This window comes from Agrobacterium sp. P15N1-A, from assembly GCF_044626815.1.
In the GTDB taxonomy this organism is placed as follows: domain Bacteria; phylum Pseudomonadota; class Alphaproteobacteria; order Rhizobiales; family Rhizobiaceae; genus Agrobacterium; species Agrobacterium leguminum.
The window spans coordinates 341,997-398,472 of sequence record NZ_JBIUPF010000005.1; the positions used below are offsets into that span (position 1 = coordinate 341,997).

Sequence of the window (56,476 nt, forward strand, 5' to 3'; positions counted from 1 at the left end):
GCGAAGTGCCGCCCGAAATGATTGGGTTCACGCCGCCCGGGCGGCCAGGAGCGAAGTCACCTGTCTGGCGTTGCGGCACCGCAAAAGCTGCTGCGGTGTGAGCTCCACGCCGAAGGCAGTGCGGATTTCAGCCGAGACGGTTTTCAGATGCGAAGGCAGAAGACCGAGCGCCAGCAGGTCGCTGTTCGCATCCACATTCGCCGGTTTTTTGCCCAGCACGCCGAGATAGATATCCAGCACCCGGCGGTCGCCCTGATCGACGGCGGCAGCCGCAGGGGCGGAGATTTTTGCCGGTTCCGCAGCACCGGTCAGCAATTCGCGGGCGCGACGTCGATCCGGCTTGCCATTGGCCGAGAGCGGCAGATCGTCGACCTTGAGAAACCGGCCGGGCACATGCGATTCCGGCAGATGCTGGCGGGCAAAATTGCGCAGATCGGCGGTCGGGAGTTCAAGGCCCGGTGCAACGACGTAAAGCACGCCGACGGCCGCCTCGCCCTTTTGTTCGACGCCGTAATCCACCACCAGAACCCGCTGGATGGAAGGATGGCGGATAAGCTCGTTTTCCACATCCGGCAGCGAAACGCGCACGCCGCGCACCTTGACGTAACCATTGACGCGGCTTGCAAACATGATCTTGCCATCCGGCCGGTAACGGCCCCGGTCTCCGGTGCGGAAGGCGCGCACGGGGTTTCCTTCCGGATCGGCAACCGTCACGAAATCCGTCTGGGTAATCGCGCCATCCTCGAGATAGCCGATGGCCACATTCACGCCGGCCGTATGGATGCGGCCAACGACACCGGCCGGGCAATGGCCGCCCTGATCGTTGAGGACAAAATAACGATTGGCGGGCAGCGGGTGGCCATAGGGCACAGCCGCCACATCTTCGGCAACGATCTCGTGCCAGATGCTCCAGATCGTGGTTTCCGTCGGTCCGCCGAGCGATATCAGCCGCAGGCCGGGCTTCAATCTGCGAAGCTCTTCGATGATCATCGGCTTGATGTAATCGCCGCCCTGCGCGACGAGCCGCAGCGATGAGAGCTGGTCGCCACGGCGGCAGGAGAGAAGCATTTCGAGGATGGCCGGCACCGAGCACCAGAGCGTGACGCCATGTTCGGCCACCAGCTCGTTCCAGCGCACCGCATCCTTTTCCTCGCCCGGTTCCGGCAGCACCAGCGTCGCACCGGCGACGAGCGCGCCGAAAACATCGAAGACGGACATGTCGTGATGCAACGGCGTAACGGAGATGAACACGTCGCCATCCGTCACCGCCCATTCCGCAAGCGTGCTGCCGATGACATTTGCCGTGGCGCGGTTGGAAAGCACGACGCATTTCGGCTTGCCCGTCGTGCCGGAGGTATAGAGATAATAGGCAGGCTCTTCGCTTTGGGAAAGCGCCGCCACCTCCGCCATGGTAACGGGTGCGCCAGCCGGTGCGGGCGCGGACAGAAGCTGCGCCGGATCGACAGCGTCGAAACCCTGCGGAACGCTGCGGGCGACGATGATCGCCGGGCGGCAATTGGTCAGCAGATAGCGCAGGCGATCTTCCGGCGAGCCGGCATCGACAGGCACCCAGACCGCACCCATCAGCGCTGCGGCAAGCGTGATGGCCGTATGTTCGGGACTGCGCGGCAGGCACACGGCCACGACATCGCCCCGGCCGATGCCGCGCGCCCTGAGGCCCGCCATCGCCCCTGCCACCATCTGACCGAGTTCGCCATAAGCGATACGCCGCTTGCCGCTGACGAGCGCCGTGCGCGACGGGTCGCCCTCGAAAAGATGGCCGGCGATCCGTTCCAGAAATGGCGGGCAGACGAAGTTTCCTTCGTCGCCGTTCAGCCGGTAATGAGAGAGGTCGACAATATCGCGTGTGTTGAAGGCAAAAGCGCCGCTATCGGCGATCCCGGCAATCGCACGCTCGATGGCGGCGAGAATATCCGCCACCGTCGCCGCATCGATCGCCTGCTCGGCATAGTCGATATCGAGGACGAGATCGCCCTGCGGATTCTGCGAAAAGCGGAAATCCAGCGCCACCTGCGGCGTCTGCGTAAGCCCGCCGGTCCATTGCATCGTCGATTCGGATGAAAGCGTCGGCCAGGTCAGACCGTTGGTGATCACCACCGGCAAGGCGAGCCCGCCCGGATTGGCATTGAGAAGCACACGATTGAGATCGATACCGGAAAAGGCGATATGGTTCAGCCCTTCCAGCACATCCGTCTGGAGGCCTGCCGCCCGCTCCGCAAAGCTATTCCTGGCCGCATCCCATTGGACGGCGATGAAGCTGGAGCGGTTGGCGAAGGCGCCTTCCACCTGCGGCGCGACGGGAATGCCGACGACGAGCGCGCCTTCGTTGAGCCAGAGCGAGAGCACATCGAGAATAACGGCCGTCAGCGCCGAATTCTTGAACAGCCGCTCTTTCGCACCGATGCGCGAAAAGGCGGTGAAACGCTGTTTTTCGACAGTCAGGCTCCGGCGGCTGTAACGCGAGGTGGGAATGGTTTCGAGCGGCGCTTTCCACGGCAGTTGCGAGGGCACCTCGGCATCTTTCAACTTTTCAGCCCAATAGGCGGCATCCCCGGCACGGGCCGCCGAGATATCCTCCTTCGGCGTTCCGGTCGTAGCGGCGGCTTCCGGCGGCACGACACCATCGAAGAGTTCCGCCGCGAGGCTGGCAATGGCCCGCCCATCGAGGATAAGCGCGTCGAAACGCAGGAAGACCACGACCTTGTGCCCCGTCGGCCCGGCATCGGGCATAAGAAACACCGTGACCTGCCATGGCGAGGCTGCGAGATCGAAATGTGCATGGGAAAAATCCCGTCGCACCGTGTCGATCCTTGCCTCGGCTTGCGAAAGAGACAGGGCCGAAAGATCGACGAGATCGAGATTGATCTTCGGCTCATCGGCGACCATCTGCACCAGCCGTCGCTCATCGATGCGGGTGCGCAGGCTTTCATGTCTCGCGACCATCGCGGCAAGCCGCGACCGCAGCAGTTCCGGGTCGATATCGCCGCGATATTCGCGGAACTCCTGCATGGCTACGCCGCTCAGCGGCAGATGGGTGCCGCGCCCGAGCAGATAGGCCTGTTGCAGGGGTGAGAGGGGACGTTCCATGGGTTTTCCTTTTGCCTCGGCTGCCGTTTCCGGCCGCTGCGCGACCAATCGCTCCACGCTTTCGCAAGCGAGATCGGGGCTTTCGGCAAGCCGGCGAAGAAGAGCGACGTAGGTTTCGAACAAGGCGCGCAGCCAGCGTTCCGGCAGCGCATCGAGCCGCACATCCCAGTTGATCAGTAACCCGCCATCCAGCGCCGCCACCTGCGCATCCAGCGCGACCCCCGGCCCCTGCGAGACGGTGTGGACCATCGGACCGAACACCCGCCCGACCCGTTGCGAAAACAGCTCCCCGCCCGGAAGATCTACCCCGGCGGTGAAAACCACCGGCGAGGTCTGCAAACCACCGCGCTGGCGGGAGAGATCGCGCATGACGCTGACGCCCGGATAGGACTGGTGTGCGAGAAGCCCGTTCATCTCATCGAGCAGCCGACCAAGCAGCGCTTCGAGCGTTTCTTCAGGCCTGATATCGACGCCGAGCACGAGCACGTTGGAAAACTCGCCGACGATTTCATCGACCCCTTGCACCAACGGCGCGCGCCAGAAACCCGGCACGGAAAGCCGGAATTTTTCCGCCCCCGCCGCCTGCGACAGCGCCAGTGCGAAAACACCGAGCAGAAGGGTCGATGTCGTCACGGAAAAACGCCGCGCTGTCCGCTCCAGGCTGCTACGCTCGGCCGCAGAAAGCAGCGCGGCGAGCCGGTCCGTGTGAACGGCGCGCAAGGGGTCATCGGACAGAAACGGCAGCGGCGGAGCGTCCGGAACATCGGCAAGCCGTTGCCGCCACCACAGGCGGTCCCTTTCGCGCAAGCCCCTCAAGTCCGGGTCGGACATGAGACGTGCCGCCCAGTCGAAAAACGACGGCGTTACCGGTTCGACAGTCCGAGTTTCGTCTGCGTCTGACGCCGTCTCGTAAAAACGGGCAAGGTCTTCCATCACGATCCGCACGCTGGCCGGATCGACGGCCAGCATGTCTGTGTCCACATGCAGGCGGCAACGCCCTTCCGGCAACAGGCTGAGCGAGATCGCCGCCGGTGCGGCAAAGCGAAGATCGGCCCGGCGATGGCTCCATTCCTCGCGCTTCGCCTCAAGACGGCGTGCAAGCGCCTCCGAATCGAGCGCGGTCATGTCCTCCACATCGAGGCGGAGCAGCCGGCCGGCAGGATCGACGGACTGATGGCCTTCAGCATCGATCCTGAGGCTCAGCATGGGGTTACGCCGGCAGAGCCTTTCCACGGCAACGGCCAGTTTTTCCGCATCCACCGCCTGCCCGTCGAATTCGAGGTAGAGATGCGGCGTAACTTTCCCGAGTATTCCATCCGCCTCGCGGCCGACCCAATAGGCCACCTGCATGGGGGTTAAATTTAGCATGTGAATTTGAACCGGTTGACAAAACATGATTAGCATACTCAAGTATAAGCCATCGTCAACCACTCGCACAGGAGGCATCCCATGAAAACGGGAGCACTCAGGACGAATGACGTCGAATCCGACGAAATTACTGAATTTAATAGAGAATTTCTGTTTACTTCCGGCAGCGGGCAATTGCGCGCCAAGGGCATTCGCGAAAAAATAGCGATTCCCGCCCGGGGCGGCGAAGACATTGCCAGCCCGCTGCAGCAGGCACTGGCCGGCGCCTTCGAGCGTGCGCAGCGGGAGGGCGAGCAGAACCCCATCGCCATCGGCGCGATCCCCTTCGATGTCAGCGAACCTTCATGCCTGTATATTCCATACAACTATGAATGGAATTCCAAGGATGCAGAGCCGATCGTCGCCGATTCGGCCATGCCCGCCCTTGTCGGCCAGAACAGCCTGCCGGACGAGAGCGGTTTCAAGCATGCCGTCGAACATGCCATCGTCAATTTCCGCCATTCCGAAGTCCGCAAGGCGGTGCTTTCCGTCATGCGTGAACTGACTTTCGCCTCCGAGGTCAATGTCGAAAGATTGCTCGCGAGCCTCGCCAAACAGAACCGCGAAGGTTACCAGTTCCGCATCCCGCTGCCCGATGGCGGCGACCTGATCGGCGTCAGCCCGGAACTCCTGATTCGCAAGCAGGGCGAGAAAATCACCTCGAACCCGCTGGCGGGATCGGCAAAACGCATGGTCGATCCGGCAGCGGACAAGGCCAATGCGGATCGGCTTTCGGCCTCGGAAAAGGATCATTACGAGCATAGCCTCGTCATCGAGGATATCCGCTCGCTGCTTTCGCCGGTCTGCGCGGAACTCGATGTTCCCGAAAAACCCTCCCTCATCAACACGGCGGCACTCTGGCATCTTTCGACCCGCATAGAAGGCCGTCTCGCCGATCCGGAAACCAATGCGCTGCAGCTTGCCTGCCTGCTGCACCCGACGCCAGCCGTCTGCGGCTTCCCTACCGAGCGCGCCCATCGCCTCATCCGCTTCGTCGAGCCTTTCGAGCGCGGCCTCTTCACCGGCATGGTCGGCTGGACGGATTCGCAAGGAAATGGCGAATGGGTGGTGACCATCCGTTGCGGCACCGTGCAGCGGGAAACCGTGCGGCTCTTCGCCGGTGCGGGCATCGTGGAGGCCTCGGAGCCCGAATCCGAATGGGCCGAGGTGCAGACCAAGCTCAAGACCATGCTGAACGCCTGCGGTCTTTCTGCCTAATTTTTCCAGGGACAAACCATGACAATCGAATTCCAACGCTGGCCCGAGGATTTCGTTCGCCGATACCGCGAACGCGGCTACTGGATCGACCGGCCGCTGAGCGGCATTCTCGCCGAACAGGTGGAGCGCCGGCCGGACGCAACAGCGCTGATCTGCGGCGACCGTCGTTTCAGCTATGCCGATCTCGACCGGCAATCCTCCAATCTGGCTGGACATCTCTCCGCCGCAGGCATCGGCAGGGGTGATACGGCGCTGGTGCAATTGCCGAACATAGCCGAGTTCTATCTCGTCTTTTTCGCGCTCATCAAAATCGGCGCCGCCCCCGTCAATGCGCTTTTCAGCCATCGTCGGCTGGAAATGACCTCCTATGCGGAGCAGATCGCGCCGAAGCTGGTGATCGCCTCGCGCAGCCACGAGCTTTTCGCCGATGACACATTTGTCGAGGCGCTGAAGGCGGCCTCTCCAGAGCTTGCCGTGACCCTGCTGCTCGGCGAAACCGATCCGCAGCGCAGCCTGGAGCAGAAGCTGGCGTCGCCTGCCGAAAATCCACCGGCTTACGCCCCTTCCGCCGCCGACGAGGTGGTGCTGTTCCAGCTTTCCGGCGGCAGCACCGGAACGCCGAAACTGATCCCCCGGACGCATAACGACTACGACTACAGCGCCCGGGCCAGCGCGGAGATTTGCGAACTTTCGCCGCAGACCCGTTTCCTATGCGCCATTCCGGTGGCGCATAATTACCCGATGAGTTCGCCCGGCGCGCTCGGTGTGTTCCACGCCGGCGGCGCGGTGGTCATGGCCGCCAATCCGGAGCCGCTTGCCTGCTTCGATCTGATCGAAAAACACGGCGTCGATATTGTGCCGCTGGTGCCGCCGGCGGTGGCGCTGTGGCTGCAGGCGGCTCCCGCCCATCGCGAACGGTTGAAGTCGCTCAAGCTCCTGCAGGTCGGCGGCGCAAGCTTCGCCGAAGCGCTCGCCCGCCAGGTGCCGGAGGTCTTGGGCTGCGATCTGCAGCAGGTGTTCGGCATGGCGGAAGGTCTGGTGAACTACACCCGCTTCGGTGACCCCGACCATATCGTCTTCACCACGCAAGGCAGGCCGATCAGCCCGGACGACGAGATCCGCATCGTCGACGAGGATGGCAACGACGTGCCCGAGGGCGAAGCCGGCATGCTGGCGACCCGCGGCCCCTATACATTCCGGGGCTATTACCGCGCGCCCGAACACAGCGCCCGGGTCTTCGACAAGGATGGCTTCTATTATTCCGGCGACGTCGTGCAGCGCACGCCCGAAGGTTATCTGCGGGTCGTTGGCCGGGTGAAGGACCAGATCAATCGCGGCGGCGAAAAGGTCGCTTCGGAGGAGGTGGAAAACCTGATCCTGCGGCATCCGGACGTCACCCATGCGGCTCTGGTGGCGATGCAGGACGAACTTCTCGGCGAAAAAAGCTGCGTCTTCGTCGTGTCGCGCAATCCCGCGCTCAAGGCGCCGGCCATCCGCCAGCATCTCGCCGGTCTCGGCGTCGCGGATTACAAGCTGCCGGACCGCGTGCGCTTCATCGAGGCCATGCCGCTCACCGCCGTCGGCAAGATCGACAAGAAGCGCCTGCGCGACTTGTTGACAGCCCCCGTCGCCATCAGCGCCTGACAAGCAGCGCCAATCGAAAGGGACGCTCAAAAGGGCGTCCCCATTCCAAAGATCATGCGCCGCCCGAGCCGGCGCAGCAAAAAAACCGAGGTCATCATGACGATCCCCACCATTTCCGACTATCCGATGCCGGTCGCCGCGAGCTTTCCGGCCAACAAGACAAAATGGCAGCCCGATGCGAAACGCGCCGTACTGCTCATCCACGACATGCAGCGTTATTTCCTGCGGTTCTACGAGGCCGACGGCAAGTTGATGACCAGCCTCATCGACAATCTCGCCAAGGTGAAGGCATGGGCCGTTCAGAACGGCGTGCCGGTCATCTATACCGCCCAGCCGCATAACCAGCCGCCGGGCGACCGTGCGCTCCTGAACGACATGTGGGGACCGGGTCTCACTGTCGTCGATCCGGAATTGCAGAAGGTGGTCGACAAGCTCGCGCCGACGCCCGACGACGTGGTGCTGACAAAATGGCGCTACAGTGCCTTCCAGCGTTCCGACCTTGCAGAGCGCATGAAAGGCTGGGGCCGCGATCAGATCATCGTCGGCGGCGTTTACGCCCATATCGGCTGCATGATGACGGCGGTGGAAGCCTTCATGAAGGATATCCAGCCCTTCATGATCGGTGACGGCGTCGCCGATTTTTCCGAGGCCGAACACCGCATGGCGCTGCAATATGTGGCGACGCGTTGCGGCGTGGTGATCGACACCGCAAGCCTTGTCGGCGCGGGCGAGGCCACCGGCACCCGCGAATGGCTGAAAGCCCGAGTCCTGCAAATGGTGGAGGATGAAAGCGATATCGACCCCGATGAAAACCTCATTTTCTACGGGCTGGATTCGCTGCAGGTGATGAAGCTTGCCGGCGAACTGAAGGAACGCGGCGTCACCGTCGGCTTCGATGAGCTTGCCCGTGTGCCGACACTCTCCGCCTGGTGGGCGCTGATCGAAGAAAAGCGGCTCGCAGCCTGAGCGGACGGACAAGATGACGCAACAGAGATTTACCGGACGGCGCGTGCTGGTGACGGGCACGGCCCAGGGCATCGGCCGCCGCATCGCCGAACGTTTCATCGAGGAAGGGGCCGAGGTCATCGGCCTCGACCTACTGGCCGACACAGTGGGGGGGCCCTTCCGCCAGATCGCGCTCGACATTACCGATGCGGCGGCAGTGGAGACGGCCTGCAAGGCGATAGAGAGCGAATGGGGCGGGCTCGATATTCTGGTCAATGCCGCCGGCATTTTACGGCTCGGCGACAGCGAAAGCCTGACGCCGGCGGACTGGAAAGCCTGCATGGATGTCAACGCCGCCGGGCCGTTCTATATGCTGCGGCAATGGAGCGGCGCCTTCAAGCGGCAGCGGCGCGGCGCGATCGTCAATGTCGGCTCCAATGCCGCCGTCGTGCCGCGCATCGGCATGATGGCCTATTGCGCTTCCAAGGCGGCGCTGGTCAGCCTCAGCCATTGCGCCGCCCTGGAGCTTGCGCCCTATGGCGTGCGCTGCAATGTCGTTTCACCGGGCTCCACCGATACGCCGATGCTTGCCGGCATGTTGAGCGATCCTTCCGGCAAGGACCGGCTGGTCGCCGGCCTGCCCGAGCAGTTCAAGCTCGGCATTCCGCTCGGCAAGATCGCGAGACCGGACGATATCGCCGATACGGTCCTGTTCCTCGCCTCCGATCAGGCCGGCCATGTGACGATGCAGCAGATCGTCGTCGATGGCGGCGCAACGCTTGCGGCCTGAACGGGAGCGGGATGGCGAAAAGCGTGAGCGCATGATCTAGGCCGCTGGATGAGGGTGACGGACATGGCCATTGCAACGGCGTTTCATCGCGAAGCCGTCTCCGGCGATCCACCGGAGGCCATCTGGCCTTGGCCGGACGACAGCTGCGATTGCCATTGCCTCACCCTTCGTTACAGCGCCGATGAGGGTTGCGGCGGCGAGGTCCCTCCCTTGCCGCCGCAGCTTTTACACGCCCTGCCCAGACGCAAGGCAGAATTCGTCGCCGGGCGCAGATGCGCGGCCGAGGCCATCCGCCGCCTCACCGGCCGCTCCACCTTTCCCGGCATGGGTGAGGACCGCGCGCCGCTCTGGCCCGAAGGCGTGATCGGCGCGATTTCCCACAGCCATGAGCGGGCGATTGCCATTGCCGGCTCTTCGGGGCGGTTCCGCGGTATTGGCATCGATATCGAAAGGCTCCTGACCGAGGAAGAGGCCCGCGATATCGCCACGCAGGCCCTGACGGCGCGTGAACGCCACAGCCTCGGCAACGCCATCGACCCCTTCATGACCGGTCTGATTTTTTCGGCCAAGGAAAGCCTGTTCAAGGCGCTTTATCCGACAGTGAAACGGTTTTTCTTTTTCGAGGCGGCGGAATTATCCGGCTTCGACGACAACGGCTCGGCCTCGCTGCGGCTGACCGCCGACATAGGCGGCGAATGGCGCAGGGGAACGGAGATTCCCTTCCGTTTCTGCCGCTTCGACAGCTTTCTCGTCACCCGCATCCTGATCGGGCGCTGACGAAAAAAGCCGCCCCGGCGCAGGGAAAATGACCGCCGATACTGCCGTTTCCGTCATCCGCATGAAATATTGGGACGGTAGGCACCTTGCTGGAATGATTCCAAACAAGCAACGGTGGAGACAGACTATGACCGACATCGATACGAGCAAATTGTCCTGGGACGAGTGGGACGAACTGCAGAACCCGCCGCCGGCCGAAACCGATTTCGACCGCGTGGTCGAAACCGCGATTTCCCGCCGCGGCTTTCTCGGCGGCGTGCTTGCCTTCGGTTCGGCCGCGGCCGCCATGGGCACGCTCGGCAACCTGATGAGCAGCACCTCGGCCGAAGCGCAGGAAGCCGCCGTCGGCCGTTTCCCCTTCAAGCCGGTTGCCGCCGCCACCGATAATACCATCCATGTCCCGGAAGGTTATAACTGGAAACCGCTGGCGAAATGGGGCCAGCCGCTGTTCTCCAACGTTCCCGATCTCGACCCCGCCAAGGGCGTCAGCGTTGAAAACTCCGACAAGGTCTTCGGCGAAAACACCGATGGTATGGAACTCTTCGTGGTCGGCAGCCACCAGCTGATCGCCGTCAACCATGAATATGTGAACCCGGAAACCAACCTGCCGCACGCCGAAAAGGGCAACCCGAAGACGGCCGACGATGTGAAGATCCTGCAGAACATGCAGGGCGTCACCGTCATGGAAGTCGCGGAAGACAAGGACGGCTGGAAGATCGTTCTCGACAGCCCCTTCAACCGCCGTATCCACCACAATACGCCGATGAAGCTTTCCGGCCCGGCCGCAGGCTCCGATCTCGTCAAGACCGCCGCCGACCCGAAGGGCGTCGACTGTCTCGGGACCTTCAACAATTGCGGCGCCGGCCGCACACCGTGGGGCACCTATCTCACCTGCGAAGAAAACTTCAACGGCTATTTCGGCACCACCGACGCCGCCTTCAAGCTGCCTGACGATTATAAGCGTTACGGCATCGTCGCCGAAACCCGCTACGCCTATGAGAAGTTCGACGAGCGTTTCGACGTCGCCAAGAACCCCAACGAACCGCGCCGCGCCGGTTACGTGGTCGAGATCGATCCTTCGGACGCCTCCTCCACCCCGATCAAGCGCACTGCGCTTGGCCGTATCAAGCACGAAAACGCCGCCGTCGTGATCGCCCGCGATGGCCGTGTCGTCGTTTACATGGGTGACGACGAGCGTGGCGAATTCCTCTATAAATTCGTCTCCAACGGCATCTACGTGCCGGGCGGCGACACCTCTAAGCTGCTCGATGAAGGCACGCTTTACGTCGCGAAATTCTCCGACGACGGCGCCGGCGAATGGCTCGCCCTGACGCCTGAAACCACCGGCATGAAGATCGACGAAATCTGCGTCTTCACCCGTCAGGCCGCTTCCAAGGTGGGCGCGACGACGATGGACCGCCCGGAATGGGTCGCCATCAACCCGGTCGCCATCGAAGCCTATTGCGCGCTGACCAACAACAGCCGCCGCGGCGAAATGAAGGACGGCAAGCTGCGCGCCAATGCCGGCGGCGACGCCATGGCGATCAACGCCGCCAACCCGCGCGAAAAGAACGAATACGGCCAGATCGTGCGCTGGTATCCGGAAAATGACGACCATGCGGACGGCAAGTTCAAGTGGGACCTGTTCTGCATGGCCGGCAACCCCACCGTCCACAAGGACGCCTATGCCGGCTCCTCGAACATCAACGAAGGCAACATGTTCAATTCGCCTGACGGCATGATGTTCGATAGCACCGGCCTGCTCTGGATCCAGACCGACGGCGAGGACACCAATGAAGGCAACTTCGCCGGACAGGGCAACAACCAGATGCTGGCGGGCGACCCGGCCACCGGCCGTATCGAGCGCTTCCTCACCGCCCCGAAGGGTTCCGAAGTCACCGGCCAGACATGGTCCGGCGACAAGCGCACCCACTTCGTCGGCATCCAGCACCCCGACGCCCCCTTCCCGGATGGCGAAGGCAAGCTGCCGCGCTCGACCGTCATCGCCATCAAGCGCGATGACAATGTGAAGATCGGCTAAGCCATAGACGTATTGGCAGCCGGATCGCGACGGAAATCGCGATCCCGTTTCACCATAAGACGCCGCGCGGCCAAAGGGACGCGCGGCGTTTTGCCGGGTCGCGAAGGCATGTTTGCGAAGCGGCACATTTCCACGTCCTCATCTCGGACAGCCCCTCCCTCATTGATCAGACAGTTGCTCCAGGCCCGTGCGCCCTGCCATGGAACGCAGGAGACTGTTTACGACGCAGGCGCCCGCCGACATATTTCCGCATCGCGGCTTGGCGGCTTGGCGGCTTGGCGGCTTGGCGGAAGAAAGCTCTGCGCGCTTTATAAGCAAAGCACCCGGATCTTGCCTTCAGGCTTCGCGGAAGGTGCGGTTCGCCTGATCGAGCAGGGGTTTGAGGAAATAGGACAATACGCTTCTTTCGCCTGTCGTGATGAAGGCTTCCACCGGCATTCCGGGCATCAAGCTGAATTCGCCCAACCGCTTTATCTGCTCCTGCGAGGTGGCGACGCGCACGAGGTAGTAGCTCGTGCCCGTTCGCTGATCCACCGTCACGTCAGCCGAGATACGCTCCACAGTGCCTGTAATTTCCGGCGTCGTTTTCTGGTTGAAGGCGGAAAAGCGCAGGTTCGTGGTCTGGCCGTAAAATATCTGGTCGATGTCCTGCGGCGCGACCTTGGCTTCCACCACCAGCTTGTCGACTTCCGGCACGATCATCATGATCTGCTCGCCCGGCGCAACGACCCCGCCGACAGTGTGTACTGAAAGTTGATGCACCACCCCATCCTGCGGCGCGAGAATATCGACACGTTTCAGCTGGTCTTCGGCCGCCACCCGGCGTTCGACATATTCGCCGATGCGGGCATCCATTTCGCGCAGATCGGCTCCCACCTCTTCCGACCATTGCTCGTCGATCTGAAGAATTTGCAGCCTGGTTTCGCTGATCTTCGCCTCGACCCCGGCAATGCCAGCCATCAGCCGGCCGATGTCGCCATCGATATCCGTGGCCTGACGCTCCAGCGTACTGAGCCGGCTTTTTTCCATCAGGCCTCTCTCATGCAGGGAGCGAAAGCGGTTCAACTCCTCGCCGACCATGCCCTGTTCGCGGAAATTCGCAGCGCGCTCGGCATCCATGCCGGCAATCTCATCGCGAAGCTGCTGCACACGCTGTTCGAGCTGGCGTTTTTTACTTTCGCGAACGGCCTTGCGGTTTTCATAAAGACGCTGTTCGGCATTCATCATCGCGGCGATCTCGGCATCGGCGGCTCGCCCAAGCAGCGCTTGCGGGAACACGACCTTGCCGGCGCGGTCACGCTCGCTCTCCAGCCGCGCCTTGCGGGCGTTGAATTGATCGAGGCTCTTGACGATGATGGCCAGATTTGCCCGCGTCATCGTCGCATCGATGCGCATGACGACGTCGCCGGCCTTCACCCGGTCGCCATCGCGCACCATCAATTCGCTGACGACGCCGCCCACGGGATGCTGGACCTTCTTCAGGCTGGTTTCCACCACCAGCGAGCCCTGCGCAATGACCGCGCCGACGATTTCGGTGCCAATTGCCCAACCGCCGAAGATGCCGGTCAGGGTGAGAAAACCAAGTCCACCGACAAGAAGGTGGCTGCGGATCGAGCGTCTGAGTGCCTGCCATTCATCCATCTTCATGCCTTTCCTGTTTCCACGCCCTGAACGACCTTGAGGGCGCCGGCCGCACCGCTGACCGGGCGCAGCACCTTGGCGAGCACCTCATCCTTCGGGCCGAAAGCCTGTTGCCGCCCTTCGGCGAGCATCAACACCTTGTCCACGGCTAAAAGCGCGCTGGGGCGATGAGCGATGACGACGGCAACGCCACCACGTTCACGAATGCCGAGAATGGCTGCTGTCAGCGCCTCCTCGCCTTCGGAATCAAGGTTGGAATTCGGCTCATCGAGCACAACGAGGAACGGGTCGCCATAAACTGCCCGCGCGAGCGCGATCCTCTGTTTCTGCCCCGCTGACAATTGCCGCCCGGCTTCCCCCACCTGTGTGGAATAGCCCTCCGGCAGGCTCACGACGAGATCGTGAATTCGCGCTGCGCGCGCGGCCGCAATGATCTTTTCCGAGCTTGCCTCTCGGTCGAATGAGGCGATGTTTTCGGCAATGGTGCCGTCCAGCAGTTCGATCGCCTGCGGCATGTAGCCGATGTGGCGGGCCAGCGCTTCAGCCGGCCATTGGTCCAGTGTCGCGCCATCCAGTCGAACCGAGCCTTTGAGCGGACGCCAGAGCCCGACCAGCAACCGCGCGAGCGAACTTTTCCCCGAACCGCTGGCCCCGATCACGCCAAGGGCGCTGCCCGACGCAAGCGTGAAGGCGACATCCTGCAGAACCGGCTCTGCCGCCTCCGGCGGGATGACGCCGACACGCTCTACGGAGAGAAGGGAGCGGGGCGCTGGAAGGTCCATGCGCATGGCGGCATCCGGTAGCAGCGCAAGCGTCTTTTCAAGACGGCGGCGGCTTTGCCGCGCGGCGATGAAGCCCTTCCAGTTGGCGATGGCGAGATCGACCGGAGCGAGCGCCCGCGCCGACAGGATGGAACCGGCGATGATGATGCCGGGTGTCGCCTGCTCATTAATGACCAGCCACGCCCCGACAGCGAGAATACCCGATTGCAGCAGCATGCGCAGCACCTTGCTCGCCACACCGAAACCGGAGGCGATATCGCTTGCGGTGCGCTGCCCACGGCCATAAGCGCGATTGTCCACCTGCCAACGCTCCCGCAATGGCGGCGTCATTCCCATGACGGCGATGATGTCGGCGTTGCGGCGGGCGCTCTCAATCAGCCGGTTGCGCGCGGAAGCGTGTCGTGCGGTCTCTTCCACGGGACGCTTGGAGACAAGCTCCGTCATCAGCGTGAACATCGTGAGAATTGCGGCGCCGGCGAGCGCAGTGACCCCGAGCCAGAAATGGAAGGCGAAACAGATGGCAATATAAAAAGGCAGCCAGGGCAGGTCGAACAAAGCGGTCGGTCCGCTTCCCGACAGGAAGGAGCGAATTGTATCGAGATCACGAAGCGGTTGCGCCTGAGCGCCGCTGACAGGCAGTCGCACTTGCAGACCGATCACCGTATCGTAAACCCTGGAGGACAGGACCTGGTCGAGACGATCGGAGATGCGCACCAGCAGGCGGCCGCGCACGGCATCGAACAGACCCTGAAATACATAAAGCGCCACCACGATGGCGAACAGGGCCAAGAGCGTCGGCAGGCTGCGGCTCGGCAACACGCGGTCATAGACCTCCATCATGAAGAGCGAGCCGGTGAGATAAAGAATATTGACCAGAGCGCTCATGAGGCCGACGCCGATGAAAGCGACAGAGCAGCCCGCAAATACACCCTTGATCTGACGCACATTATTATTGGCGGATTGAAAACGCATTTTTACTATCCATTGAAATCGCGGCGACAGGATCAGCCGAGGCGGCTGGCGATCATGTTTGAAGAGGTCGTCATCTCCTGGCCTTCCTTGCACGACACGGATCGGCCCGAGGGCCATGTCGGCACGCCTAGTGGCGAAGGCTAACGGGCGGATGACGGATTCGCCATAAATCGTAGACGCGCCATAGTGATTTCCCATGCCCGCCATCGGTTTCCCAACGGGGTCGCGGAATCACCAGTCCACCCTACGCTGTCTTTGATGAAGACCCAGGCCGGATCGCCGCCCGGATTTCCGGCACGCAGGAGCAAAATTGCGTCAGGCGTGATGATCCGGTGATCGGCGACGGGCTTTATTCCAACGAAGCCCGGTAATGCGAAGCTATATGCCGCCCATGCAGAGATATTTCATTTCAAGATAATCCTCCATGCCATGGCGCGAACCCTCGCGGCCGATGCCGGATTGTTTGACGCCGCCGAAGGGCGCTGCCTCCGACGACATGCGGCCGGTATTGATGCCGACCATGCCATATTCCAGGGCTTCGGCGACACGCCACACGCGCTTGAGATTGGAGGCGTAGAAATAGGCGGCCAGACCGTAGATCGTGTCATTGGCTTCGCGCACAACCTGCTCCGCATCCTCGAAACGGATGATGGGGGCGAGCGGGCCGAAAGTCTCTTCCTGGGCAACCCGCATCGCGCCTGTAACCCCGGTGACGACCGTGGGTTTGAAAAAAGTTCCGCCATTCGCGGCGCGCTTGCCGCCGCAACGGATTGTGCCGCCTCTTGCGCTGGCGTCGGCCAAATGTCCCTCAATCTTGTCGATGGCGTGGCTGTCGATCATCGGGCCGATGGTAACATCGGGATCGAAGCCATCGCCGACCTTCAATTCGGCCACGCGCGCGACGAATTTCTCCGCAAACTCATCATGAACCGCCGACTGCACATAGATGCGGTTGGCAGAGACGCAGGTTTGGCCGCCATTACGGAATTTCGCCTGAATGGCGCCTTCCACGGCTTCATCAATATCGGCATCGTCAAAAACGATGAAAGGGGCGTTACCGCCCAGTTCGAGGTTGAGCTTCTTGATCTGCGGCGCGCACTGGCTCATCAGCAGCCGGCCAACTTCGGTCGAGCCGGTGAAGCTGATCTTGCGTATTTTGGCATTGGCGCACAATTCCGCACCGACGTCGGCGCCGTGGCTCGCATAAATGAGGTTGAGCGTCCCCTCCGGAAAACCGGCGAGCCGGGCCAGCACGAACATGGCCCCCGCCACCAGCGGCGTCTGTTCGGCGGGCTTCAGTACGATGGCGCAGCCGGCCGCAAGTGCGGGCGAAATCTTGCGAGCTACCATGGATGCGGGAAAATTCCACGGAGTGATCGTGCCCACCACACCCACTGCCTGCTTGATAACGAGCATCCGCCGATCGTTGGAAGGGGCGGAAATCGTTTCGCCATAGATGCGGTTCGCCTCCTCGGCATACCATTGCACGTAAGCGGCGGCGTGGGAGACTTCTGATTTTGCTTCCGCCAGCGGCTTGCCCATCTCCGCGGTCAGCATCGTTGCCAGGTCATCCGCATGAAGGACGATCAGCTGGTGCCAGCGTCGCATCACCGCGCTCTTGTCCTTGGCCGGCAGGCTCGCCCATACGCCCTGCGCTTCGGCCGCGCGGTCAATCGCCTCCCGCGTTTCCAGAGCCCCCATATCCGGCAGCCGCGCAAGCTGCGCACCGGTCGAAGGATTGAAAACATCAAACTCCGCGCCCGACCACGCCCGGTCGCCGAAAGTGACGCCAGCGAGATCGGCAAACAGATCCGGCCGGGCAAGCCTGTCGAGGAGAGCAGGAAAAAGCGACAAGGACGGTTCCCCCTTTGACACAACGACCCGAACAGGCCGACACACCGCCATTTTAGCGACTGACCGCCGGTTGAGAGGCGCCGGCACCGGTGGTAGCGCCACGCCCGAAAAACGTCAATATTGCGCGTGCATTCGCAGCAATCGATCAATAAAATTCATGATTCATCGCACAATATCGAACCGGAGATTTGACTGCCCCCGTCATTTCAGGCATGTCCGCCAGCGCACCGGCCGGCTCTTCGGTGACCCTGGGCTGCACCGCAATTCACGCCACGCGCCGTTGCCAGCCCGGAGGTCCCTTCGCAAAGGCGGCCTTCACCCAGCTTAGAACCGCGACATCGTCAGGTGGCAGGGTGGTGTCGACATCGAAAACAGGCGCGAGCCCTGTCGGTTCAGCTCTGGCCGCAAGCGCAATGAGTTCAGGGATGTAGCTTTCGCCCGGATGGCCCGGCAGCCTGTCCGCGAGACGCGCGCGATACCGTTCCGCTACGACCTCGGCCGGCGCATGGCACCAGATTTCTGCGAGTTCCGCCGCACCTGCTTTCTCAAGGTGCTCCTTCAGCAACTCGATGGGCTGAAAGCCGAACCACGCATCGACGATGAAACCCGATCCTTCCGGCGCGTCTTTTATAATTTGAAAGATCGCCTGATAACTGGCTTTGCCAAGCGTCCGATTGAACAGCCGGTCGACACCCTCGATATGCTCAAGGAAAGGGTTCTTGATCGTATCCAGCGCCAGCACCGGCCAGCCCGTCTGCTGCGACAGCATACGCGCCAGAGTGCTCTTTCCGGACGCCGGGATGCCGTTCACGAAGACGATATGTTTGCCCCTCGTCTTTGCCGGCACGGCGGGCAAGGTTTCCACAAGCCGGCGCGCCATCAGGCCCGCGCCGATCATGCCGGCGTCATCGCCAAGCGCTGCCGCACGTATGTCCGTCGAATACCAGCCCTGCGCCCTGGGTAAGAAACCGAGCGCGGTAACCGCCGCCTGTCCCATGCCGCCACCCAGCAGAAATACGGCGGGATCGAAGGATGCAGACAATGTACCGATGGCCGCACGCAGGGGCCCGGCCCAGTTGCGCAGCACCTCAAGCGCCCTTTCGTCGCCTGCCCGGGCCAATTGCAGAATATCGTCGAAACGGGTTTCCGCGGGATAACCTGCTTCCTCGATATGACGGCCAAGCGCCGTACCGGAGGATTCCGTTTCGACGCAGCCGCGCTGGCCGCACACACATTTGCGACCGTTGTGATTGACGATGATATGGCCGAGCTGACCGGCGCTCTGCCTGCCCTGCACGATCCGGCCGTTTTCCATGGACGCACCGCCAATGCCGGTGCCAATGGTCAGCATGACCGCGCTGGCAGCCCCCGCCGCCGCTCCAACGGCGGTCTCGCCCACCAGCGCCATGCTGCAATCGTTGGAAATCGCCACCGGGCGATTGAAGGTCTTTTCGGTCAAAGCCTTGATATCGCAGCCAGACAGATCGAGATAGCCGCCGGAGAGCACCGCGCCGGTTTCCCCATCGACACGGCCGGGGACACCGATACCAATGGCAAGGACGTCGGGAGCATCCATCTCCGATATCAAACCGAAGATCAGCTTGATCGCCGTCGAAGGGTCGCGGCTGCCCGGCACGATCTTCTTGCGCAGAATTTCACCCTGCGGTGAAATCCGGGCGGCGCGAATATTCGTGCCGCCAATATCCACACCAATGGTGCAATCTTGCATGTCCATCTCCACCCACTGGTTTCATGCAGCCTTGCTGTTCTGACCCCGATAATAACGCGAAATCACCGCCTGGATATCGCGCAACCGCGACACGGCCACGCTCGAGAGTTTTTTCTGTGAAACCGCCCGGTCAAGAGAAATGCAGTCCTTCCACAGCGATCGACCGGCTATGACGCCGGAAGCGCCATTCTTCATCGCCGCTTCAACCTGGCCCAGAAATGTCTCGTGATCGACGCCCGCCGACAACACAGCCCAGGGAACATCGCCTGCAATTCGTGTGATTTCAGCGCAGGCTTCGTCAGAGCCCGGATACGGGATTTTCAGCACCTTGGCGCCAAGAGCGAGGCAGGCTTCAGACCCCTGTCTGATGAGCAGGGGAATTTTCGCCGCGTAATCTTCCGCACTTTCCCCCTCCAGCCGGTAGGTAAGGAATTCAACGACCAGAAGCAGGTCTTCACGGGCGAAATCCTCGATGTACGCCTTCAGCGTTTCGAGATTTTTCGTATTGGCGGCCGGCGTGTCCATTCTGAGATAGACCATGATCTTGCCGCCGGTGCCGCCAAGTTCCCGCACCCGCCGGGCATTGACGCCATCGACCATCTTCGAAATCCGGTACCCTTCCGGCGAGGTGTCCCAACCCGAAGCATCGATGCCGATCAAAAGAGCCGTGTCACGGGGAAGGAGATCGTTGTCGACCAGTTTGGGTACGGCGCAGATGGGATCAACCAGCACGCAACCGGCATGGGCGGCCAGAAACCGTGTGATATCAGCCTTGGTATCGCCCAGGACATCGTTGCCGATGGACGCCTGTTCCTCGGGCGTTGCGGCCAGCAGAGAGCGCATGCCGCCGCGCTGATCGCAGGCGATCACCATCATCGCGCCATTGGCGCCGCAAATCTGGTGGTATCCGCGTCGTTCCGCTGTTGTCATGGCTGTCATGGTGTAATCTCCGACTCCGCTGTCTGGTCAGCATTTGTTGATGGAATGCCCGGCGAGGATCGGAAAAAACGCAATATTCAACCGCGACGCGCCCGGCGAAGGACGCGTCCTGAAACAGCCAAAAAATGTCGGGCTTTCAGTGCATTGCGGTTTTGCGGGTTTTCAGCGATAACTCCTCCAAGGCGTGTTCTTGTAACACGTTTCAGAAAGGAATTGCAATATGCCTCCCCAACCAGCCCAGGAAACACCCGCAACACGCGCCATGATCCATATGGTGGCCAAGCTGCATTATGAGGCCGACATGGCCCAGGTGGATATCGCCCGGAAGCTCGGCGTATCGACGGCAACCGTGTCACGCCTGCTGCAAAAGGCCCGCGCCATCGGCATCGTGCGCATCGAAGTGCTCGATCTCGTCTCCCCCGAAGATATAACCGAGAACCTCATTCAGGCGCTGGGCCTGAAACGGGCGGCGGTGATCGACACACCGGCAACCGGTGTGCTTGGCGCGCTGGCCGCGCCGCTTGGCGCCCTGCTGAAAGAGGAAGGCCTCGGCGCGGGGTCGGTTATCGGAATAGGCTGGGGACGTGCGGTACGCGAAGTGCTCACGGCGGGTCTGATACGCATTCCCGGCATTGTGGCCGTGCCGATGAATGGCGGGATGCAGCAGGCAGCGGCGCATTTCCAGATCAACGAATTTACAAGACAGGCGGCCGAACAACTGGGCGGGACACCGCATTTCCTGCACGCCCCTTACCTTTCGTCGACGACATTGCGAGACGCGTTTTTGAACGATCCCGGCGTGCAGGAAACCACCGGCCTCTGGGACCGGCTCGACTGCTGCATCGTCGGCATCGGCCTGCCGCATGCCATCAACCCACCCGAAGCGAGCGCCGCCACCAACAACGAAAAAAGTCTGGGCGCTGTCGGCGATGTGATCCGCCATTATTTCGATATTGAGGGACATCCGCTGGCCTGGGATGGCGAGGAAAGAATGATCGCCGCCTCACCGGATCAATTGCGCAATACCAGGTTGTCGATCGGCGTTCTGGCCACGGTGGAAAAGGCAGCGGGCGTCATCGGCGCAGTGCGTTCGGGCATGATCAACGCCGTGGTGACCGATACCGCGACCGCACAGGCCATTCTCGACCTTCTGCAAAGCGACGGGGGCGCGGCGGCCTGACCGTCACCGGCCCTCTGAAAAGCGCATAAAAACGCAAGAAATTATTTTCAGGAAGAAATTTCACTTGACGGACGCACTTTGCGGGCGTGAATATGATTTTCAGCCGGTTTATGGAGGATTTGCCGGCGTGAAGAATTCAGCTCACATAAGGAGGAGACTATGGAGCGCCGTTCATTCTTCAAGGCCGCAGCAGTCACATCGATTGCCGCGGCTGCCGCGCTGACATCAGGACAGGCAAGCGCGCAGGACAAGAAATATACCATCGCCCTCGTTCCGGGCCTGACCACGGACGCCTTTTACATCACCATGCGCAAGGGCGCGGAAGCCGCCGCCAAGGCGGTCGGCGTTACATTGGTGTTTCAGGGCGCACCGGATTTTAACCCCGTCACCCAGGTTCCGGTTCTCGACGCCGTGATCGCCAAAAACCCGGACGCCATCCTGATTGCCCCGACGGACAAGACCCAGCTCGTTCAACCCCTGAAAAAGGCCGCGGATGCCGGCATTCCGGTGATCACCGTCGATACATTCATCGGAACCGGTGTTTATCAGACCGGCGGCGGCGAAGCCGATTTCCCGATCTCCTACATTGCGTCTGACAATGTGCTCGGCGGAGAGATCGCTGCGCGCTCGCTGGCCAAGGCGATCGGTGAAAAAGGCAAGGTATACGTCTCCAACGTTAAACCGGGAATTTCGACAACCGATCAGCGTGAGCAGGGCTTCAAGCAGGAGATGGCCAAATATCCCGGCATCACGGTTCTGGAAACGCAGTTTAACGATAACGACGCCAACAAGGCGGCTTCGCAGCTTCAGGCCGTCTACGCGCGCAACAGCGACCTTGCCGGCGTCTTCGGCGCGAACCTGTTTTCCGCACTTGGCGCAGCGAATGGCGTAAAGCAGGCGGGTCAATCCGGCACCATCAAGGTCGTGGCTTTTGATGCGCCCGGCAGCATTGTCGACAACATCAATGCCGGCCTTGTCGACATGGCCATTGCCCAGCATCCAGCGGAAATCGGTTATTTCGGCGTCATGGCGGCCTACGCGCACCTGACCGGTAATTCCATTCCGACCGCCATCGGTACCGGCTTCACGGTGATCGACAAGTCGAACCTGTCCGATCCGAAGGTCGCGAAGTTCATCTACTCGGAATAACAGGTAGCCTCCCGACAACTGGGCGTCCGTCCCGCCAGCGGGGCGGGCGTCATTTTACCTGGATGTTTTGCGGTGGGCGATGGGCGCCCGGCCGCCGGGAAGATACAATGATGGATATCCCCACCATGACGACTTCAGATGAAAAGTCCGTCGCCCCGCAGGCGGACCACGCCGAAGTGAGCAAGACGTTCGTGCAGCGGGTGGCTCAGCTTCGCGCCTGGCTTTTTCTCGCGGCGCTCATCGTAACGTTTGAAATCTGGGCGCGGCTGTCTTTCGGCGGCACCTTCGTTCTGTCCGCCTTCAACTGGCAGTCCGTGGCGGTATTCGCCGTCGCCCCGCTGTTGATCGCCATCGGCCAGACATATGTCATCATTTCGGGCGGCATCGACCTTTCGACTGGTTTCATCATGGGGCTGGCAGCGGTCGTGGCGGCGCATGTGACCAATATTGCCGGGCTGTATTTCCCCGCTCCCGTCGCGATGCTGATCGGGATCGCCTTTGCGGTTCTGGCGGCGGGCGTACCGGGCGTGATCAATGGGCTGCTGATCTCGCGGCTGAAGGTGCCGCCCTTTATCGGTACGCTTGGCATGTTCGGCGTTGCGCGCGGCACCGCCTTTCTGCTTGCTTCCGGCACGACTGTCCCGGTATCCAACTCGTGGCTAGCCGCCCTTGGCAACGGTCGTTTTTTTGGCGTTCCCTATCTGGTGCTGGTCGCCGCCGCCTTTGTGCTCATCATGCATTATGTGCTGAGCCAGACGCGCTTCGGTCAGCATAATTACGCCATCGGCGCCAATGTTCAGGCGGCCCGGCGCGCCGGCATCGACATCAAGAAACATATTCTCAAGCTCTATGTCCTCTCGGCCATGTGCGCAGGTCTCGGCGGCGCGCTCTATGCGGCCCGCTTCACCGCCGGCGCCGCACAGGCGGGCGAGCCCCTGCTGCTCGACTCGGTCGCCGCAGTGGTGATCGGCGGCGCATCGCTTTTCGGCGGTTCCGGCTCGATCATCGGCACGGTGGCCGGCGCGCTGGTGATCGCCGTCATCCAATATGGCCTCGTCTTTCTCAACGTCGAGCCATTCTGGCAATTCATTGCCGTCGGCATCGTCATCATCATTTCAGTGCTGATCGATCAGGCCCAGCGCCGGTTCAGCGGAGGCAAGCAGGATGAATAGTCAACCGCTTCTCGAGGTTCGCAATCTTTCCCGCCATTTCGGCGCGGTGAAGGCGCTGGAAAATTGTTCCCTGCTGGTTCGTCCAGGTGAGGTGGTGGCGCTGGCCGGCGACAATGGCGCCGGCAAAACCACCATGATCAAGACACTGTCGGGCGTCTATCCGCCAAGCTCGGGCGAAATCCTGATTGAAGGCAGGCCCGTCAAATTCTCCTCCCCCCAGGAGGCGCGGGAACTGGGTGTCGAGACCATCTATCAGGATCTTGCGCTGGCGGATAATCTGACAATCGGCGCAAATATCTTCCTCGGTCGCGAGCCCATGAAAAAGCTCTTCGGCTTCCTGCCGGTTCTTGATCGCAAGCGCATGGCGGATGCCGCCGCAGAAACCATGGCCAGGCTCGATTTTCACGTCAAACGCCTGGATGCGCCGGTGAGCAATTTCTCCGGCGGCCAGCGGCAGGCGGTGGCTATCGGACGTGCGGTCTACTGGAACGCCAGAATCCTGATCATGGACGAGCCGACGGCGGCCCTTGGCGTACCGGAGCAGCGCAAGGTCATTTCACTGATCAAATCGCTGAAGGCGCAGGGGCGCGGCGTGATTTTCATCTCGCACAATCTGCAGGATATTTTCGCCGTCTCCGACCGGATCGTCGTCCTGCGCCGCGGGATTGTCGCGGGCGAGAGAGCAATCTCCGAGACCACGCATGACGAGGTCGTGAAGCTGATGATCGGAGGCTGAGCCATGCGGAGCGACAGCATCTGTATCTTTGCGTGGAATAAGGTTGCTCCCACTGCCGGGTGCATGTTTTAAGGAAAGCGGCCGGCGGCAAGCTGGCCTTTTTTCATGACCGTGAGTAAACGCCGATGACAGACGAAACCGACAGTGCGGCCTCTCCTGCCCAAAGCCCGGGCAGCGCGGCGCTTCCGGCCGTTCGTCACAATCGCCTGATCGATCTCCTGCGCCGGAACGGTCAAATGACCGTCGCGGAGATGGTCGAGCAGCTTTCGGTGTCGCGCGACACGATCCGCCGCGACCTCGACCAACTGGAAAGTCGCGGCCTGATCCTGCGTACCCATGGCGGGGCGATCTACAATGACGCGCTGGTCAGGGTCGACACCACGCTCGGCACGCGGATGGACGCCTTTACTGCCGCCAAACAGCGTATGGGCAAGGCGGCAGCGGACCTCATCCGCGACGGCGAAACACTGATCGTCAACGGCGGATCGTCCACCTGTTATTTCGCTGCGGCGCTTGGCGAAAGGCAGAACCTGACGGTCATAACCAACAATCTGCGCCTGCCGCCAGTGGCGCCGGAAAATGCGCTGCGCACGCTGCATATTCTCGGGGGAATCTACTGGCCGGTCTCACAGGTCACCATCGGCACCGTTGGCTTTGCCGAAGTACCGGGCATCAGCGCCGATACCGCCGTCATCGGCGCGACAGGCATTTCAGCGAGCGGTATTTCGATGGGCAGGCTCGAGGAAGCCTCCGAAACGGCGGCCATGATCAAAATGGCGACGCGCACCATCGCTCTCATCGATCAGAGTAAATTCAACGTTACCGCCTTCGCGCGCGTGGCGACCTTCAGCCAGATCACTTTTGTCGTGACGGATGCCTGGCCGCCGGATGCCATCATGACGGCGATCAGGAAGGCGGGCACCCAGCTGATCGTCGCCTGAGCTTCGTCGATGGACGTGCTCCAGTTCTTTGTTTTCACGCATTTTCCGGACGTAAAACCGCGTCGCACCTTTACTGGAAATGCCCTAGAGCGCGCGCAGCCAGGCGATACGACCCGCCAGATCCGGGTCGTTGAAGGCAAGCGATCCTAGGACCACGGTCTGTGCGCCGGCCTCGCGCAACAGCGGCACCGTATTATCCCGAATACCGCCATCGGCCGCCAGCACGACATCGCCGCGCCCCTGCGCCTTGAGGATGGCCGCCGCCTCGATCAGGCGCGGGCAAGCCGCCTCGGAAAGCCCCTGCCCCTTGACGCCGATGGCCGTTCCCAGCAGCGTGACGAAGTCGATATCCGCCACAAGCGGCCGGATTGTCTCGACAGGCGTTTCCAGACGCAGCACCACACCCGCCTTGGGACCCAATTCACGGATCAGCACAATGGCCTGCGGCGTCACCGCGCCATTTTCCGGATGTATGGAAATCAGGTCGGCGCCCGCTTCGGCGAACTGACGGATCTGGCTGAGCACGATATCGCCCTCCACCATCAGATGGACATGTATGGGACGGGACGTCAATTTACGGATACGCGAAAGCTGATCCGGAAAAAACAGGAACGAGGGCGCGAAACGGCCATCGGCAACATCGGCATGGTAAATATCCACATGCGGATCGACGCGGGCGATTTCCCGTTCCAGGTTGGCGAGATCGGCCGACCACAACGAAAACTCGCCCAGGAGACGGTCCCGCGGCAGAGCCTCGAACCAATTGGCTGCGGCTTTCATGGTCATGCGCATGTCTCCTGGAATGTGTCGAGATACCGGATGAAGTCGGTGAGGGCAGCTTGCAAATCGGCGCTGTAGCCCGCCCTGTCGACGGCCTTGGGTGTGATTGCAATGACGCGGGCATCGGGGATCATTTCACCCAGCCTGTGGGCGTAGTCCAGCGGATGAACGAGATCGAGCCCATGTCCGACCACCAGGGCCGGCACCTTGAGCGCGCGGATCTGTCTTTCATCCACACCCGGACCGTCCCTTGCGATGGCGTCCAGAAGCACTGCAATGGCTGCGGGTTCAGGATGATCGAAGAAGCCGGCAAGCGAGGCAAGATTGTCCGGCGCCTCATCCGCAAGCCTGCGGCCCGTGGGCGATGCAAGAAACGCCGCCCGTCCGTTCCGCCCGGATTGCCGGAGATGATCGGCGACCAAGGAAAAGGCCCTCATATTCTCCGGCGCAGCTTCCGCCAGCCAGGCGGGACGGATGAGCATCAGGCCCGCCACCCGACCGGGGTGCAGGACCGCGATACGCAGCGCAATCGCCGCGCCCATGGAAATGCCGCCGATCGCGAACCGCGCGAGGCCAAGCGCATCGGCAACGGCGATCAGATCTTCGGCAAAACCGGCGATGGAATAAGACTCGCCGCTCGCCAGCCCGGAAAGGCCATGGCCACGGCATTCGAGCGTGATGCGGCGACAGGAAAGCCCATCGGGAAAACCATCCGCAACCTGCCTGAGATCGCCGCCAAGCCCATGCTGAAAGATAACCGGAAAGCCCGCGCCGCAATCTTCGACATGAACCTTTCGCCCATCCGGCAGCCTGTGAAGATATCTGCTCATGCGATGAGACTGGCAAGAAAACGCCGCACGTCCGGTGCTTCCTGTTCCGAAAGTCCGTGGGTGACGACCGGGCCATCGAAACCGGCGATATCGAGGCGCCTGATGAAATCCGGAAAGTCGATGACGCCGCGCCCGGCGGTTACAAATCCGCCCTCGGCATCGCGATCCTTGGCATGCGCCATCACGATATGGCCGGCAAGCCGGTCGATGGCGTCGGCCACGATCGCTCGCGCGCCATCGGCATCCGCCTTTTCAAACAGATTGGCCGGATCGAGCACGATGCCGAGGGATGGCGAACCGATCTCCCGCATCAATCGAACAGCATCGTCCGCGTTGCGCACGACATTGGCCTGTTCCGGCTCGATACCGAGCCTGATCCCCAGGGTATCAGCCTGTTCCGCCGCAGGGGCCATCTGTTCGACAAGGTCTCTCCAGGCTTCCGCCGTGTCATTGTCGGGGTGATGGCGCCACTGGTCCTCGCGGTCGCGCGTGCCCGTGCACAACGTCACCACGGGAATGGCAAGACACGCGGCGACCTTAAGGCAGACCCCAAGACGCCTCATGCCCTCGATGCGTCGCGCATGGTCGGGATGGATCATGTTATAGGTCGCGGAAAGGGCGGCAATACGGACACCCGTCGCACGGGCGGCGGCGGCGATGGCTTCCACGGCCTCGTCGGATACGGCGTCGGGCATCGAGGCGAGACCGGAGCAGGCGAGATTATATTGCACACAGGCGTAACCATCGGCCGCAGCACGCGTGAGAACCGCGAGAGGATTCGTGCCCGGATAGGTCTTGGCGAATATGCCCACCTGCATCAGACCGCCCCTGTCATCGTTGCGACATCGATCCGCTGGCCGGTCTCGACGGATCTCGCGATGGCAGCCATGGCGCGAACCGAAGCAAGCCCATCCTCGATGCCGGCGCCGCGCATCGGTGCGCTGTCAAGAACGACCTCTGCAAAACCCTCGAGTTGCCGTCGATAGAAATGGCCGTCCGCGCCCAGCGGCCGCTCATAGGATGCGGTGCGCTCGCGGAAAATCTCCACCTCGCTCGCCTTGTAATACCAGGGATTATGGGTTTTTGCGAGGACGCTGCCGTTCTCGCCATAGATATGGAAGCCCTCGTGCCAGTCCATCCGCACAGCCACGGTCAGGTCCAGATGGCCGAGCGTGCCATCGGCAAAGCCGGTTTCGACAAACCAGCAATAGGCTCCGAAACGCTGAAGTAGTCTCGCCCTCACCCATTCGATATCGCCACAAAGATGACGGGCGATGTCGACCAGATGGCTGCCATGCGCCAGCATGTAATAGCGCTTGAGGTCAGCCTTCGGATTTTCCCGCGGCTTCAGGGCCGCCTTCGACAGAACCGGCAAGGGTTGCACCGCATCGGTCATCGTGTAGCGGTGGGTGCTGTCGCAATACCAGGCCTTCAGCGCCAATCGCTCGCCCATCTCATTGTCGATGAAGTGTTTGGCCGCCTCTATGCCGGGATCGAAACGCTTCATATGGCCGATCTGCAGCACCTTGCCAGTCCGTCGCACGGTTTCGGCTAGGGTCTCGACTTCCTCGACACTGACGCCAACCGGTTTTTCGCACAGCACGTGTTTGCCGGCTTCCAGCGCGCGGATCGCCGCCGGGACGTGGAAAGCGTCGGACGTGGCGATGACGACCGCCTCAAGCTCCGGATCGGCAAGCATCGCATCGTAATCATGATACACCTTGTCCGGCTCATAGGTCGCGCCCATGCGCGCGGCAAGATCCTGCACGACGTCGCAGATCGCATAGAGCCTGGTATTCCGGCCCTTCACCGTGGATTCGAAATGCGCGAACTGGGCGATCGGCCCGCAACCGAGCACACCGACGCGCAATTGCCGATCCAGTTTTTTCACGCTGTCCTCCCGATGCGAAGCCGCTTCAATCTCGGCTCTTTCGCAGGGCGATGTCAAGAGGAATGCAGCATCAAACAGCACAAAAGCGCAAATATACGCATACGAAGGCCGGCGCTCATCGCCTCTATTTTACCCCCAGTCCCGCCAGCAGGCCGCCATCGATCAGGTAATCGGCACCGGTGACGAAACCGGCGCGGTCCGAGGCCAGAAACAGCACCAGCCCCGCGATCTCTTCCGGCTCCCCAATCCGGCCAATGGGATGAGCGGTGCCAAATCTGCGGAAGGCCTCCTCCACGTCGGCGTCAGCACCATCGAAGGTTCGCGCGGCGAGTTCCAGAATGGGCGTGCGCACGGAACCCGGGCTGACCGAGTTGACCCGGATGCGATCGCCCGCGTGATCCAGCGCCATGGCCCGCGTCAGGGCATGAATGGCGCCTTTTGTGGCAACATAGGCTGCGACATTCTTCTGGCAGGCATGCCCCTGCACGGAGGAAATATTGACGATCGCGCCGCCGCCACGCTTTTGCATCAAAGGGATGCCATGGCGGGCCGTGAGCTGTATGGAGCCGACATTGACCGCGTAAGCCTTGAGAAAGACTTCAGGATCGGTATCCACAACGGTCCCGTAGGGGTGAATGGCAGCGGAATTGACGATCACGTCGAGCCCTTCGAAAGCGGAAAAGGCCGCTTCCACCTCGCTGCTGCTGGCAACGTCGCAGGTCCGGATGGCAAGATCGAGCTTTTCCGACCGCGCCACATCCCGCAGCCCATCATTTGCAGCTTCATCAATGCCCAGACAGGTGACCTGCGCGCCGGCGCGCGCCAATTCCAGCGCCGACGCGCGGCCAATGCCGGAGGTTCCCGTTATCAGGGCAATCTTGCCCTCAAACTCCCCCATCAACGCCTCCTGCCCCGTCAACATCTTCTGAAACGCCGTCTTTTGCCTCGATGAATCTGAGACCGAAATCCAGGTGCCGGCTCAGAAGATAACTGAAAGCGAGGCGGTCCCGCGCCCGCAGGGCATCGATGATCTCCTGATGCGCGGTATAGGTGGCATCGTGAATGGGCCGATTGCCTTTTCCAATCCGCATGATTTCAAGCATGGCATTACGCTGCGAAAGATAGCTGGCGTGCAGCACGCTGTTACCCGCCAACTGCACAAGGAGATCGTGAAAGACGAAATCATTCACCGCGGCCTCCTCCGCGCTGACGCTTTCCCGCACCCTGCGATTGGCGGCATCCAGCGCGTCGAGGTCGCTTTGCGCCGCGCGCAAGAGCACGATCTCCCCCGCCGCCGTTTCCACCACTTTGCGGAAGCCCTGCACCTCGCGGAAGGAGGCGGGCGAAATGGCATGATGCAATGTCATCAGCCGGTCGACGGCGTGACTTTGACGATTGGTCAACACAGCGCCTGTTTTCGGCCTGATGTCGATGACGCCGTAGGCGCGCAGATATTGCAAAGCCTCGCGCACCGTATTGCGGCTCGCCCCCAGCATAAGGCCAAGCTCGCGCTCCGTGGGCAATGCATCGCCGAAAGCGAGATTCCTGTCCGAAATCATCCGCTGGATATTGGCTATCAGCCGCTCAACGGCCGAACCACGCGGCGCATCCAGGGAAGGCGCTTTATCAATGATGTGCATGGCCCCTCCCATCCGATGTTCAATTGTTGGATGTTACGAAGAAAATGTCAATTGAAGAGGCCATATTTGCTCGACCCTGGCAAAAATGCTTAATACTGGTCCAACAAATAAGTAAGAACGTCGTCAAAACACGGTTGGGTCTGTGCCTGCCGACGTTCACCGCGCGGACGGCCGGCAAATTGCATGACCATTCCTGCGCTCAAAAGGCCGCGGGGGAGAGCGAAGGCGTTGGGGATCGCTTCGCAGGCGCTGTAACCGGTCCAGTTCGACCGAGCTGTGATCGGCCGCGGTTCCGCCATTCGCCTGATCGTGGTTGCCGGGCAGCAGCGCGTAAGGCACCTTGCCGTCAAGCTTGCGCAGCGCCGGTTCGGCGACATCCCATTCAGCGGGACGATTGTTCTGGGTGATATCGCCCACATGGCTCATGAAGACGATTTTGTGGCTATCGCGATTGTCGACCAACCATTGCGTCATCTCGCCGAACAGATGCTTGATACCGTCATTGGACGTATAGTCCTGCGTATCGGGGAACACGGCGATGGTATAGGCGTTCGGGCCGGCGACGCGCACGCGAAAATCGTCCGCGATGCTCTTGCCGGCGCTGTCGGTGGCCGATGTCGCCATTACCGCCCGTGCACCGGACGATCCACGCCTCTACGGCGTCAAATTCCTCAGCATGCGGCTAGGGCTGTGCGTGCCCGTCTCTCACCCGCTGGCTGAGCGGGAGAGCGTTTTCATGGCCGAGCTCGAAGGCCTGTCCTTCGTCATGCGCGAGCGGGGGTCGCGCACCCGTGAAATCTTCGAAAAGAACCTTGCCGATCACGGCATCTCCATCCAGCCCGTAATCGAGATTTCCTCCCGTGAAGGCGTGCGGGAAGCCATCGCCAACGGGGTGGGATGCGGCGTGGTGGCCGATCTGGAATTCGGCCACGATGCACGCCTTTCTTTCGTGCCGCTCAGCGACGCCAACGAACTCGTCGACGAATATGCCATCTGCCTTGCCGAAAGGCGGCATCTGCCGCTGGTGCGCCGGTTCATCGAAGAAGCCGGCCGCGTCTGAAGCCGATCACGGCTCCTCAACCGGTCGCCTCGATATTCAGAAAACGTTCCGGTGCACATCCGTCATCGCCCGACGCAGGTCGTCGACGGCGGACGCCGTCGGCCCCGGCTGGTCATTGAGCGCCGGCGGCATTTTCCAGCCGGGGTCTATGCCTTCCATATTGGGCAATTCATGGGCGATGCCTTTATGGCAATCGATGCAGGTGGCCTTGCCCGTCAGCAGATATTTGGAATGAATATCGGCGGCGCGCTGCGTCTGTTTGGTAAAGTCCATGGCGGCGGAGGAATGGCAGTTACGGCATTCCAGGCTGTCATTGGCTTTGAGGCGCGACCATTCGTGCTGGGCGAGCTCCAGCCGCTTGTCGAGGAACTTCTTGCGCGTATCGATGGTGCCGAAAATCTTGCCCCAGACCTCCTTCGAGGCCTGCATCTTGCGGGCGATCTTGTCCGTCCACTCATGCGGCACATGGCAATCCGGACAGGAGGCGCGCACGCCGGAGCGATTGGAGAAATGCACCGTCCGCGTCAGTTCCTCATAAACATTGGCGCGCATCTCGTGGCAGGAAATGCAGAAGGCTTCCTTGTTGGTCATTTCGAGCGCGGTGTTGAAGGCGCCCCAGAACATGACACCGCCGACGAAACCGCCAAGGGTAAGGAAGGCGAGGCTGAGCGTGCCGGCCGGCGTCGTCAGAACCGCCCATAACCAGGCGAGAAGTTTTTTCACACGGGCGATCATCATTCGCTACCCGCCGGTTTGACGCCCATCTCGCTCATGTCCTGAAAGGTGTTGGGCACGAGAGGCCGCGTATCGGCCTGCGGCACATGGCAGGCGGTGCAGAAATAACGGCGCGGTGAAACATCCGCCAGCATCTGGCCTTCGCGCGTCATGTAATGGGTGACGCTGATCATCGGCGCGCCGGAGTCCTGGGTGAATTCGCGCTTGTGACAGGAGAGACAGCGGTTGGCGTTGACGGAAAGCTGGTAACCGTCGATCGAATGCGGGATGACCGGCGGCTGCTCCGGGTAAGCGCGCATGCGCCTGAAATCGTCGATCACCCATTTCGGCAGGGGTTTGGCCGGCTCGGTCTGCATGGCGTCGCCGCGCGGGCCGGACAATTCCGGCACCATCTGCGCAACGGCCCCCGTCGCCAGCGCCACGACCAGAAGCGTGGCGGCGATCCATCCGTGTTTCCTGATCATGCGACTGGCTCTATCTTGACTGCGCATTTCTTGAAATCCGTCTGCTTGGAGATGGGATCGGTTGCGTCGAGCGTGACCTTGTTGATGAGCTGGCTGGCATCGAACCAGGGAACGAAGATGACGCCGGGCGGCATGCGGTTGCGGCCGCGTGTTTCCACGCGGGAGCGGATTTCGCCACGGCGCGAGACGATGCGGATTTCCGCGCCCTGGTTGAGCCCGCGCTTGCGCGCATCGTCGGCATTCATGAAACAGCGGGCGCCGGGGAAAGCCTTGTAGAGTTCCGGCACGCGCATGGTCATGGAGCCGGAATGCCAGTGCTCCAGCACACGGCCCGTCACCAGCCAGGTATCGAATTCCGCATCCGGGGATTCCGCCGGCGGCTCGTAGGGCACGGCGATGATGACCGCCTTGCCGTCCTTGTTACCGTAGAACTTCACGCCCTCGCCCGGCTTGACGTAGGGGTCGTAACCCTCGCGGTAACGCCACAGCGTTTCCTTGCCGTCCACCACCGGCCAGCGCATGCCGCGCACCTCGTGATAGGCATCGTAGGGCGCCAGATCATGGCCGTGGCCGCGCCCGAAGGCCGCATATTCCTCGAAGAGACCCTTCTGCAGATAGAAGCCGAAGTGTTTTGCTTCCTGGTTCTCGTATTCGCCGTTGATCTCGCTTAACGGGAACTTGCCGACATCGCTGTCTTTGTAGAGCACCTCGTACAGCGTCTTGCCGCGATAGGCGGGATTGGCGTCCAGTATCTCCGCCGGCCACACCTCATCCGTGGTAAAGCGCTTGGAGAATTCCACCAGCTGCCAGAGGTCGGAACGCGCCTCGCCCGAGGCTTCGACAAGCTGGTGCCAGACATGGGTGCGCCGCTCGGCATTGCCATAGGCCCCCTCCTTCTCCACCCACATGGCGGCGGGCAGGATGAGGTCGGCGCTCATGGCCGTGATGGTCGGATAGGCATCCGAAACAACGATGAAGTTTTCCGGGTTTCGATAGCCCTGATAGGTCTCGTTCTTGGTGTTGGGACCGGCTTGGACGTTATTATTGACCTGCACCCAGTAGAAATTCAGCTTGCCGTCATGCAGCATGCGGTCCTGCTGCACGGCGTGGTAACCCGGCTTTTCCGGGATGATGCCGTGCGGGATGCGCCAGATTTCCTCGGCATGTTTGCGGTGTTCCGGATTGGTCACCGTCATGTCGGCCGGCAGGCGGTGGGCAAAGGTTCCCACCTCGCGCGCCGTGCCGCAGGCCGATGGCTGGCCGGTGAGCGAGAACGGGCTGTTGCCCGGCTCGGAAATCTTTCCGGTCAAAAGGTGGATGTTATAGACCATCTGGTTGGCCCAGACACCGCGCACATGCTGGTTGAAACCCATGGTCCACAGCGACATGACCTTGCGGTTCGGGTCGGCATAAAGCTCGGCCAGCTCCTCCAGGAAGCCGGCTTCCACGCCGGTCATGGCAGCGGTTTTTTCCAGCGTGTATTCGGAGACGAATTCCTTGAAGGTCTCGAAATCGATCGCTTCGGTCTTGGTCGGATCGGCGGAATTGGCGGCATTCACCTCCACCGGATTATCGGGCCGCAGGCCATAACCGATATCGGTGACACCGCGCACGAATTTCGTGTGGTTCTTCACGAAGTCTTCGTTGACGCGCCCGGTCTTGATGATGTGGTTGGCGATGTAGTTGAGGATGACGAGGTCCGTACCCGGTTTGAAGATGATCGGAACATCTGCCAGATCCATGCTGCGATGGGTGAAGGTCGAAAGCACCGCCACCTTCACGTGGTCAAATCCCAGACGCCGGTCGGCAATGCGGGTCCACAGAATGGGATGCATCTCCGCCATGTTCGAGCCCCAGAGCACGAAAGCATCGGCATGTTCGAAATCGTCGTAACAGCCCATCGGCTCGTCCATGCCGAAGGTGCGCATGAAGGCGTAAGCGGCCGAAGCCATGCAGTGACGGGCATTGGGATCAAGATTGTTGGAACGGAAACCGGCACGCATCAGCTTGGTCGCGGCATAACCTTCGAAGATCGTCCACTGGCCCGAGCCGAACATGCCCACGGCCGTCGGTCCCTTTTCCTTCAGCACCCGCTTGCACTGCTGCGCCATCACATCGAAGGCCTCGTCCCAGCTCACCGGCTCGAACTCGCCGTCCTTGGCGTAGACGCCGTTCCTCTTGCGCAGAAGCGGGGTCTGCAGCCGGTCCTTGCCATACATGATCTTCGACAGGAAATAGCCCTTGATGCAGTTGAGGCCGCGATTGACCTCCGCCTGCATGTCGCCATGGGTGGCGACAACCTTGCCTTCCTTGACGCCGACCATGACGCCGCAGCCCGTGCCGCAGAAACGACAGGGCGCCTTGGACCACTTGATCTGCAATGCGGAAACACCGCCGGGCACCGGCTGGGCGGCGGCCGGCAGCGCAATGCCCGCCGTTGCCGCCGCAATGCCGGCGGCATGGGCCTTCAATAGATCACGCCGCGTCAGTTCGCTGCTCATCGCCGCTTGTCTCCTCTGTGTCGACGTGTTCGAAAACCATGTTGGCGGCAATCACACCGTCGAGTGTCGAAATATAAGTGAGCGTATCGCCCAGGATGCCGGTGCTCGTGCCGTCTATGACGATGACAATCTTGCCGTTGCCCTCGCCATGAACCTCGACATTGTCGAGCGTTAAAAGCGTTGCCAGCACAGCGTCCCGCATCTGCGGCATCACCGCCACGACAGCGCTTGAAACATGATACCGGCCTGTATTTTCAGGCATATTGCATCTCCGTGGCTCTATCTTTGATCTCGATCACACTGGCGGGACAGACGGACACGCAGGCCCCGCAACCGGTGCAGGCATCTTCCAGCAGTTCCGGAACGAAGGGGCCGCCGCGGCGGGGCCGAAACCGGATGGCCTCGGTCGGACAGGCATCGCGGCAGGCCTGACAATCGATATCGCCGAAGGCGAGACACCCCTCACCGATCGCCATGACATGATCGAAGCGCTGGGCCGTGGGGGCAGCAAAGACCGGCTCGGGACAGGCCTCAGCACATTTGCCGCAAAAGGTGCATTCCCCGGCGGAGAAATCCACGCAAGGCAAACCGTCCGCCATGGCGATGATGCCGGGGGGACAGGCCTCGACGCATTTTGCGCAACCGCTGCACGCGGCGAGGTCGCTCAACGCGACCCCGGGGGGACAGATGCGTGGTCTATTTTTTTGCCCGCCGCGCAGGAAATCGCGCCGGCTGAGAGAGACTTCCATCATCATCTCGCCCTCAATGGCCAGGCGGCCCCGGCGGGCCGTAAATGATCTGGAACATCCAGACGATAAAGCCATAGGCTCCGACAAATCCGACCGCCAGAATGGGCCAGATTCCGAATGCCAGAACGGCGAAGGTGACAAGTTCCCTCGTCCGACCTGGCTTTTCATCTGCGTGTTGAGGCGCGACTATTTTAGGCATATTCGCGTTTCCCTATTCGGTTGGAGTTATAATCGACCAAAAAGAAGATATGTTCAACTACTTGATTTTATTGATTATTTATCAAAACTAACATTCATCAATATCCCTCCCCTAAGTCACTGATTTCACTTTGTGCTTTTGCCAAAAAAATAAACAAACCGGTCGGGACAGTGATGTCGCCGCCGCGGGGCAAGGTGTCTCTCATCCGCATGCCCCCGCCTCATCGATGCCAGGCGCGCGCATGAAGGGCAGAAAGCCCTGCAACCAGACCCCGAAGCTCGCCGCCCACAAAACGGCGCTGAGGCCATGGTGATAGGGTGACAATGTTGCGGCAAAATCGAATTCCGGCAGGATGCGGACCAGCCCCGCCATCGCCATCAGAAGGGCGGCCACATGCGCCTGCCATGGCAGATGCGTCAGGTTGCGGCCCGTATGCCGCAGCCCGGCAATGATGAAGACGGCCATGATGGCGCATCCCAGCGCCCCGACCGACAGCAGATGCAGCCCTGCGGCGGGCGTGACGGAAAAACCGAGCCTTGTTGCGCCGAGCGCCAGAAAACCCGCGCCCGCAAAGGCGTTGCCGAGACCGAGCAACAGCACCTCGGTCTTGAAGGCGGCACGCCCGATGAACCATTCGGCCAGTCGGTCGAAAAAGGCGGCCCCGGCCGCAAGCGAAAGCCAGGCGCAGACATCGCTTTGCGGAAAGAAAAGCTTCGCCGCCATGTAAAGCGTCACCATGGCGCCCGCCATATGCTGGCGGCCGGGATGCGGCCGGTAAGGCGTGGTCTCGCCGCCCGGATCGAGCGCCAGATTGATGACGACCACATTGATACGCGCGGCGGAGAGTGAAAACAGCACGGTGAAGATGCACAGCGCCGCTTCCAGAAAGCGGGATGCAAATTCAGGATCGCCGCTCCACCAGGCATAACGCACACCCGCTTCAGCCGCCGTAAACAAAAGAAACCAGATAAGGAATGCCAAGTGTTTCATCGTGCGCCGCGCCAGCATCGCCCTGCCGATGAGAACAGAGAGCGCGAGCAGAAAGGCGAGATCGAAAAAACCCGCAAACAGGCTCCATGCCTCCATCCCGAGAAAGCCGATAAGGCGGCCCGGCAGCCAGAGACCGGCGAGATGAAGCAGCGTTCTTCCCTGCGCCGGCTTCGTATCCGTCCATTCCGGCACCGCCGATCCGAGGAAACCGGCAAGTGCCATGCCATAGGTGCCGAAGATCATTTCATGGGCGTGCCATTGCGATGCAGGCACCGCATCGGCAAAAGGCAGGGCATAACCACCGATGACGACCCACAGGAAGGACCAGCCCGCGCCATGCAGGGCGGCCAGCGGGAAAAACAGCCGCAGGGCTTCCGAAAGGATGGGGGGCTGCCTCATCGCACCCGCTCCTTTGCTGAAAACAGTTCGGCGAAGGCCGGACTCTCAGACAGGCGTTCCGCTTCGTCGAAAACCGCCCGCGCCATGCGCCGGCCCGGCGAACCGGCGGGCTTATGCGCGGCAATGACGCGACCATCGACGCCGGAGAGCACGATCAGCCGGTCGGCAACCAGCAACGCCTCATGAAGATCATGGGTGACGAGAAGGGTGGAAAAACCGCGCCGCCGGGCGGCGTCCACCAGAAGCTCCTGCAAATGACGGCGCAGGCCGACATCGACGGCGCTGAAGGGCTCGTCCAGAAACAGCATGTCCGGCTCCACGGCGAGCGCCCGCGCAACGCCGGCGCGCTGGCGCATGCCGCCGGAGAGTTCCACCGGATATTTGCCGAAATCCGCCGCCTCCAGACCGACTTCCAGCGCAAAAAGGCCCGCCCTTTCGCGCCGCTCCCGTTTCGGCATGCCGGCCGCCGCAAGGCCGTAGGCGATATTGTCGATAAGCGTCATCCACGGCAAAAGCCTTGGCTCCTGAAACACCAGCCCCTGCCGGCGATAATGGCGGTGCACGCGGCCGCGAACAGGATCGATGATACCAGCCGCGATCTGCAAAATCGTCGTCTTGCCGCTGCCGGAGGGGCCAAGCAGCGCCACGGTTTCCCCGGGCGCTATGCCGAGATTGAAATTCTCGAACAGGCTGCGGCCAAGAAAGGCGTAGCCGACATGTTCGAAGCGCAGGATGGAACGGTCGCTCATCGTTTCACACCCCATGGCAGCCCGGCGGCGCGCCAGCGTTCCAGCGCCTCGCGCAGCAGATGCAGCAGGCCGTAATCGGTCAGCAGCGCCAGCGCGACGGTGATGGTGAGCCAGGCGCTGACCTGTGCGATGTCGAACAGCGCGCGTGCGGTGGCCAGTTCGCCGCCAATGCCGCCGGAATTCGAAAGGAGCTCGGCCATGACGGTTACTTTCCACGCGCTTCCGGCCGTCGTCGTCCAGGCCGGGAAGAGGTAGGAGAGCACATGCGGCATGGTGACGGTGCGCAGCCGGTAAAACCACGGAGCGCCGAAGGCCTGCGCCATCACCTCCAGCTGACGGTCGCGCTTGGCGACACCTTCCAGCGCACCGGCAAAGGACACGGGAGCCGAGGCGATGATGACGGTCATGACAGCCGTGCCCCCCGACGAGCCGAACCAGATGAGCGCCAGCACGATCCAGCCGATGGGCGGCACGCCGAGCAGAACGGTGACGACAGGCTTCATCAGCCGCATGGCCGCGAAGGAATAGCCCGCCAGCACGCCCGCCACCGTGCCGATGCCGGCGGCGATGGCAAAGCCGGTCAGGGCCCTGACGGCGCTCTGCGACAGGATGGCGAAGAAATCCGGCCGCGCCGCCAGAAGCCCCATTGCCGCGAAGGTCTCCCCCGGCGAAGGCAGGATGAAGGAGCCATAAATCTCATGCCCGACCTGCCAGGCGGCGAGAAAACAGAAAATGCCTGAAAGCCCGGCCCAGCCCGCCCAGAGATAGCGGCCCATCCAGCCAAGACTTTCGAGAATGCGGTTCATGCCTGCTACACCAGATAAAACCCGTCATCAGGCCGCCGGCCGCCGATGATTGCCGGGTCGACCTTGGCAAGCTCATCGTAGAACGCCTCGAGATCGGCGCGCGCAGCGCTCGCCTTCAGGGCGCACAGATGACTTGTCGGAAAGGAGGCGGCGATGATTTCCGGCGGGAAACCCAAGGCATCGGCAGCCGCATCGGCCGCCGTCTTCGGATCGGCTACGGCGCTGGCGAGCGCCGTCTCCATGGCGCCCTGCAAAGCCTCGATGCCGGCCCTGCCGAGTTTTTGCTGGACTGGCGATGTCAAGGCGAGGCCAGCCTGCGGAATTTCAGCCTTGCCGGCCACCTTCGCCCATTCCCGCTGAATATCGATGGTGCGATGGACGGTCATGAAAAACGACTTCGCCTTGATGAGCACGGCGGTCGCGGCCGGCTCGCTCAGCAGGGCGGCATCCACCCGTCCCGTCAGCAGCAATTGCACGGCTTCCGGCGGCGAAGCGGCATATTCCAGCTTGATGTCGCCGGGCTTCAGGCCGTTTTCGGCAACAAGGCGGCGCAGCACGAAATCGGGCATGTCGTTCTTGAACGGCAAAGCGAGGGTCTTGCCGGAAAGGCTCTGCAGGGAGTTCAGCGTCCCGTCTTTCGAAACGATATAGAGCAGGCCCGTGGTCAGCACGTTCAACAGCCCGAGGCCGAGGCCGCGATTGTGGAGATTGGCGACGCCGTAGCTCGGCATCACCATCGCTCCCATGGAGCCGGAGGCGACGGCGGCACGCATTTCATCCGGGGTTTTCCAGGCTTTGAAGACCGCTCCGGGTGCGACGTCCTTCAAGAACCCGCCCTTTACCGCATGGGCCAGCACGGCCGACGGCGCGGCCGGAGGGCCATAAAAGGTGAGCGGCGCTTCCGCTTTCGCAACATGCGGTGCGGCAAGTGTCGCGACCGCGAGCCCGGAAAAGGCTGAAAGAGCCTGACGACGGGTGAGATGGGCCATGGTCCTGATCCTTTCGCGCCGGAAGCGCCATAATGCGCGTGACGCCCGCTCAGACCTGTCTTCCGGTCCCGGCGCGTCACCACCCCGGAAATGACATTTTGCAAGCGCCCGCTCTTTGCGCAGGATCAAACAGGGCCGAAAACAGGGATTTATTCACCCTTCTTGAGTGAGAGCGCGTCCCGCAGGATTCGCGAGCCCTCCTGCGCGGCGGCAGCGATATCGAGAAACATCAGGCTTGCGGTTTCGACCACGCCTTCATCCACCGTGTCGTCTTCGGCGAAATCGCAGAGCATCTCGGTCAGGAGCGCTATCTTGCGCCGCTCCTCGCGGGCGGCGGCCAGAAGCTTGACGATATTGCGCTGGCGCTCGAAATCCTCGAGTTCGCGCAGCGCCTCGTGCACCCTGTCGCGGCAGCTGCAATCAAGCGCGCTCTGCAAGACAATGTCGCGCACCAGATGGATTGCCGCCGCGATATCCGCTCCGCCCGGCGCTGCTGCGGACAGCTTTTGCTCACTTTGCCCGTTCGTCGTCATGCATTCACCCCATGCGCCGTGTTGCGGGCGCGGGCGATCCAGGCCGCACCTTCCTGCCCGTGGTGAAAACCATTGGAAAAGGGCACGTCCGGATAGATTTGCCCGAGATGGGCAAGACCGTCCTCCGCCTCCCGCCTGCCGGCCAGAACATCGTCATGGATTTGCGCCACCGCAACCATGTCGCAGTCCTGCGGCGACAGCCGGAAGCGGGAAATGCCGGTGGCCGCCAGATCCTGCAATTCGCCAAGCAGCGACTGGCAGGTGTGCGACACCGTCTGCACGCCGTTCAGCGCCAGAAACGACTGCCGGTCAAGCGTGCGCACCGGCAATCCGTCAGGGTCGTCACCGCAGACGAACTGGCAATTATCCTTGATATTGCCCTTGGCGCGGGCGTGGGCGCAGCGCGCCGAAATGGCGAGCGGCAGGCGGCCGAAGGCAAGGATTTCGAAGTCCACATCAGGCGTCTCCACCACGATGCGCTCCACCGAGGTCATCGGCAGTTCCGGCGGCAGGCAGATGGCACTCGCCCCACGAGAAGAAAGCAGCCGCGCGGTCGCGGCATTATAAACGTTCACCATTGGCCCGACGACATGCGGCGTGCCGTGCAGCATGCCGAGCGCGGAAAGATCGTTCGCCTCGACCGGATAGGGGCTATCGGCGATCAGGCCGCGCAGGTGGCGGCTTTCCCGCTCCAGCGTCACCAGCGAAAGCGTCGAGAGGATCACCTGTTTTCCCGCATTCTCCAGCCGCTCGATCACGTCGGCCAGATGCGGCTCGGTGAAATGAAACCGTTTGGAACAGACGGTTTCACCAAGATAGACATGGCTGACGGGCGCTTCATCGGCGATGCGAAAGTAAAAATCGCGCCATTTCTCGCCCTGCCAGAGATAAAGGACCGGGCCGAGCGCCAATGTGGCTTCTGCGGGTTTTGCCATCGCCGTCATCTCCAGCGTTTCTCATAAGCGCCGACGGTGGTGCGCTGGCCTTCGCTCAAGAGCCGGAGGCGGGAAAGCAGCCTGCCGCGCTCTTCAGCACCGGCGGCAAGCGCCCGGTGCAGGGTGGAAACCACTTCCGCGACGTAGGCCTTGCCGCGCTGGCGGCCCTCGATCTTCAGCGCGCTGACGCCCGCTTCGCGCAAGGCATCGATCTGGTCCATTACATCAAGCGACACCGGATCCTCGAAGGCATAGGACCTGTCATCCGCAATCTCGAACCGGCCCTTGCACAGCGTCGGGTAACCCGCCGCCTCGCCGGCGGGAAAACGGTTGATGGTATAATCGCCAAGTTCCGATACCAGCGCCTGCCCGTCCTGCCGGTAGCGGACATGGCTTGCTGGTGAGCAGACGCCGTTCATGTTGGGTGACTTGCCTGTGGCGTAGGAGGATAGCGAGCAGCGCCCCTCCGCCATGACGCAAAGACCGCCGAACACGAAGATTTCGATCTCGCAGCGGATCTGCCGCGCCAGCCGGGCGATGTCGGGAATCGTCAGGGTGCGCGGCAGCACCACACGTTTCGCGCCGAAGGCATCGACGAGGAAATTCACCGCGTCCGCATTGGAGGCGGAGGCCTGCACGGAGACATGGATGCGCTGCTGCGGATGGTGTTCGGCCACATGCGCCATCAGGCCGAAATCGGCAAGGATAAGCGCATCCGCCCCCGCCTTCACCGCATTGGCCGCACCGCGATACCAGATATCCTCATTGCCCGCGCGCATGAAGGTGTTGAGTGCGACGAAAGTCTGGACGCCGCGCTTCTTTGCGTAAGCGATGGCTTCGGCAAGCTCTTCGCGGGAAAAATTGAGGCCGGGAAAATTGCGGGCATTGGTTTCATCGCGAAAGCCGCAATAGACCGCGTCCGCCCCGGCATCCACGGCCTCGCGGAAGGCGGCGGGTGTTCCCGCAGGACAGATCAGCTCCATGCCGCACCTCCACGCGTTCCGGATAGAACATGGCCGCGCAGGCGGTTCGCAAGCCCCGTTACCACCGGTGCAAAAGGCCCGGCAAAGGCACCGAGATCGCGCGGCAGATCAATGCCGCTGTCATCAAGCGCATTGCGCAGTGCCAGCATCGCCTCCATGTCGCCGGTCACGCTGAGATCCCGCGAAAAAAACAGCGCATCGGCATCCTGCCGCCCCTCCATCAGCGCCAGCAGCATGAAAAGCGGCCCTTCCACCGCCGCATCCACCTTCGGCAGACGGCCCTTTCGGCTGACGGTGATGGCCGGACGCGCCGGCTCAACCATGAAGGCGAAGGGCAGATCGACAGGCAGGAAGGCATAGCGTTTGCCGCTATGCTCACCGAGCCGGCCGAACAGATCAGGGTGCCGCTTCATGATCTGTGCCAGCATCGTCGCCGTCGCTCGCTGCACCACGGCAAGGGGCAGAAAATTCATGGGGGTAGCGATGGCGGCGGGAAACGGTCTCATAAATGGTCCTGTCAGGTCAGTTGCGGACAGGACCCTAACCGCAGCACACCGGCACCGGTTTGAGCGAACGCAAAGACAGAGAGATTTTCGGGTGCGGTTTCACAAAAGCCGCTATAAATCATTAACTTGCGAAGCGAAGGAGGCCGCCCATGTCCGATATAAGGATCAAACGGATTTACGATGCCGCCAGCGGTGATGACGGCGCACGCATTCTGGTGGACCGGCTGTGGCCGCGCGGCATGCGCAAGGAAACCGCACAGCTTTCGCTGTGGATGAAGGAAATCGCGCCCAGCAACGAATTGCGCAAGAACTTCTCCCATATGCCGTCTCGCTTTGAGGAATTCACCCGGCACTATCATGAGGAGCTGGCCGCCAATCCCGATGCCGTGGCGCGCATGAAGGAGCTGATGGCGAAGGGCCGCGTCACGCTGCTTTATGCCGCCCATGATACCGAACACAACCACGCCCTCGTTCTTGCCGACTATCTTCGTTCGCACTGAAGCCGCATTTGCGGCAGCGCAAGGACATGCCGCACCGCCACCGGCAAAAAGGCGGCATGAGAGACGAGAAAACAGAAACTAAACCCGCCCACGCAGCCGATCTGCGCGGTTTCGTCCGGTTGCTGGAAGAACGCGGGCAGCTGCGGCGAATCCGCCAGCCGGTCTCACTGGTGCACGAAATCACCGAAATCCACCGCCGCGTGCTCGCCGATGGTGGGCCGGCGCTGCTGTTCGAGCAACCCGTCGACCATGAGGGCAAGGTGCGGGACATGCCGCTGCTTGCCAATCTCTTCGGCACGCGGCAACGCATCGAATGGGGTCTGGGGCTGGAAACGGGCGGCCTGCCAGCACTTGGACAAAAGCTTGCCGAATTGCGCGAGCCACGGCCGCCGAAATCCATGGCCGAGGCATGGGGTAAGCTGCCTTTGCTGCGGGCAGCACTGTCCATGCGGCCACGCAACGTCTCGCGCGCGCCGGTGCAGGAAAAGGTACTGACAGGCGATGCGGTTGATCTTGCCCGCCTGCCGGTGCAATGGTGCTGGCCGGGCGAACCGGCCCCGCTCATCACCTGGCCGCTGGTCATCACCCGTTCGCCTGATGATCCCGACGATATCAATGTTGGCATCTATCGCATGCAGGTGCAGGGGCCGGACAGGGTGATCATGCGCTGGCTGGCGCATCGCGGCGGCGCGCAGCACCACCGGCTGTGGCAGGCACGCGGGCTGGATATGCCCGTAACAGTCGCTATCGGCACTGATCCCGCCACCATTCTTTCCGCCGTCATGCCGCTTCCCGAACATATCAGCGAGCTTGGTTTTTCCGGCCTGCTGCGCGGCTCGAAAAGCCGCATCGCGAAGGCACTGACGGTGCCGATGCCGGTGCCCGCCAATGCCGAGATCGTGCTGGAAGGTACTGTCTCGGCCAAGGAAACGGCAATGGAAGGCCCCTATGGCGACCACACCGGCTATTATAATTCCGTCGAAGCCTTTCCGATCATGACGCTGTCGGCCATCACCATGCGGCGCGATCCGATCTATCTTTCCACCTATACCGGCCGGCCGCCGGATGAACCCTCGGTCCTCGGCGAAGCCATGCTCGAGATTTTCCTGCCGCTCGTCAAAAGGCAGTTTGCGGAAATCGTCGATCTGTGGATGCCGCCGGAGGCCTGTTCCTACCGCGTCATGGTCGCCTCCATCGACAAGCGTTATCCCGGGCAAGCAAAGCGGGTGATGATGAGCCTGTGGTCGATGCTGCCGCAGTTCAGCTATGTGAAGCTCATCATTCTGGTCGATCCCGACATCAATGTGCGCAGCTGGGCGGATGTGATCTGGGCGCTTTCCACCCGTTTCGACGCTTCGCGCGATACAACGATCATCGACGATACGCCGATCGATTATCTCGACTTCGCCTCGCCGAAAACCGGCCTCGGCGGCAAGATGGGGCTGGACGCCACCCGCAAGCTTTCGCCGGAGACGGAGCGCCAATGGGGCCGCGTGCTCTCCATGACACCTGACGTCATCGCAAAGGTGGATCTGATGTGGCGTGATCTCGGACTTGGAGAACGGCCATGACCCCGTGCCGCGTCGTGGTCGGCGTCACCGGCGCCTCGGGTGCCGGCATCGCCCTGCGCATCATCGAGCGCCTTGCCGGGATGAAAAGCGTCGAAATCCATCTCGTCTTGTCGCCATCCGCCAGACACACCGTGCTGCATGAGGAAGGTGCCGAGGCCATGGGGCGGATGCTCTCGCTCGCCAGCGTCAATCATGCCGTCGATGATATTGGTGCGGCGATTGCCAGCGGCTCCTTCCCAACGGCCGGCATGATCGTCGCCCCCTGCTCCATGCGGACGCTCGCGGCCATTGCAACCGGGTTTTCGGACAATCTTCTTACCCGCGCCGCCGATGTGCATTTGAAGGAACGCCGGAAGCTGGTGTTGATGACCCGCGAGACGCCGCTGCATCTCATCCATCTGCGCAACATGTGCACTGTCACGGAGGCCGGTGCGATCGTCATGCCGCCGGTGCCGGCCTTTTACAACAGGCCGCAAAGCGTCTTCGATATTGTCGACCAGCTCGCCGCCCGCGCCATCGATCAACTCGGTATCGGCTCCGCGCCGCAGGCGCCGATATGGCAGCCGCACGTAGTGAAGACGTCGTGAGCGATCAGAAATAGGCCATGGGGTCCGCGCCAAAGAGCGCGGCATGGCCGCCGGCCAGCAGCCACCAGACCGTCAACCCTGTCAGTACCACGGCGAGCAGCATCGGCCCGTCCACGGCGAGGCGCGTCTTGCCGGAAAGGATTGCTGCGAAAGGGATCGTTGCGTTTTTAGCAGCCGCCGCGCTCCACGCATGACCCAGTCTTTTGCGGGCGCGTTTTTCAGTCATCGCCATCCCGCCAAGCGAAAACAGCGCAAAGCCACCGAAGAGAATAACGGAACGCAGGTCGCCATTCGGCACGACATGGCCGAGCGACCAGAACAGGAAACCGACAAGCACCGGGTGCCGCGTGATGCGCACGATTGCCCCCGGTTTATCTCCCTGCCGCACGGAAATGGAAAGCGGATTGACGCTGAGAAGACCAGCGAGCACGAAAAACAGACCAATCGGCGCTGCCAGAAAGGTGACATGCGCCTGCCAGGGCGCGACATCCCAAAGCGGAATATAATCCACCGACAGCGCGGCATAAAACACCCAGCCCAGCGCCAGAAGCGAGACCACGGAATAAGCCCCGAAATAGGCGGGCCGGCCAATGGCCGCAATCAACCGGCCACGCACGGCAGGCACGGCGGGAATGGAATGCAGCGCCACAAAAAGCGAAAGAGCGGCGACAAGTTCAAGCATGCGACTGCCTTCTCACTGGTTCAGGAACAGCACCGAAGCAATGGCCACGGAGGCAAGTACGGCGGAAACCGCGCCCATGCGCTGCAACACTCCCATACGGTACAACAGCACGGCAAAGCCAATGATAATAGGGGTTGCGACAATCAGCCCGACCTGCGCGTCGTTCATGGGAAGCTCCATTTTCCAGAGTTGCGCTTTGTCATGACAATAGGGCTTTGTGCGCTCCCTTCTTTGACCGACCGCAAAGAAGCGGGGTTTGAGGACGCCTAAGCGTGGCTTGCTGTTTTACAATTACGGGCGAGGCCATGGCGATCAATACGGAAGAGGAAAGCGGAAACCTGCTTTTGTGGATTCTGGTCTGGAGCGAACTTGCCGCCTTCGGCGCGCTGACCGGCGCCTTCATCATCGCCTTCGCCCTCAACCCTGATGCGTTCGCCGCCGCGCGCCAGCATCTGCAGCCACAACTTGCCGGCCTCAACACACTGATTTTGCTGGCAAGCGGCTGGCAGGCGGCCGTCGCGGCCAGCCACCACACCGCGCTGCCGGGCAAAAGGCGGGCGCTTGTTCTTGCCGGACTGCTTGGTTTCGCTTTCGTCGGTGTGAAGCTCCATGAATATTCCACCGAAATCGCTTTCGCGTCCGACCCCGCCTATGGCGCTTTCTTCGAGCTTTATTTCCTGCTCACCGGCTTCCATCTGCTGCATGTCGTCTTCGTGGCCGTGCTGCTGTTTCTCGTCGCAGTCTTCCCGAAAAACGAGAACATCACGCTGGTGACGACGCTGTGGCATGTCATCGATCTGGTCTGGATCGTCATTTTTCCCATCATCTATCTGGTTTGACAGTCATGATCCACCGCACCTCCCGCCAGCTTGCAAGAAGTTTTGCAGTGCTCGCCATTCTTGTTCTCGCCGGTACGGCCGTCGTCACCTCGTGGAAGGCAGCGCTTCTGCCGCCCGTTGCCGCCGCCTGCCTGATGCTGCTTTTCGCGCTCATGAAATCCAGACGCGTCATCGACGACTTTCTGGGTTTTGGCGAAGAGCGAGGCCTGCTGCGCACGGCACTTCTGGCATGGCCCGTCATCTTCGCCGCCGCAGCCCTTTTGCGGGCGTTCCTGCAGGGCATTTTGTCGCTCTGAAAAGGCGGACCACACCACCTCTCCACTTGTTTGCCAAATGGCAAAGAACGCCGGCGGCCAGCGGCTAGAAAGGCTTCAGACCCCCAGCCTGCTGGCAAATCCCGGCAAGAGGGTTCGATCAAGCCAGTCCGCATAAGCGGTCTTCCGGATGGAAAGGACCATTGGCATGGCAGAACGCCTGACCAAAACAGGAGCGCGAAACGTCTTTTACGGCGGCTCCATCTTCTTCTTCGCCATATTCGTAGGGCTAACCGCCCATAGCCATTATTACATGCGCACCACCTCGACGGATGAAAGCACGCTGACGGAAAGCGTCGCGCGCGGCAAACACGTGTGGGAGAAAAATTCCTGCATCAACTGTCACACGCTGCTAGGCGAAGGCGCCTATTTCGCACCCGAACTCGGCAATGTCTGGAAGCGCTATGGCGGCGTGGAAGACAAGGAGACGGCGCGCGATTCCATCAAGGCCTGGATGGCCGCCCAGCCCACCGGCATCGAGGGCCGGCGCCAGATGCCGCAGTTCAATCTCACCGAACAGGAACTCGATGATCTCGTCGACTTCCTCGAATGGACGAGCCGGATCAAGACGCAGAACTGGCCGCCGAACGATGCGGGTTGAGGTTGACGGCAAGGAGATGACGAGATGAAATACCAGACGCAAAAAGTCGCCATGCTGTATTTTTACGGCGCAATCGGGCTGTTCGTGGCGCAGATCCTGTTCGGCGTCATCGCCGCGACGATCTACGTGCTGCCCAACACGCTTTCCGAGCTTCTGCCCTTCAACATCGTGCGCATGATCCACACCAATGCACTGGTCGTGTGGCTGTTGATGGGCTTCATGGGCTCGACCTTCTATCTTCTGCCGGAAGAGACGGAAACGGAGCTTTACAGCCCCAAGCTCGCCATCGCGCAGTTCTGGATCTTCCTGGTGGCCGCCGCCGTTGCCGTGGTCGGTTATATGTTCCGCATCCATGAAGGCCGCGAATTCCTCGAACAGCCCTTCGCCATCAAGGTCGGCATCGTGCTTGTCGTTTTGATGTTCCTGTTCAACATCACCATGACAGCGCTGAAGGGCCGCAAGACCACCGTCATCAACATCCTGCTCTTCGGCCTCTGGGGTCTGGCGATCTTCTTCCTCTTCGCCTTTTACAACCCCATCAACCTGGCGCTGGACAAGATGTACTGGTGGTACGTCATCCATCTGTGGGTGGAAGGCGTGTGGGAACTGATCATGGCGTCGATCCTCGCCTTCCTGATGATCAAGCTCAACGGCATCGACCGCGAAGTGGTGGAAAAATGGCTCTATGTCATCGTCGGTCTTGCACTCTTCTCGGGCATCCTCGGCACCGGCCACCATTATTACTGGATCGGCGCACCGGGTTACTGGCAGTGGATCGGTTCGCTGTTCTCGACGCTGGAAGTGGCCCCCTTCTTCACCATGGTCATCTTCACCTTCGTCATGACCTGGAAGGCTGGCCGCAAGCATGAGAACCGCGCCGCGCTTCTGTGGTCGATCGGCTGCTCGGTCATGGCCTTCTTCGGCGCCGGCGTCTGGGGCTTCCTGCACACGCTGTCTTCGGTGAACTATTACACCCACGGCACGCAGCTTACCGCCGCTCACGGGCACCTCGCCTTCTTCGGCGCCTATGTGATGCTGAACCTTGCGATGATGGCCTATGCCATCCCCGAAATGAAGAAACGTGCGCCCTACAACCAGTGGCTTTCGATGACGAGTTTCTGGGTTATGTGCACGGCCATGTCGGTGATGACCTTCGCGCTGACATTCGCCGGCGTGGTGCAGATCCAGCTTCAGCGGGTCATGGGCGAAAGCTTCATGGATGTGCAGGACCAGCTGGCGATCTTCTACTGGGTCCGTCTCGGTTCTGGTTTCGCGGTTCTCATTTCGGCGGTCATGTTCATCTGGGCAATCCTGGTACCGGGCAAGCAGAAACAGGGCGACGTTGCCCGCCTCGTGCAGCCCGCCGAATGAGAAACGGACCGGCTCTCCTTTTCCCCCGGAGAGCCGGTTCCTTATCAACAAACATGGAGATGACCATGAACACAATATTCCGTCCGATCCCTCAGCCCCAGCCGGACACGCCGTTCTACACCCCGCTCGGCAATGAATGCACGCTGTTCGAAAGCGCCTGGGTGCGGCAATTGCCGCTGCTGCTGAAAGGCCCGACAGGCTGCGGCAAGACCCGTTTCGTCAGCCATATGGCAGCGAAACTCGGCCTGCCGCTTTCCACTGTTTCGTGCCACGACGATCTTGCTGCCGCTGATCTGACCGGCCGTTACCTGCTGAAAGGCGGCGAAACCGTGTGGATGGACGGCCCGCTGACGCGATCCGTGCGCCAGGGCGGCATATGTTACCTCGACGAGATCGTTGAGGCGCGCAAGGATGTAGCTGTCGTGCTGCATCCCCTCACCGACGATCGCCGCATCCTGCCGCTGGAGCGCACCGGCGAAGTGCTGGAAGCACCCTCGGGCTTCATGCTCGTCGTTTCCTATAATCCCGGATACCAGAACCTTTTAAAGAGCCTGAAACCCAGCACCCGTCAGCGTTTCGTCGCCATTGAATTCGATTTTCTGCCCAAGGAGCAGGAAATCGCCGTCGTTTCGCATGAAAGCGGGCTGGATGCGCGCGATGTCGAGCCGCTCGTCGATCTTGCCCACCGGCTGCGCGGCCTGAAGGGCCATGACCTTGAGGAAGGCGTCTCCACCCGTCTGCTCGTTTATTGCGCCAGCCTCATCGATACCGGCCTTCCCGCCCGTCAGGCCGTGCGCGCGACCATGATCGAACCGCTGACTGACGAGCCAGACGTGAAGGCCGCGCTGCATGAAGTCGCGGATGCGATCATTCGATAGGCGCTTTGATATCCACACCGGATTGCTCGGCGCCGCGCGTTCCGGTCCGATGCCATGAGGATAAACCATGCTGGACTTTCTGGAACTGGAAGAAACCGTCGGCCGCGCCTGGCACAGGCTGATCGGCGAAACCGGCACATGGCTGCGCTTCCCGGATCATGCCGTGAAGCTGGAGGATATGCAGGCCGTGCTGGCCATATGTTTCCGCGGTTTTGGCGGTGAACATGCGGTGCAGATCGCGCCGGCCCGCGCCCGCACTTCCAGCCACCGGCTGAGGCTGCGCCAGCGCATGGGTCTTGGCGAAGAGAAGCTCGCCCAGCCAGGACGCGATCATGCAACGCTGATGCTGCCGCCGGTGCTCGATCTGTTTCCCGACCGCTGCCTCAACCGCGATCTCTATCTCTGGCTCGCCGCCGCCATGGCGATGATGCCGCTTGAACCAGTCATGGCCGCCGACCCGCTTCGCAACGATCTTGCCCGGCTCGACCGCGCCGCAGAACTGGCAAAAGCCGTCACCCATGCCTTCCCCGGCATGAAGACCCGTTATCGCCGGCTTTGCGCCGCGATGCTCGCGGTCCGCCAGAAACGGCCGCTGCCCCAGACGGAGCAGCAGGTGGAACAACGGGTGCTTTCCATGCTCGCAGATGCGGGAGGGATCGAGGGCCTTGCGCCACCCGCCGGCTTTCCGGCCAAGGCGCCGCCGCGCTACCTGCCGATGCTGCCGGTGCCGCTATGGCCGGACACGCTGCTGCGCGAAACATCCGAGGCCAGGCAAAGCGAAGACCAGCCGGCAGCGGGCGCCGCGCCGCAGGGCGCAGAAGCGGCCCGCCATATCGCCGTGCGCGAAAAGACCGAGAACCGCCAGACCGAACGCAGCCCCTTCATCCTCAACCGTTTCGAAAAAATCCTCGCCATGGCGGAGATGGTCAATGTCGACCGGCCGGGTGACGACAGCGACGATGCCGACGGCAGTGCGGTGGACGAGCTTGACGATATGACGCTGGGTGAAAGAAAGGGGCGGCCTTCCGCCCGCTTCCGCTTCGATCTCGACCTGCCGCCTGAAGCACTGAACCATACCCCGCTGACAGCGGAGCTGACCTATCCCGAATGGGATTATCGCAGCGGTACCTATCTCGCCGATCATTGCCGGGTCATCGCCGGTCCGGCGAAAGACGCCGAAACGGCACCGGAACCCGGCCCGGACACCAAAAGCCTCATCCGCCGCGTCAGGCGGCAATTCGAGGTGCTGCGGCCACGCCACGAGATGCTGCGCGCCCAGCTTGACGGCAATGATCTCGATCTTGACGCCGTGGTTCGCGCCAGAAGCGATATCGCCGCCGGAGGACAGGGCAGCGACCGCATTCATATGGCAAGCCGCCCGCAGGCGCATGATCTTGCCGTAACGATCCTCGTCGATGTGTCGCTATCGACCGATGCCTGGTTCGACAACCGCCGGGTGCTCGATGTGGAGAAGGAAGCCCTGCTGGTGCTTGCCCACGGGCTTTCCGCCTGCGGCGACAGTCACTCCATCCTGACCTTCACCTCCCGCCGCCGTTCCTGGGTGCGGGTGGAAACGGTGAAGGATTTCGATGAGTCGATGGCGCATACTATCGAGCGTCGCATCGCGGCGCTGAAACCCGGCTTCTACACCCGCATCGGCCCGGCCATCCGCCACGCCAGCGCCAAGCTGCGTGAAAGGCCGGAGCGGCGCAAGCTGCTTCTGCTGCTGACGGATGGCAAGCCGAACGATGTCGACCACTATGAGGGCCGCTTCGCCATTGAGGACAGCCGCCGCGCGGTCTCCGAGGCGCGACGCTCTGGCGTCAGCGTGTTCGGCGTAACGGTGGACAGCAAAGCGCAATCCTATATTCCGGCCATGTTCGGCCAGAACGGCTATGCCATCGTCAACAGGATCGCCAAGCTGCCATGGGCGCTGCCGGCAATCTATCGCAGCCTTGCCGGCTGAAGCATGTCGCGCAACGAACCTGACGAATCTCAGGTTTGTTTGCGCGGCGACAATGTCTCGCGACCGCCCGGCGGATAGGTTTTTCCAGTCCGTCGGCCGGCCGCACCGCCGGACATCATTCCATCCGCGGCCGTGGAGCCAGCCTATGTCCGAAGCCCAAACCGCAACCAATATCGACGTGCGCATCATTCCGCACCGCGAACGCCATCCGCGCATTTTCGGTGCGCTCAACGCATTGACCGAAGGTCAATCGCTACAGATCACCAGCGATCACGATCCCCGTCCACTGCTTTACCAGCTGGCCACAAATTTCCCCGGCCAGTTCGGCTGGGAATACCTCGAACAGGGCCCGGAAGTCTGGCGTCTCGATATCGGCCGGCTGGAAGAACAGGCCGAAGGTTCCGAGGACGATATGTCCGGCTGCGAATGCTGCTGCGGATCCGAACATTGACCCCTGCCCCGGCGGTGTGGTGAAAAGACCTCTGGCGGATGGCCCTTGCCGCCGCCAGCCGACAGATGAGGTGATGCAATGACGGAAATGATCAGGGAACTCGATGTCCGGCCGCTTTTGCTGAGCGGCGGCGAGCCCTTTCCGGCCATCATGGAAGCCGTGGCCGGGCTTGCTCCCGGTGAGGCGCTGCGATTATACGCCACCTTCCGGCCCGTTCCGCTGTTCAAGGTGATGGCGGAGCGCGGTTTCGACCATCAGGTGACGGAAATCGGCGGCGGTGACTGGGAAGTGCTGTTTACGCCGCAATCCACTGAGACCGAACAGATTTCCGTTTCGCCGGCACTTGCGGGCAACGCCGAGGAGCCGCAGATATGGCCCGATCCGGTCATCTATCTCGATCTGAGCGACGAGACGGCCGAAGGCCAGGCGAGCCGCACGCTTGCCGCACTCGACCGTCTTCCGCCGGGTGCCGTGATCTTCGTGCTGATGCCGCAGGAGCCGACTTTCCTTTACCCCGAACTTCTGGCCCGAGGCCATCAATGGGCCGGCAATTTCGACGAGGCACGCACGGCGTTCCGCATCTTCATCCGCGCCGGTGCCGGCGCGCATTAAGCCAGAAATCAAATCCCCAGAAAACGAAACGCCCCGGAAGTTGCCTCCGGGGCGGTTCGTTTTTGGCGGCGTCGCAAGCAATCTAGGCTTTCAGCGGTTTGCGCTCGCGCATCAGGATCGGCCCATATTCAACGCAGAAGAGACCGAAACCCACGATCCAGAAGAGCGCCGAGCAAGCGTAGAGATGCATCATCGCACCGGGGAAGAACTCGGCTGCCGGTCTCAGCAGCGCGCAGGCGATCAGCGCGACATAAGCGGCAATGGTAACCCTGCTGGCCGCAAGCTTGCGTCCGGTGTGGCCAAGGCTCGCTCTTGTCATCACCGCAAGCATCATGCAGCCGATAACGCCGACGGTGAAGACATGCAGGACGGAACGCGTGTCCATGACGTCAAGAGCCGCCAGCGCTATGGTGATGAAACCGACGGGAATGAAGGCGTAGGCGACATGCAGCACCACCAGCACCTGCTCCGGCCATGTCGTCCAGCCGCGCCAGCGGATCAGACGCACTGCGTGCATGAAAGCCGCCAGAAGCGCCGTTGGCACTGCCACGATGCTTTCGGGCTCTATCGTCCAGACGGCCAGCGCAGCGATGCCGGTGAGGATGGCGGCGGTATCGAAGCCGTTATAGGGAACCGGGAAATCCGTGCGGCCGAAACGGTTCAGCCAGTTGCGGGTGAAACTCGGCACGATGCGGCCGCCGACGATGATGACAAGAACCGTATAGGCCGAGACCGCAAGGCGGGTCGCGATCAGGCTATGATCGCCCCCAATCGCTGCAACGTGGAATATGATGTTGGCGACGGAAAGCGCCAGCAGCCCGCCCAGCACCTTCAGATCTTTCCATTTTCGCCCGGCAATGACCTCACGCGCGCAGATCGCCAGAAGTGCCGGCAGGAAAAGCCCGTCCACGGCTGCGGCGGTGACCACGCCCACTTGGTCCGGCACAAGCAGGAAAAGCCGGCCGGCGCACCAAAGCGCAAACAGCCACACCAAGGGTTTGCCCGATACCGGCAGCCGCCCCGTCCAGTTCGGCACGGCCGTCAAAAGAAAGCCCGCCAACACCGCCGAAGCGAAACCGAACAGCATCTCATGAGCATGCCAGTTCGGTGCGCCGTAATCCCCGCCGAGGTCGATGAAGCCGGAAAGGGCTGCGATCCACAACACCATCGCCACGATGGCCCACAGGGCGCCGCCGAGGAAAAACGGCCGGAAGCCGTAAGAAAAGATAACCGGGCCGGTGCGCGCCAGCCCTCTTGGAATGCCGCCCTTTGGCCGGCTGCGCCTTTCGGTGAGAACGGTTTCGCTGCCACTCATTATAATGCTCCTTGCTTGGTCTTAACATATGTCTAGACCCAAGCCCGTCCGGCTTCTTTGCGAACAGGCAAAGAGGCGGTGCGACGCTTCCACACCGGCCTTCAGCCGCCTGCCAAAATGTCGCAGGGTGCCGAAAGCGAAGTTTGCTCCATCTCAAATTGTATTTCCGCCCCTCCGCTACAAATGCTGTGACAGAGCGAAACATGCTCTGCCCCAAGAGGGATAGGAGAAGAATGATGACGGAAACCTTCCACATCACACGGCGTAATATTCTCGCAGGCGCAGCATTTGCAGGGGCTATAGCTCCCGTCATCATGCCATCGGCAGCGAGCGCGGCAGAGGAAAAGAAGGCCGCAGCCAAGCCATTGACGAGCGCTGAGATTGCAGCGCTGCCTCGCGTAAAAGTTGATCTCGTCAAACCGCCCTTCGTGCATGCCCACACGCAGAAAGCCGAAGGCGGACCGAAGATCGTCGAGTTCACGCTCACGATCAAAGAACAGAAGATGATCCTCGACGACAAGGGCACCGAGGTCCACGCCATGACCTTCAACGGGTCGGTTCCCGGGCCTCTGATGGTGGTGCACCAGGACGACTATGTCGAACTGACCCTTATCAACCCCGATACCAATGAGCTGCAGCACAATATTGATTTCCACTCGGCCACCGGCGCGCTCGGCGGCGGCGGGCTCACCATCGTCAACCCCGGTGAAAAGGCGATCCTGCGCTTCAAGGCCACCAAGGCCGGCGTCTTCGTCTATCACTGCGCACCTCCCGGCATGGTGCCGTGGCACGTCACCTCGGGCATGAATGGCGCGATCATGGTACTGCCGCGAGAGGGCCTGACGGACGGCCACGGCAAGGAGCTTGTTTATGACAAGATCTATTATGTCGGCGAGCAGGACTTCTACATCCCGCGCGACGAGAACGGCAATTTCAAGAAATATGAAAGCGCCGGCGATGCCATGGCCGATACGCTGGAAGTGATGCGCAAGCTGACACCGAGCCACATCGTCTTCAATGGCGCAGTCGGTGCCCTGACCGGGGAACATGCCCTCCAGGCCGCCGTTGGCGAGAAGGTGCTGATCGTCCATTCGCAGGCAAACCGTGATACCCGTCCGCACCTCATCGGCGGCCATGGCGATTATGTCTGGGCAACGGGCAAGTTCCGCAACCCGCCGGATCTCGACCAGGAAACCTGGTTCATTCCCGGTGGCACGGCGGGCGCGGCCTTCTATACCTTCGAGCAGCCCGGCATCTACGCTTATGTCAACCACAACCTCATCGAAGCTTTCGAGCTGGGTGCAGCCGCTCACTTCAAGGTGACCGGTGAATGGAACAACAGCCTGATGCAGGCGGTGCTCGCCCCATCGAGCATCTGACACAAACGGGAGCGCGCCGCCGCCAGCGGTCGCGGCGCGCTCCCCCTTCTGCTATGCGGCCTGAAAGCAGGCCCGAACTTTGGCGTCTTCTCGACGCAGGCAGGTTCCCATGGGCATTCCCGGCAACAGCCACTTCCCAAATGCCGTCTCGCTTCTTCTCCCGCTCTCGATTGCAACGCTGCTGGCAACGGCCATCGGTTTCCAGTCCGGGATCATCCGCAGCGGCGCTGATGACCGCGCGGCCATGATGGCTCCACCGGTCGTTACAGTGCCCGCCGGACATTTCACCTACCGGGCGGAGGGCGAATATTTCCGCAATGGGTATGCCGTCGATGGCCCAATGGTCGACGTGGCGATGCGGAAGAATCTAACGATCATGAAATATCAGGTATCGAGCGCAGATTATGCACGCTGCGTGGCGGAAGGCGGCTGCCAGCAGCCGGAACCCGGCTTTGCCGCTCCGGTCGGCGGCGAGATACCGGCAACCGGTATCAGCCAGGATGACGCCCACGCCTATGCAAAGTGGCTGAGCGAGCGGACAGGCGAGGTCTGGCGCCTGCCGAGCGACGCTGAATTGGCTTTCGCCGCCGGCTCGCTTTTCCCGGATGAGACGCTCGGTGTCGCCGCGGACAGTGAAAACCCGGCT

Annotated in this window: 55 protein-coding genes (1 of these 55 running past the window's edge); 25 read left to right on the plus strand and 30 right to left on the minus strand. The window is 61.8% G+C overall.

Annotated features, from left to right (window positions below; genetic code table 11):
• Positions 1-27 precede the first annotated feature (27 nt).
• Positions 28-4,476: an amino acid adenylation domain-containing protein gene (locus tag ACIK7D_RS18950; protein WP_400157065.1), complete on the minus strand. Its 4,449-nt coding sequence runs from the start codon at positions 4,474-4,476 to the stop codon at positions 28-30.
• A gap of 81 nt (positions 4,477-4,557) precedes the next feature.
• Between ACIK7D_RS18950 and ACIK7D_RS18955 the strand changes: the two genes are divergently transcribed.
• The 6 genes from ACIK7D_RS18955 (at position 4,558) to ACIK7D_RS18980 (ending at position 11,930) form a co-directional block, all read left to right on the plus strand.
• Complete coding sequence (locus ACIK7D_RS18955; RefSeq protein ID WP_137005528.1) at positions 4,558-5,733, plus strand: isochorismate synthase MenF; 1,176 nt, start codon at positions 4,558-4,560, stop codon at positions 5,731-5,733.
• A gap of 18 nt (positions 5,734-5,751) precedes the next feature.
• Positions 5,752-7,377, plus strand: a complete 1,626-nt coding sequence (locus ACIK7D_RS18960) for a (2,3-dihydroxybenzoyl)adenylate synthase (RefSeq protein ID WP_400157066.1) — start codon at positions 5,752-5,754, stop codon at positions 7,375-7,377.
• 96 nt (positions 7,378-7,473) lie between these two features.
• Complete coding sequence (locus tag ACIK7D_RS18965; RefSeq protein ID WP_127756835.1) at positions 7,474-8,343, plus strand: isochorismatase; 870 nt, start codon at positions 7,474-7,476, stop codon at positions 8,341-8,343.
• A 13-nt stretch (positions 8,344-8,356) separates the two neighbouring features.
• Positions 8,357-9,112 (plus strand): 2,3-dihydro-2,3-dihydroxybenzoate dehydrogenase, encoded by a 756-nt coding sequence (dhbA, locus tag ACIK7D_RS18970; protein WP_400157067.1) that lies wholly within the window; start codon positions 8,357-8,359, stop codon positions 9,110-9,112.
• Positions 9,113-9,175: 63 nt separating this feature from the next.
• Positions 9,176-9,889 (plus strand): 4'-phosphopantetheinyl transferase, encoded by a 714-nt coding sequence (locus tag ACIK7D_RS18975; protein ID WP_400157068.1) that lies wholly within the window; start codon positions 9,176-9,178, stop codon positions 9,887-9,889.
• Positions 9,890-10,016: 127 nt separating this feature from the next.
• Positions 10,017-11,930 (plus strand): PhoX family phosphatase, encoded by a 1,914-nt coding sequence (locus ACIK7D_RS18980; RefSeq protein ID WP_080820533.1) that lies wholly within the window; start codon positions 10,017-10,019, stop codon positions 11,928-11,930.
• Between the two features lie 336 nt (positions 11,931-12,266).
• On the opposite strand, the gene ACIK7D_RS18985 is transcribed toward ACIK7D_RS18980, so the two are convergent.
• The 5 genes from ACIK7D_RS18985 to ACIK7D_RS19005 form a co-directional block, all read right to left on the minus strand.
• A complete protein-coding gene (locus tag ACIK7D_RS18985; RefSeq protein WP_400157127.1) occupies positions 12,267-13,571 on the minus strand; it encodes an HlyD family type I secretion periplasmic adaptor subunit in 1,305 nt (434 codons plus the stop codon).
• A 2-nt stretch (positions 13,572-13,573) separates the two neighbouring features.
• Positions 13,574-15,325 (minus strand): type I secretion system permease/ATPase, encoded by a 1,752-nt coding sequence (locus tag ACIK7D_RS18990; RefSeq protein WP_400157069.1) that lies wholly within the window; start codon positions 15,323-15,325, stop codon positions 13,574-13,576.
• A 378-nt stretch (positions 15,326-15,703) separates the two neighbouring features.
• Positions 15,704-17,179 (minus strand): NAD-dependent succinate-semialdehyde dehydrogenase, encoded by a 1,476-nt coding sequence (locus ACIK7D_RS18995; protein ID WP_400157070.1) that lies wholly within the window; start codon positions 17,177-17,179, stop codon positions 15,704-15,706.
• Between the two features lie 265 nt (positions 17,180-17,444).
• Positions 17,445-18,908: an ROK family protein gene (locus ACIK7D_RS19000; protein WP_137454273.1), complete on the minus strand. Its 1,464-nt coding sequence runs from the start codon at positions 18,906-18,908 to the stop codon at positions 17,445-17,447.
• A gap of 21 nt (positions 18,909-18,929) precedes the next feature.
• Positions 18,930-19,847 (minus strand): tagatose-bisphosphate aldolase, encoded by a 918-nt coding sequence (locus ACIK7D_RS19005; RefSeq protein WP_135398463.1) that lies wholly within the window; start codon positions 19,845-19,847, stop codon positions 18,930-18,932.
• Between the two features lie 262 nt (positions 19,848-20,109).
• Between ACIK7D_RS19005 and ACIK7D_RS19010 the strand changes: the two genes are divergently transcribed.
• From ACIK7D_RS19010 to ACIK7D_RS19030, 5 genes are all read left to right on the plus strand, one after another.
• Positions 20,110-21,027, plus strand: coding sequence for a sugar-binding transcriptional regulator (locus ACIK7D_RS19010; protein WP_162936958.1), 918 nt, complete (start codon positions 20,110-20,112; stop codon positions 21,025-21,027).
• Between the two features lie 159 nt (positions 21,028-21,186).
• Positions 21,187-22,176, plus strand: a complete 990-nt coding sequence (locus ACIK7D_RS19015; protein WP_400157071.1) for an ABC transporter substrate-binding protein — start codon at positions 21,187-21,189, stop codon at positions 22,174-22,176.
• Positions 22,177-22,301: 125 nt separating this feature from the next.
• Positions 22,302-23,348 (plus strand): ribose ABC transporter, encoded by a 1,047-nt coding sequence (locus ACIK7D_RS19020; RefSeq protein ID WP_233284797.1) that lies wholly within the window; start codon positions 22,302-22,304, stop codon positions 23,346-23,348.
• Positions 23,341-24,084, plus strand: a complete 744-nt coding sequence (locus tag ACIK7D_RS19025; protein ID WP_080820521.1) for an ATP-binding cassette domain-containing protein — start codon at positions 23,341-23,343, stop codon at positions 24,082-24,084. Before ACIK7D_RS19020 ends, ACIK7D_RS19025 begins: the two co-directional genes overlap by 8 nt.
• A gap of 125 nt (positions 24,085-24,209) precedes the next feature.
• Entirely contained in the window at positions 24,210-25,025 is an 816-nt protein-coding gene (locus ACIK7D_RS19030; protein WP_127756839.1) for a DeoR/GlpR family DNA-binding transcription regulator, read from the plus strand.
• An 84-nt stretch (positions 25,026-25,109) separates the two neighbouring features.
• Here ACIK7D_RS19030 and ACIK7D_RS19035 read toward each other — a convergent pair whose 3' ends face one another.
• The 7 genes from ACIK7D_RS19035 to ACIK7D_RS19065 form a co-directional block, all read right to left on the minus strand.
• Positions 25,110-25,811, minus strand: a complete 702-nt coding sequence (locus tag ACIK7D_RS19035; RefSeq protein ID WP_400157072.1) for a ribulose-phosphate 3-epimerase — start codon at positions 25,809-25,811, stop codon at positions 25,110-25,112.
• Positions 25,808-26,635: an alpha/beta fold hydrolase gene (locus ACIK7D_RS19040; RefSeq protein WP_400157073.1), complete on the minus strand. Its 828-nt coding sequence runs from the start codon at positions 26,633-26,635 to the stop codon at positions 25,808-25,810. Before ACIK7D_RS19040 ends, ACIK7D_RS19035 begins: the two co-directional genes overlap by 4 nt.
• Positions 26,632-27,453, minus strand: a complete 822-nt coding sequence (locus tag ACIK7D_RS19045) for a sugar phosphate isomerase/epimerase family protein (RefSeq protein ID WP_400157074.1) — start codon at positions 27,451-27,453, stop codon at positions 26,632-26,634. The genes ACIK7D_RS19040 and ACIK7D_RS19045 overlap by 4 nt, the downstream gene beginning before the upstream one ends.
• On the minus strand, positions 27,453-28,526 hold the full coding sequence (locus tag ACIK7D_RS19050) for a Gfo/Idh/MocA family protein (RefSeq protein ID WP_262532325.1): 1,074 nt from the start codon (positions 28,524-28,526) through the stop codon (positions 27,453-27,455). The genes ACIK7D_RS19045 and ACIK7D_RS19050 overlap by 1 nt, the downstream gene beginning before the upstream one ends.
• A 124-nt stretch (positions 28,527-28,650) precedes the next feature.
• On the minus strand, positions 28,651-29,424 hold the full coding sequence (locus ACIK7D_RS19055) for an SDR family NAD(P)-dependent oxidoreductase (RefSeq protein ID WP_400157075.1): 774 nt from the start codon (positions 29,422-29,424) through the stop codon (positions 28,651-28,653).
• Positions 29,411-30,166, minus strand: a complete 756-nt coding sequence (locus ACIK7D_RS19060; RefSeq protein ID WP_400157076.1) for a FadR/GntR family transcriptional regulator — start codon at positions 30,164-30,166, stop codon at positions 29,411-29,413. The genes ACIK7D_RS19055 and ACIK7D_RS19060 overlap by 14 nt, the downstream gene beginning before the upstream one ends.
• A 156-nt stretch (positions 30,167-30,322) precedes the next feature.
• Positions 30,323-30,790, minus strand: a complete 468-nt coding sequence (locus ACIK7D_RS19065) for a metallophosphoesterase (protein WP_233284796.1) — start codon at positions 30,788-30,790, stop codon at positions 30,323-30,325.
• Between ACIK7D_RS19065 and ACIK7D_RS19070 the strand changes: the two genes are divergently transcribed.
• Positions 30,774-31,226: a LysR substrate-binding domain-containing protein gene (locus ACIK7D_RS19070; RefSeq protein WP_400157077.1), complete on the plus strand. Its 453-nt coding sequence runs from the start codon at positions 30,774-30,776 to the stop codon at positions 31,224-31,226. The genes ACIK7D_RS19065 and ACIK7D_RS19070 overlap by 17 nt on opposite strands.
• Positions 31,227-31,262: 36 nt before the next feature.
• Here the strand turns inward: ACIK7D_RS19070 and ACIK7D_RS19075 are convergent, their stop codons facing one another.
• The 14 genes from ACIK7D_RS19075 to ACIK7D_RS19140 all read right to left on the minus strand — a co-directional run bounded on the left by ACIK7D_RS19075 (position 31,263) and on the right by ACIK7D_RS19140 (position 42,764).
• Complete coding sequence (locus tag ACIK7D_RS19075) at positions 31,263-31,958, minus strand: cytochrome c3 family protein (protein ID WP_269313700.1); 696 nt, start codon at positions 31,956-31,958, stop codon at positions 31,263-31,265.
• 2 nt (positions 31,959-31,960) lie between these two features.
• Positions 31,961-32,452 (minus strand): nitrate reductase cytochrome c-type subunit, encoded by a 492-nt coding sequence (locus tag ACIK7D_RS19080; RefSeq protein WP_080820507.1) that lies wholly within the window; start codon positions 32,450-32,452, stop codon positions 31,961-31,963.
• On the minus strand, positions 32,422-34,926 hold the full coding sequence (gene napA / locus ACIK7D_RS19085) for a periplasmic nitrate reductase subunit alpha (protein ID WP_080820506.1): 2,505 nt from the start codon (positions 34,924-34,926) through the stop codon (positions 32,422-32,424). The genes ACIK7D_RS19080 and napA overlap by 31 nt, the downstream gene beginning before the upstream one ends.
• Positions 34,901-35,188 (minus strand): chaperone NapD, encoded by a 288-nt coding sequence (locus tag ACIK7D_RS19090; protein WP_400157078.1) that lies wholly within the window; start codon positions 35,186-35,188, stop codon positions 34,901-34,903. The genes napA and ACIK7D_RS19090 overlap by 26 nt, the downstream gene beginning before the upstream one ends.
• A complete protein-coding gene (locus tag ACIK7D_RS19095; RefSeq protein WP_400157079.1) occupies positions 35,181-35,681 on the minus strand; it encodes a ferredoxin-type protein NapF in 501 nt (166 codons plus the stop codon). The genes ACIK7D_RS19090 and ACIK7D_RS19095 overlap by 8 nt, the downstream gene beginning before the upstream one ends.
• 7 nt (positions 35,682-35,688) lie before the next feature.
• Complete coding sequence (napE, locus tag ACIK7D_RS19100; protein WP_022557563.1) at positions 35,689-35,874, minus strand: periplasmic nitrate reductase, NapE protein; 186 nt, start codon at positions 35,872-35,874, stop codon at positions 35,689-35,691.
• Positions 35,875-36,075: 201 nt separating this feature from the next.
• The gene (locus ACIK7D_RS19105) at positions 36,076-37,263 is read right to left on the minus strand and encodes an NnrS family protein (RefSeq protein ID WP_400157080.1); all 1,188 of its coding nucleotides are present in this window, start codon (positions 37,261-37,263) and stop codon (positions 36,076-36,078) included.
• The gene (locus ACIK7D_RS19110; RefSeq protein WP_400157081.1) at positions 37,260-38,012 is read right to left on the minus strand and encodes an ATP-binding cassette domain-containing protein; all 753 of its coding nucleotides are present in this window, start codon (positions 38,010-38,012) and stop codon (positions 37,260-37,262) included. Before ACIK7D_RS19110 ends, ACIK7D_RS19105 begins: the two co-directional genes overlap by 4 nt.
• On the minus strand, positions 38,009-38,818 hold the full coding sequence (locus ACIK7D_RS19115; protein ID WP_400157082.1) for an ABC transporter permease: 810 nt from the start codon (positions 38,816-38,818) through the stop codon (positions 38,009-38,011). Before ACIK7D_RS19115 ends, ACIK7D_RS19110 begins: the two co-directional genes overlap by 4 nt.
• Before the next feature lie 5 nt (positions 38,819-38,823).
• Positions 38,824-39,807 (minus strand): ABC transporter substrate-binding protein, encoded by a 984-nt coding sequence (locus ACIK7D_RS19120; RefSeq protein ID WP_400157083.1) that lies wholly within the window; start codon positions 39,805-39,807, stop codon positions 38,824-38,826.
• A 149-nt stretch (positions 39,808-39,956) separates the two neighbouring features.
• Complete coding sequence (locus ACIK7D_RS19125) at positions 39,957-40,340, minus strand: hypothetical protein (protein WP_400157084.1); 384 nt, start codon at positions 40,338-40,340, stop codon at positions 39,957-39,959.
• Positions 40,337-41,275, minus strand: coding sequence for a U32 family peptidase (locus ACIK7D_RS19130; RefSeq protein ID WP_400157085.1), 939 nt, complete (start codon positions 41,273-41,275; stop codon positions 40,337-40,339). The genes ACIK7D_RS19125 and ACIK7D_RS19130 overlap by 4 nt, the downstream gene beginning before the upstream one ends.
• A 5-nt stretch (positions 41,276-41,280) precedes the next feature.
• The gene (locus tag ACIK7D_RS19135) at positions 41,281-42,258 is read right to left on the minus strand and encodes a peptidase U32 family protein (RefSeq protein ID WP_400157086.1); all 978 of its coding nucleotides are present in this window, start codon (positions 42,256-42,258) and stop codon (positions 41,281-41,283) included.
• On the minus strand, positions 42,249-42,764 hold the full coding sequence (locus ACIK7D_RS19140) for an SCP2 domain-containing protein (RefSeq protein WP_400157087.1): 516 nt from the start codon (positions 42,762-42,764) through the stop codon (positions 42,249-42,251). Before ACIK7D_RS19140 ends, ACIK7D_RS19135 begins: the two co-directional genes overlap by 10 nt.
• 149 nt (positions 42,765-42,913) lie before the next feature.
• On the opposite strand from ACIK7D_RS19140, the gene ACIK7D_RS19145 reads away from it, so the two are divergent.
• The 3 genes from ACIK7D_RS19145 to ACIK7D_RS19155 are packed head-to-tail and all read left to right on the plus strand — an operon-like array spanning position 42,914 to position 45,422.
• Positions 42,914-43,264: a DUF488 domain-containing protein gene (locus ACIK7D_RS19145; protein WP_400157088.1), complete on the plus strand. Its 351-nt coding sequence runs from the start codon at positions 42,914-42,916 to the stop codon at positions 43,262-43,264.
• A 56-nt stretch (positions 43,265-43,320) separates the two neighbouring features.
• Positions 43,321-44,835: a UbiD family decarboxylase gene (locus ACIK7D_RS19150; RefSeq protein ID WP_400157089.1), complete on the plus strand. Its 1,515-nt coding sequence runs from the start codon at positions 43,321-43,323 to the stop codon at positions 44,833-44,835.
• Entirely contained in the window at positions 44,832-45,422 is a 591-nt protein-coding gene (locus ACIK7D_RS19155) for a UbiX family flavin prenyltransferase (RefSeq protein ID WP_400157090.1), read from the plus strand. Before ACIK7D_RS19150 ends, ACIK7D_RS19155 begins: the two co-directional genes overlap by 4 nt.
• Before the next feature lie 4 nt (positions 45,423-45,426).
• Here the strand turns inward: ACIK7D_RS19155 and ACIK7D_RS19160 are convergent, their stop codons facing one another.
• On the minus strand, positions 45,427-46,104 hold the full coding sequence (locus ACIK7D_RS19160) for an NnrU family protein (protein ID WP_400157091.1): 678 nt from the start codon (positions 46,102-46,104) through the stop codon (positions 45,427-45,429).
• Positions 46,105-46,116: 12 nt separating this feature from the next.
• Complete coding sequence (locus ACIK7D_RS19165) at positions 46,117-46,272, minus strand: hypothetical protein (RefSeq protein WP_003520964.1); 156 nt, start codon at positions 46,270-46,272, stop codon at positions 46,117-46,119.
• A 137-nt stretch (positions 46,273-46,409) separates the two neighbouring features.
• Here ACIK7D_RS19165 and ACIK7D_RS19170 point away from each other — a divergent pair, with 137 nt between their 5' ends.
• The 8 genes from ACIK7D_RS19170 to ACIK7D_RS19205 all read left to right on the plus strand — a co-directional run bounded on the left by ACIK7D_RS19170 (position 46,410) and on the right by ACIK7D_RS19205 (position 53,136).
• Positions 46,410-46,943, plus strand: coding sequence for a cytochrome c oxidase subunit 3 (locus tag ACIK7D_RS19170; protein WP_400157092.1), 534 nt, complete (start codon positions 46,410-46,412; stop codon positions 46,941-46,943).
• Between the two features lie 5 nt (positions 46,944-46,948).
• Positions 46,949-47,239, plus strand: a complete 291-nt coding sequence (locus ACIK7D_RS19175; RefSeq protein WP_400157093.1) for a hypothetical protein — start codon at positions 46,949-46,951, stop codon at positions 47,237-47,239.
• A gap of 166 nt (positions 47,240-47,405) precedes the next feature.
• Entirely contained in the window at positions 47,406-47,858 is a 453-nt protein-coding gene (locus ACIK7D_RS19180; RefSeq protein WP_046800955.1) for a cytochrome c, read from the plus strand.
• Between the two features lie 24 nt (positions 47,859-47,882).
• Positions 47,883-49,229: a cbb3-type cytochrome c oxidase subunit I gene (locus ACIK7D_RS19185; RefSeq protein ID WP_400157094.1), complete on the plus strand. Its 1,347-nt coding sequence runs from the start codon at positions 47,883-47,885 to the stop codon at positions 49,227-49,229.
• A 65-nt stretch (positions 49,230-49,294) separates the two neighbouring features.
• Complete coding sequence (locus ACIK7D_RS19190) at positions 49,295-50,107, plus strand: MoxR family ATPase (protein WP_080821062.1); 813 nt, start codon at positions 49,295-49,297, stop codon at positions 50,105-50,107.
• 67 nt (positions 50,108-50,174) lie between these two features.
• A complete protein-coding gene (locus tag ACIK7D_RS19195) occupies positions 50,175-52,073 on the plus strand; it encodes a nitric oxide reductase activation protein NorD (RefSeq protein WP_400157095.1) in 1,899 nt (632 codons plus the stop codon).
• Positions 52,074-52,218: 145 nt separating this feature from the next.
• Positions 52,219-52,524: a DUF2249 domain-containing protein gene (locus ACIK7D_RS19200; RefSeq protein ID WP_400157096.1), complete on the plus strand. Its 306-nt coding sequence runs from the start codon at positions 52,219-52,221 to the stop codon at positions 52,522-52,524.
• A 78-nt stretch (positions 52,525-52,602) separates the two neighbouring features.
• Positions 52,603-53,136: a DUF2249 domain-containing protein gene (locus ACIK7D_RS19205; RefSeq protein ID WP_400157097.1), complete on the plus strand. Its 534-nt coding sequence runs from the start codon at positions 52,603-52,605 to the stop codon at positions 53,134-53,136.
• A gap of 82 nt (positions 53,137-53,218) precedes the next feature.
• Here the strand turns inward: ACIK7D_RS19205 and ACIK7D_RS19210 are convergent, their stop codons facing one another.
• Positions 53,219-54,451 (minus strand): NnrS family protein, encoded by a 1,233-nt coding sequence (locus tag ACIK7D_RS19210; RefSeq protein ID WP_400157098.1) that lies wholly within the window; start codon positions 54,449-54,451, stop codon positions 53,219-53,221.
• 236 nt (positions 54,452-54,687) lie between these two features.
• Here ACIK7D_RS19210 and nirK point away from each other — a divergent pair, with 236 nt between their 5' ends.
• Both nirK and ACIK7D_RS19220 read left to right on the plus strand, forming a co-directional pair.
• Positions 54,688-55,830, plus strand: coding sequence for a copper-containing nitrite reductase (nirK, locus tag ACIK7D_RS19215; RefSeq protein ID WP_269702496.1), 1,143 nt, complete (start codon positions 54,688-54,690; stop codon positions 55,828-55,830).
• Between the two features lie 109 nt (positions 55,831-55,939).
• A protein-coding gene (locus ACIK7D_RS19220; RefSeq protein WP_400157099.1) for an SUMF1/EgtB/PvdO family nonheme iron enzyme crosses the window boundary here: on the plus strand, positions 55,940-56,476 show its 5' portion. It continues 381 nt past the right edge of the window; the window shows 537 of its 918 coding nt (coding positions 1-537); it begins with the start codon at positions 55,940-55,942; the stop codon falls past the right edge of the window.

Bases quoted from the DNA above. Each gene is read 5' to 3' on its own strand.
- ACIK7D_RS18980 (WP_080820533.1), top strand. From the start codon at position 10,017: ATGACCGACATCGATACGAGCAAATTGTCCTGGGACGAGTGGGACGAA.
- ACIK7D_RS19195 (WP_400157095.1), top strand. From the start codon at position 50,175: ATGCTGGACTTTCTGGAACTGGAAGAAACCGTCGGCCGCGCCTGGCAC.
- ACIK7D_RS19010 (WP_162936958.1), top strand. From the start codon at position 20,110: ATGATCCATATGGTGGCCAAGCTGCATTATGAGGCCGACATGGCCCAG.
- ACIK7D_RS19160 (WP_400157091.1), bottom strand. From the start codon at position 46,104: ATGCTTGAACTTGTCGCCGCTCTTTCGCTTTTTGTGGCGCTGCATTCC.
- ACIK7D_RS19125 (WP_400157084.1), bottom strand. From the start codon at position 40,340: ATGACGACGAACGGGCAAAGTGAGCAAAAGCTGTCCGCAGCAGCGCCG.
- ACIK7D_RS19145 (WP_400157088.1), top strand. From the start codon at position 42,914: ATGTCCGATATAAGGATCAAACGGATTTACGATGCCGCCAGCGGTGAT.
- napE (WP_022557563.1), bottom strand. From the start codon at position 35,874: ATGCCTAAAATAGTCGCGCCTCAACACGCAGATGAAAAGCCAGGTCGG.
- ACIK7D_RS19080 (WP_080820507.1), bottom strand. From the start codon at position 32,452: ATGCGCAGTCAAGATAGAGCCAGTCGCATGATCAGGAAACACGGATGG.
- ACIK7D_RS18950 (WP_400157065.1), bottom strand. From the start codon at position 4,476: ATGCTAAATTTAACCCCCATGCAGGTGGCCTATTGGGTCGGCCGCGAG.
- ACIK7D_RS19180 (WP_046800955.1), top strand. From the start codon at position 47,406: ATGGCAGAACGCCTGACCAAAACAGGAGCGCGAAACGTCTTTTACGGC.
- ACIK7D_RS19005 (WP_135398463.1), bottom strand. From the start codon at position 19,847: ATGACAGCCATGACAACAGCGGAACGACGCGGATACCACCAGATTTGC.
- ACIK7D_RS19025 (WP_080820521.1), top strand. From the start codon at position 23,341: ATGAATAGTCAACCGCTTCTCGAGGTTCGCAATCTTTCCCGCCATTTC.
- ACIK7D_RS19115 (WP_400157082.1), bottom strand. From the start codon at position 38,818: ATGAACCGCATTCTCGAAAGTCTTGGCTGGATGGGCCGCTATCTCTGG.
- ACIK7D_RS19190 (WP_080821062.1), top strand. From the start codon at position 49,295: ATGAACACAATATTCCGTCCGATCCCTCAGCCCCAGCCGGACACGCCG.
- nirK (WP_269702496.1), top strand. From the start codon at position 54,688: ATGACGGAAACCTTCCACATCACACGGCGTAATATTCTCGCAGGCGCA.
- ACIK7D_RS19175 (WP_400157093.1), top strand. From the start codon at position 46,949: ATGATCCACCGCACCTCCCGCCAGCTTGCAAGAAGTTTTGCAGTGCTC.
- ACIK7D_RS19090 (WP_400157078.1), bottom strand. From the start codon at position 35,188: ATGCCTGAAAATACAGGCCGGTATCATGTTTCAAGCGCTGTCGTGGCG.
- ACIK7D_RS19135 (WP_400157086.1), bottom strand. From the start codon at position 42,258: ATGGAGCTGATCTGTCCTGCGGGAACACCCGCCGCCTTCCGCGAGGCC.
- ACIK7D_RS19105 (WP_400157080.1), bottom strand. From the start codon at position 37,263: ATGAGGCAGCCCCCCATCCTTTCGGAAGCCCTGCGGCTGTTTTTCCCG.
- ACIK7D_RS19130 (WP_400157085.1), bottom strand. From the start codon at position 41,275: ATGGCAAAACCCGCAGAAGCCACATTGGCGCTCGGCCCGGTCCTTTAT.
- ACIK7D_RS19095 (WP_400157079.1), bottom strand. From the start codon at position 35,681: ATGATGATGGAAGTCTCTCTCAGCCGGCGCGATTTCCTGCGCGGCGGG.
- ACIK7D_RS19140 (WP_400157087.1), bottom strand. From the start codon at position 42,764: ATGAGACCGTTTCCCGCCGCCATCGCTACCCCCATGAATTTTCTGCCC.
- ACIK7D_RS19055 (WP_400157075.1), bottom strand. From the start codon at position 29,424: ATGGGGGAGTTTGAGGGCAAGATTGCCCTGATAACGGGAACCTCCGGC.
- ACIK7D_RS19000 (WP_137454273.1), bottom strand. From the start codon at position 18,908: ATGCAAGATTGCACCATTGGTGTGGATATTGGCGGCACGAATATTCGC.
- ACIK7D_RS19020 (WP_233284797.1), top strand. From the start codon at position 22,302: ATGACGACTTCAGATGAAAAGTCCGTCGCCCCGCAGGCGGACCACGCC.
- ACIK7D_RS19030 (WP_127756839.1), top strand. From the start codon at position 24,210: ATGACAGACGAAACCGACAGTGCGGCCTCTCCTGCCCAAAGCCCGGGC.
- ACIK7D_RS19035 (WP_400157072.1), bottom strand. From the start codon at position 25,811: ATGACCATGAAAGCCGCAGCCAATTGGTTCGAGGCTCTGCCGCGGGAC.
- ACIK7D_RS18985 (WP_400157127.1), bottom strand. From the start codon at position 13,571: ATGGATGAATGGCAGGCACTCAGACGCTCGATCCGCAGCCACCTTCTT.
- ACIK7D_RS19210 (WP_400157098.1), bottom strand. From the start codon at position 54,451: ATGAGTGGCAGCGAAACCGTTCTCACCGAAAGGCGCAGCCGGCCAAAG.
- ACIK7D_RS19150 (WP_400157089.1), top strand. From the start codon at position 43,321: ATGAGAGACGAGAAAACAGAAACTAAACCCGCCCACGCAGCCGATCTG.
- ACIK7D_RS19185 (WP_400157094.1), top strand. From the start codon at position 47,883: ATGAAATACCAGACGCAAAAAGTCGCCATGCTGTATTTTTACGGCGCA.
- ACIK7D_RS18955 (WP_137005528.1), top strand. From the start codon at position 4,558: ATGAAAACGGGAGCACTCAGGACGAATGACGTCGAATCCGACGAAATT.
- ACIK7D_RS19045 (WP_400157074.1), bottom strand. From the start codon at position 27,453: ATGCAGGTGGGCATATTCGCCAAGACCTATCCGGGCACGAATCCTCTC.
- ACIK7D_RS19060 (WP_400157076.1), bottom strand. From the start codon at position 30,166: ATGCACATCATTGATAAAGCGCCTTCCCTGGATGCGCCGCGTGGTTCG.
- ACIK7D_RS18990 (WP_400157069.1), bottom strand. From the start codon at position 15,325: ATGCGTTTTCAATCCGCCAATAATAATGTGCGTCAGATCAAGGGTGTA.
- ACIK7D_RS19120 (WP_400157083.1), bottom strand. From the start codon at position 39,807: ATGGCCCATCTCACCCGTCGTCAGGCTCTTTCAGCCTTTTCCGGGCTC.
- ACIK7D_RS19200 (WP_400157096.1), top strand. From the start codon at position 52,219: ATGTCCGAAGCCCAAACCGCAACCAATATCGACGTGCGCATCATTCCG.
- ACIK7D_RS19165 (WP_003520964.1), bottom strand. From the start codon at position 46,272: ATGAACGACGCGCAGGTCGGGCTGATTGTCGCAACCCCTATTATCATT.
- dhbA (WP_400157067.1), top strand. From the start codon at position 8,357: ATGACGCAACAGAGATTTACCGGACGGCGCGTGCTGGTGACGGGCACG.
- ACIK7D_RS18965 (WP_127756835.1), top strand. From the start codon at position 7,474: ATGACGATCCCCACCATTTCCGACTATCCGATGCCGGTCGCCGCGAGC.
- ACIK7D_RS19170 (WP_400157092.1), top strand. From the start codon at position 46,410: ATGGCGATCAATACGGAAGAGGAAAGCGGAAACCTGCTTTTGTGGATT.
- ACIK7D_RS19110 (WP_400157081.1), bottom strand. From the start codon at position 38,012: ATGAGCGACCGTTCCATCCTGCGCTTCGAACATGTCGGCTACGCCTTT.
- ACIK7D_RS19155 (WP_400157090.1), top strand. From the start codon at position 44,832: ATGACCCCGTGCCGCGTCGTGGTCGGCGTCACCGGCGCCTCGGGTGCC.
- ACIK7D_RS19065 (WP_233284796.1), bottom strand. From the start codon at position 30,790: ATGGCGACATCGGCCACCGACAGCGCCGGCAAGAGCATCGCGGACGAT.
- ACIK7D_RS19015 (WP_400157071.1), top strand. From the start codon at position 21,187: ATGGAGCGCCGTTCATTCTTCAAGGCCGCAGCAGTCACATCGATTGCC.
- ACIK7D_RS18975 (WP_400157068.1), top strand. From the start codon at position 9,176: ATGGCCATTGCAACGGCGTTTCATCGCGAAGCCGTCTCCGGCGATCCA.
- ACIK7D_RS19040 (WP_400157073.1), bottom strand. From the start codon at position 26,635: ATGAGCAGATATCTTCACAGGCTGCCGGATGGGCGAAAGGTTCATGTC.
- ACIK7D_RS19205 (WP_400157097.1), top strand. From the start codon at position 52,603: ATGACGGAAATGATCAGGGAACTCGATGTCCGGCCGCTTTTGCTGAGC.
- napA (WP_080820506.1), bottom strand. From the start codon at position 34,926: ATGAGCAGCGAACTGACGCGGCGTGATCTATTGAAGGCCCATGCCGCC.
- ACIK7D_RS18960 (WP_400157066.1), top strand. From the start codon at position 5,752: ATGACAATCGAATTCCAACGCTGGCCCGAGGATTTCGTTCGCCGATAC.